Source organism: Micromonospora sp. DT62 (assembly GCF_049847285.1).
GTDB lineage: Bacteria > Actinomycetota > Actinomycetes > Mycobacteriales > Micromonosporaceae > Micromonospora > Micromonospora reichwaldensis.
This window is the reverse complement of record NZ_JBNCOB010000007.1, coordinates 168,250-225,920: the sequence shown is the minus strand read 5'-3', so window position 1 is coordinate 225,920 and position 57,671 is coordinate 168,250. Positions and strand designations below refer to the sequence as shown.

General features: G+C 71.8%; 45 protein-coding genes and 2 pseudogenes (2 of these 47 only partly in view). 23 read left to right on the top strand and 24 right to left on the bottom strand.

All coding sequences use genetic code 11. The annotated features are described in order from the left end of the window. On the bottom strand, positions 1–472 hold the 5' end (the start) of the coding sequence (gene dnaN, locus ACPXCB_RS13625; protein ID WP_425875332.1) for a DNA polymerase III subunit beta. Its footprint begins 662 nt before the window's first position; the window shows 472 of its 1,134 coding nt (coding positions 1–472); it begins with the start codon at positions 470–472; its stop codon lies beyond the left edge, outside the window. Positions 473–1,232: 760 nt separating this feature from the next. After that, positions 1,233–3,038 carry a chromosomal replication initiator protein DnaA gene (gene dnaA, locus ACPXCB_RS13620; protein WP_425875495.1) on the bottom strand — a complete coding sequence of 602 codons (1,806 nt, stop codon included), beginning with the start codon at positions 3,036–3,038 and terminating at the stop codon, positions 1,233–1,235. A 662-nt stretch (positions 3,039–3,700) separates the two neighbouring features. On the opposite strand from dnaA, the gene rpmH reads away from it, so the two are divergent. The 9 genes and pseudogenes from rpmH to ACPXCB_RS13575 form a co-directional block, all read left to right on the top strand. Continuing rightward, the gene (rpmH, locus tag ACPXCB_RS13615; RefSeq protein WP_088959667.1) at positions 3,701–3,838 is read left to right on the top strand and encodes a 50S ribosomal protein L34; all 138 of its coding nucleotides are present in this window, start codon (positions 3,701–3,703) and stop codon (positions 3,836–3,838) included. Between the two features lie 35 nt (positions 3,839–3,873). Next, entirely contained in the window at positions 3,874–4,290 is a 417-nt protein-coding gene (gene rnpA / locus ACPXCB_RS13610; protein ID WP_425875330.1) for a ribonuclease P protein component, read from the top strand. Between the two features lie 44 nt (positions 4,291–4,334). Beyond that, a complete protein-coding gene (yidD, locus tag ACPXCB_RS13605) occupies positions 4,335–4,574 on the top strand; it encodes a membrane protein insertion efficiency factor YidD (RefSeq protein WP_207914193.1) in 240 nt (79 codons plus the stop codon). Between the two features lie 3 nt (positions 4,575–4,577). Continuing rightward, positions 4,578–5,564: a membrane protein insertase YidC gene (gene yidC, locus ACPXCB_RS13600; RefSeq protein WP_132235461.1), complete on the top strand. Its 987-nt coding sequence runs from the start codon at positions 4,578–4,580 to the stop codon at positions 5,562–5,564. Between the two features lie 214 nt (positions 5,565–5,778). Continuing rightward, entirely contained in the window at positions 5,779–6,369 is a 591-nt protein-coding gene (locus ACPXCB_RS13595; RefSeq protein ID WP_425875328.1) for a protein jag, read from the top strand. Between the two features lie 292 nt (positions 6,370–6,661). Beyond that, positions 6,662–7,381: a 16S rRNA (guanine(527)-N(7))-methyltransferase RsmG gene (gene rsmG, locus ACPXCB_RS13590; RefSeq protein WP_425875493.1), complete on the top strand. Its 720-nt coding sequence runs from the start codon at positions 6,662–6,664 to the stop codon at positions 7,379–7,381. Positions 7,382–7,658: 277 nt separating this feature from the next. Beyond that, the gene (locus ACPXCB_RS13585; protein ID WP_425875326.1) at positions 7,659–8,963 is read left to right on the top strand and encodes an AAA family ATPase; all 1,305 of its coding nucleotides are present in this window, start codon (positions 7,659–7,661) and stop codon (positions 8,961–8,963) included. Positions 8,964–8,990: 27 nt separating this feature from the next. Further along, positions 8,991–10,052, top strand: coding sequence for a ParB/RepB/Spo0J family partition protein (locus ACPXCB_RS13580; protein ID WP_425875324.1), 1,062 nt, complete (start codon positions 8,991–8,993; stop codon positions 10,050–10,052). 1,631 nt (positions 10,053–11,683) lie between these two features. Further along, positions 11,684–12,427: pseudogene (locus ACPXCB_RS13575) on the top strand (hypothetical protein); the annotation flags it as partial. A 124-nt stretch (positions 12,428–12,551) separates the two neighbouring features. Here ACPXCB_RS13575 and ACPXCB_RS13570 read toward each other — a convergent pair. Beyond that, positions 12,552–13,550 (bottom strand): D-alanine--D-alanine ligase family protein, encoded by a 999-nt coding sequence (locus ACPXCB_RS13570; protein ID WP_425875322.1) that lies wholly within the window; start codon positions 13,548–13,550, stop codon positions 12,552–12,554. A gap of 7 nt (positions 13,551–13,557) precedes the next feature. Beyond that, positions 13,558–14,871 (bottom strand): PLP-dependent aminotransferase family protein, encoded by a 1,314-nt coding sequence (locus ACPXCB_RS13565; RefSeq protein WP_425875320.1) that lies wholly within the window; start codon positions 14,869–14,871, stop codon positions 13,558–13,560. A gap of 293 nt (positions 14,872–15,164) precedes the next feature. Here ACPXCB_RS13565 and ACPXCB_RS13560 point away from each other — a divergent pair, with 293 nt between their 5' ends. Then, complete coding sequence (locus ACPXCB_RS13560) at positions 15,165–15,830, top strand: GNAT family N-acetyltransferase (RefSeq protein ID WP_132235474.1); 666 nt, start codon at positions 15,165–15,167, stop codon at positions 15,828–15,830. Positions 15,831–15,888: 58 nt separating this feature from the next. On the opposite strand, the gene ACPXCB_RS13555 is transcribed toward ACPXCB_RS13560, so the two are convergent. From ACPXCB_RS13555 to murJ, 7 genes are all read right to left on the bottom strand, one after another. Then, the gene (locus ACPXCB_RS13555) at positions 15,889–17,052 is read right to left on the bottom strand and encodes an N-acetylmuramoyl-L-alanine amidase (protein WP_425875318.1); all 1,164 of its coding nucleotides are present in this window, start codon (positions 17,050–17,052) and stop codon (positions 15,889–15,891) included. 150 nt (positions 17,053–17,202) lie between these two features. Continuing rightward, entirely contained in the window at positions 17,203–17,526 is a 324-nt protein-coding gene (gene trxA, locus ACPXCB_RS13550) for a thioredoxin (RefSeq protein ID WP_151452747.1), read from the bottom strand. Positions 17,527–17,558: 32 nt separating this feature from the next. Beyond that, on the bottom strand, positions 17,559–18,512 hold the full coding sequence (gene trxB / locus ACPXCB_RS13545; protein WP_425875316.1) for a thioredoxin-disulfide reductase: 954 nt from the start codon (positions 18,510–18,512) through the stop codon (positions 17,559–17,561). 177 nt (positions 18,513–18,689) lie between these two features. Further along, a complete protein-coding gene (locus ACPXCB_RS13540; RefSeq protein WP_425875314.1) occupies positions 18,690–19,817 on the bottom strand; it encodes a hypothetical protein in 1,128 nt (375 codons plus the stop codon). After that, entirely contained in the window at positions 19,814–20,599 is a 786-nt protein-coding gene (sigM, locus tag ACPXCB_RS13535; RefSeq protein ID WP_425875491.1) for an RNA polymerase sigma factor SigM, read from the bottom strand. The genes ACPXCB_RS13540 and sigM overlap by 4 nt, the downstream gene beginning before the upstream one ends. Positions 20,600–20,642: 43 nt before the next feature. Then, entirely contained in the window at positions 20,643–22,247 is a 1,605-nt protein-coding gene (locus ACPXCB_RS13530) for a protein kinase family protein (protein ID WP_425875313.1), read from the bottom strand. A 464-nt stretch (positions 22,248–22,711) separates the two neighbouring features. After that, positions 22,712–24,463, bottom strand: coding sequence for a murein biosynthesis integral membrane protein MurJ (murJ, locus tag ACPXCB_RS13525; RefSeq protein WP_425875311.1), 1,752 nt, complete (start codon positions 24,461–24,463; stop codon positions 22,712–22,714). Between the two features lie 134 nt (positions 24,464–24,597). On the opposite strand from murJ, the gene ACPXCB_RS13520 reads away from it, so the two are divergent. After that, the gene (locus tag ACPXCB_RS13520) at positions 24,598–26,058 is read left to right on the top strand and encodes a CCA tRNA nucleotidyltransferase (protein WP_425875309.1); all 1,461 of its coding nucleotides are present in this window, start codon (positions 24,598–24,600) and stop codon (positions 26,056–26,058) included. Positions 26,059–26,201: 143 nt separating this feature from the next. Here ACPXCB_RS13520 and ACPXCB_RS13515 read toward each other — a convergent pair whose 3' ends face one another. Together ACPXCB_RS13515 and ACPXCB_RS13510 are read right to left on the bottom strand one after the other, a co-directional pair. Next, positions 26,202–27,719 (bottom strand): flotillin family protein, encoded by a 1,518-nt coding sequence (locus tag ACPXCB_RS13515; RefSeq protein ID WP_425875307.1) that lies wholly within the window; start codon positions 27,717–27,719, stop codon positions 26,202–26,204. A gap of 31 nt (positions 27,720–27,750) precedes the next feature. Then, positions 27,751–28,272: a hypothetical protein gene (locus ACPXCB_RS13510; protein ID WP_225852283.1), complete on the bottom strand. Its 522-nt coding sequence runs from the start codon at positions 28,270–28,272 to the stop codon at positions 27,751–27,753. Positions 28,273–28,365: 93 nt separating this feature from the next. On the opposite strand from ACPXCB_RS13510, the gene ACPXCB_RS13505 reads away from it, so the two are divergent. After that, positions 28,366–28,845: a methylated-DNA--[protein]-cysteine S-methyltransferase gene (locus ACPXCB_RS13505; RefSeq protein ID WP_425875305.1), complete on the top strand. Its 480-nt coding sequence runs from the start codon at positions 28,366–28,368 to the stop codon at positions 28,843–28,845. Between the two features lie 35 nt (positions 28,846–28,880). Here ACPXCB_RS13505 and ACPXCB_RS13500 read toward each other — a convergent pair whose 3' ends face one another. The 3 genes from ACPXCB_RS13500 to ACPXCB_RS13490 form a co-directional block, all read right to left on the bottom strand. Then, a complete protein-coding gene (locus ACPXCB_RS13500) occupies positions 28,881–29,615 on the bottom strand; it encodes a hypothetical protein (protein WP_425875303.1) in 735 nt (244 codons plus the stop codon). A gap of 144 nt (positions 29,616–29,759) precedes the next feature. After that, the gene (locus ACPXCB_RS13495; RefSeq protein WP_425875302.1) at positions 29,760–30,839 is read right to left on the bottom strand and encodes an inositol-3-phosphate synthase; all 1,080 of its coding nucleotides are present in this window, start codon (positions 30,837–30,839) and stop codon (positions 29,760–29,762) included. A 23-nt stretch (positions 30,840–30,862) separates the two neighbouring features. Next, the gene (locus tag ACPXCB_RS13490; RefSeq protein WP_121397428.1) at positions 30,863–31,501 is read right to left on the bottom strand and encodes a PadR family transcriptional regulator; all 639 of its coding nucleotides are present in this window, start codon (positions 31,499–31,501) and stop codon (positions 30,863–30,865) included. A 174-nt stretch (positions 31,502–31,675) separates the two neighbouring features. On the opposite strand from ACPXCB_RS13490, the gene ACPXCB_RS13485 reads away from it, so the two are divergent. The 4 genes from ACPXCB_RS13485 (at position 31,676) to ACPXCB_RS13470 (ending at position 37,302) form a co-directional block, all read left to right on the top strand. After that, positions 31,676–32,143: a DUF5318 domain-containing protein gene (locus tag ACPXCB_RS13485; protein ID WP_132235496.1), complete on the top strand. Its 468-nt coding sequence runs from the start codon at positions 31,676–31,678 to the stop codon at positions 32,141–32,143. 197 nt (positions 32,144–32,340) lie between these two features. After that, positions 32,341–35,262: a transglycosylase domain-containing protein gene (locus ACPXCB_RS13480; RefSeq protein ID WP_425875300.1), complete on the top strand. Its 2,922-nt coding sequence runs from the start codon at positions 32,341–32,343 to the stop codon at positions 35,260–35,262. 117 nt (positions 35,263–35,379) lie between these two features. After that, positions 35,380–36,930 (top strand): glycosyltransferase family 87 protein, encoded by a 1,551-nt coding sequence (locus ACPXCB_RS13475; RefSeq protein WP_425875298.1) that lies wholly within the window; start codon positions 35,380–35,382, stop codon positions 36,928–36,930. Between the two features lie 45 nt (positions 36,931–36,975). Then, positions 36,976–37,302 (top strand): hypothetical protein, encoded by a 327-nt coding sequence (locus tag ACPXCB_RS13470; protein WP_425875296.1) that lies wholly within the window; start codon positions 36,976–36,978, stop codon positions 37,300–37,302. A 12-nt stretch (positions 37,303–37,314) separates the two neighbouring features. On the opposite strand, the gene ACPXCB_RS13465 is transcribed toward ACPXCB_RS13470, so the two are convergent. Continuing rightward, positions 37,315–39,669 carry a hypothetical protein gene (locus ACPXCB_RS13465; RefSeq protein ID WP_425875294.1) on the bottom strand — a complete coding sequence of 785 codons (2,355 nt, stop codon included), beginning with the start codon at positions 39,667–39,669 and terminating at the stop codon, positions 37,315–37,317. After that, on the bottom strand, positions 39,666–40,457 hold the full coding sequence (locus ACPXCB_RS13460) for a deoxyribonuclease IV (protein ID WP_425875292.1): 792 nt from the start codon (positions 40,455–40,457) through the stop codon (positions 39,666–39,668). The genes ACPXCB_RS13465 and ACPXCB_RS13460 overlap by 4 nt, the downstream gene beginning before the upstream one ends. A gap of 641 nt (positions 40,458–41,098) precedes the next feature. On the opposite strand from ACPXCB_RS13460, the gene rpsF reads away from it, so the two are divergent. The 4 genes from rpsF (at position 41,099) to rplI (ending at position 42,752) form a co-directional block, all read left to right on the top strand. Next, positions 41,099–41,389: a 30S ribosomal protein S6 gene (rpsF, locus tag ACPXCB_RS13455; RefSeq protein WP_117668160.1), complete on the top strand. Its 291-nt coding sequence runs from the start codon at positions 41,099–41,101 to the stop codon at positions 41,387–41,389. A gap of 81 nt (positions 41,390–41,470) precedes the next feature. Beyond that, the gene (locus ACPXCB_RS13450; RefSeq protein ID WP_199729229.1) at positions 41,471–42,010 is read left to right on the top strand and encodes a single-stranded DNA-binding protein; all 540 of its coding nucleotides are present in this window, start codon (positions 41,471–41,473) and stop codon (positions 42,008–42,010) included. Between the two features lie 41 nt (positions 42,011–42,051). Continuing rightward, positions 42,052–42,291, top strand: a complete 240-nt coding sequence (rpsR, locus tag ACPXCB_RS13445) for a 30S ribosomal protein S18 (protein ID WP_007073789.1) — start codon at positions 42,052–42,054, stop codon at positions 42,289–42,291. A gap of 14 nt (positions 42,292–42,305) precedes the next feature. Continuing rightward, complete coding sequence (rplI, locus tag ACPXCB_RS13440; protein WP_151456174.1) at positions 42,306–42,752, top strand: 50S ribosomal protein L9; 447 nt, start codon at positions 42,306–42,308, stop codon at positions 42,750–42,752. Positions 42,753–43,013: 261 nt separating this feature from the next. Here rplI and ACPXCB_RS13435 read toward each other — a convergent pair whose 3' ends face one another. Beyond that, a complete protein-coding gene (locus tag ACPXCB_RS13435) occupies positions 43,014–44,618 on the bottom strand; it encodes a hypothetical protein (protein WP_425875290.1) in 1,605 nt (534 codons plus the stop codon). A 410-nt stretch (positions 44,619–45,028) separates the two neighbouring features. Between ACPXCB_RS13435 and ACPXCB_RS13430 the strand changes: the two genes are divergently transcribed. Further along, positions 45,029–49,201, top strand: coding sequence for a replicative DNA helicase (locus ACPXCB_RS13430; RefSeq protein WP_425875489.1), 4,173 nt, complete (start codon positions 45,029–45,031; stop codon positions 49,199–49,201). A gap of 15 nt (positions 49,202–49,216) precedes the next feature. Here ACPXCB_RS13430 and ACPXCB_RS13425 read toward each other — a convergent pair whose 3' ends face one another. The 5 genes and pseudogenes from ACPXCB_RS13425 to ACPXCB_RS13405 all read right to left on the bottom strand — a co-directional run bounded on the left by ACPXCB_RS13425 (position 49,217) and on the right by ACPXCB_RS13405 (position 54,911). Then, positions 49,217–49,897, bottom strand: coding sequence for a maleylpyruvate isomerase N-terminal domain-containing protein (locus tag ACPXCB_RS13425; protein WP_425875288.1), 681 nt, complete (start codon positions 49,895–49,897; stop codon positions 49,217–49,219). Between the two features lie 121 nt (positions 49,898–50,018). Continuing rightward, positions 50,019–50,435 carry a zf-TFIIB domain-containing protein gene (locus ACPXCB_RS13420; RefSeq protein ID WP_425875286.1) on the bottom strand — a complete coding sequence of 139 codons (417 nt, stop codon included), beginning with the start codon at positions 50,433–50,435 and terminating at the stop codon, positions 50,019–50,021. A 22-nt stretch (positions 50,436–50,457) separates the two neighbouring features. Then, positions 50,458–51,090 (bottom strand): phosphoribosyltransferase, encoded by a 633-nt coding sequence (locus ACPXCB_RS13415; protein WP_425875284.1) that lies wholly within the window; start codon positions 51,088–51,090, stop codon positions 50,458–50,460. Then, positions 51,080–52,404: pseudogene (locus ACPXCB_RS13410) on the bottom strand (glycosyltransferase 87 family protein); the annotation flags it as partial. The gene ACPXCB_RS13415 and the pseudogene ACPXCB_RS13410, both read right to left, overlap by 11 nt. A 35-nt stretch (positions 52,405–52,439) precedes the next feature. Then, complete coding sequence (locus tag ACPXCB_RS13405) at positions 52,440–54,911, bottom strand: putative bifunctional diguanylate cyclase/phosphodiesterase (protein ID WP_425875282.1); 2,472 nt, start codon at positions 54,909–54,911, stop codon at positions 52,440–52,442. Here ACPXCB_RS13405 and ACPXCB_RS13400 point away from each other — a divergent pair. Together ACPXCB_RS13400 and ACPXCB_RS13395 are read left to right on the top strand one after the other, a co-directional pair. Beyond that, on the top strand, positions 54,865–54,996 hold the full coding sequence (locus ACPXCB_RS13400) for a hypothetical protein (RefSeq protein ID WP_421458749.1): 132 nt from the start codon (positions 54,865–54,867) through the stop codon (positions 54,994–54,996). The two genes, ACPXCB_RS13405 and ACPXCB_RS13400, sit on opposite strands and share 47 nt — an antisense overlap. Before the next feature lie 494 nt (positions 54,997–55,490). Continuing rightward, positions 55,491–57,671, top strand: the 5' portion of a protein-coding gene (locus ACPXCB_RS13395; protein ID WP_425875280.1) for a BTAD domain-containing putative transcriptional regulator. 894 nt of this gene lie beyond the right edge of the window; only the first 2,181 of its 3,075 coding nucleotides appear in the window; it begins with the start codon at positions 55,491–55,493; the stop codon falls past the right edge of the window.

Sequence of the window (57,671 nt, the reverse complement as noted above, 5' to 3'; positions counted from 1 at the left end):
CGATGCGTACGCCGGTCATCATCGGCAGCGTCTCGTCGCGCCCGGCGGCGATGGCCACCTGTGCGACCGCGGCGGCGAAGGCAGCGGCGTCGACGGTGCCGGTGCTCTCCGGCATCTCCGGCAGGGACGGGTAGTCCTCGACCGGCATGGTGGGCAGGGTGAACCGGGCGCTGCCGCAGACCAGCTCGAGGTGCGCGCCGACGGCGGCGATGTCCACCGGCTTGGCGGGCAGTGCCTTGGTGATCTCGGCCAGCAGCCGGCCGGAGACCAGGGCGGCGCCGTCGGCGTCCCCCTGCACCTCGACGGTCACCTGGCTGGAGACCTCGTAGTCGAAGCCCGAAACCTGCAGGTTGCCGTCGGTGACGCGCAGCATCACGCCGGCGAGCACCGGTACGGACGGCCGGTTGGGCAGGCTTTTCGCGGTCCAGGCCACGGCCTCGGCGAGCGCGTCGCGCTCCACTCGGAACTTCATCAATGCCTCCGCGTCGACGTCAGCGACAACTCTCTCATGCCGACCGCTGCCTACCGACCCGCCTGTCCGTGCGGGTACCCATCGCACCTTAGGGCGCGTGGGCATCGGCTGTGCGCCCGACCCCGTGGACTTCTGGTGCCGGGAGGCCGTCCACGACGGCGTTCCGGCCTATCCACAGGAAGTCCAACGGTGATGATTGGTTTTTGTTCTCTTAGAAGAGATAACTCGTCATCTTCATCGCACCTGTGCAAACTGTGGAGAACCCGCGTCTGCGCAGCTCAGACACGTTATCCACCGGTGGTTTACCTGTGGAGAACCCGGGGTAAAACCCGCCTCCCCGTCCACAGGCTGCCGGCGCCCCCAGGTTGTCCACCGTCGTCCACCGGTTATCCACCGGTTATCCACCGACTTTCTCCCCAGACCTGTGGACAGACGGAAGCCGCGCCGACGGCGTCATCCCCAGAACCTTCAACAGGTTTCCCACAGGCCGACCGTCGTCGGTGGACAACCACCCGGTTGTCCCCAGGCGTCCACAGGTCGTCCCCAGGGTTTTTCCACAACCTGTGGGTAACCGGGGCGTGGACGGACCGTAGTTTCCCACAGGCTGTGGACAACGAGATGTGGACAACGATCCGGACGGTGGACGGTCACGGCTCAGATGGTGTGGCCTAGACCATGTCGAGGGTCAAGCCGGGACGGCTGTGGACGACGAAAAAGCGCCCGACCGATGGTCCGGTCGGGCGCGTCCGTGAGCCGTCGCTCAGGTGTTCTGCTTGATCCGGTTGGTCAGCTCGGCGATCTGGTTGTAGAGCGACCGGCGCTCGGCCATCTGCTGACGGATCTTGCGGTCGGCGTGCATGACCGTCGTGTGGTCCCGGCCGCCGAAGGCCTGCCCGATGCGGGGCAGCGACAGGTCCGTCAGCTCCCGGCACAGGTACATGGCCACCTGGCGGGCGTTCACCAGCACCCGGGAGCGGGAGTGGCCGCGCAGGTCCTCCAGGCTCACCCCGAAGTAGTCGGCGGTGGAGACCATGATCTGGTCTGCGGTGATCTCCGGCCCGGTGCCGTCCGGGATGAAGTCCCGCAGCACCTCCTCGGCCAGCGCCAACTCGACCGTCGAGCGGGTCAGGCTGGCGAACGCCGTCACCCGGATCAGCGCGCCCTCCAGCTCCCGGATCGAGTTCGACACCCGCGAGGCGATGAACTCCAGCACGTCCGGCGGGGCGTAGAGGCGCTCCTGCGCCGCCTTCTTCTGCAGGATCGCGATCCGGGTCTCCAGGTCCGGCGGCTGGATGTCGGCGAGCAGCCCCCACTCGAAGCGGGTACGCAGCCGGTCCTCCAGGGTCGCGAGCTGCTTCGGCGACCGGTCCGAGGTGATCACGATCTGCTTGTTGGCGTTGTGCAGGGTGTTGAACGTGTGGAAGAACTCCTCCTGCGTACGCTCGCGGTTCTCCAGGAACTGGATGTCGTCGATCAGCAGGATGTCGACGTCGCGGTAGCGCCGCTGGAACGCACTGGTCTTGTCGTCCCGGAGCGAGTTGATGAAGTCGTTGGTGAACTCCTCGGTCGAGACGTACCGGACCGAGCGCGCGTTGCCCAGCGTCGTGGCGTAGTGCCCGATGGCGTGCAGCAGGTGCGTCTTGCCCAGCCCCGAGCTGCCGTAGATGAACAGCGGGTTGTACGCCTTCGCCGGCGACTCGGCGACCGCGACGCTCGCCGCGTGGGCGAAGCGGTTGGACGAGCCGATGACGAACGTCTCGAACATGTACTTCGGGTTGAGCCGGTTGCCCCCGCCGTCGGCGCCGGGCATGCGGCGGTCGTCCCGGCCACCGGGCCGGTGATCCGCGCCACCCCGCCCGGGCCCGTTGTCGGTGCCGGTGTCGCGGGGCAGGGCCCGGATCACGTGCTGGTCCCGGGGGGAGACGGCGTCCTCGCGGTAGCGCGGCTCGTACCCCCGGGTGTCGGCGGCCGGCGGGTCCAGCCGGGCGGCCTGCTCGTCGTAGCCCCGGCGCTCGGACGGGTGCCGCGGCGGCGCCGACCGGTCGGGTCGCGGCGGCTCGGCGAAGGCGGTGCTGAACAGGGCCTCCTGCCCGTCCCGGTCGTCCGGCCGGTGCCCGTCGTCGTCCGGCGACGACGCGTCGGGCCGGCGCTGGGGGTGCGTCTGCTCGGGGATGAGCGGCGGCTGCCCGGCGTCGTGGGCCCTGCCGTCCCGCTGCCCGGGCATCCCGTCGTAGCCGGCGCCGGCGTAGCCGGGCTGCCCGCCGTCGTGGTCGGCCGGCCCCGGCTCGGGAACACTGCGGTAGACGGTCCCCGGCGGGCGGCCGGAACCGTCGTCGGGCACGCGTACGGTCACCGCGACCTGGATCGGCCTGCCCAGTCGGCGGGTGAGCGCCTCCGTGATCGCCGGGCGCAGGCGGGACTCGATCACGTCCCGGGTGAAGGCGTCCGGGACGGAGAGCAGCGCCGTGTCCTCGACGATGGCCCGCAGTCGGGTCAGCCGCAGGTACGCCCGCTGCTGCGCGGAGATGATCTCGTCGGCGAGTTCGTCGGTCGTTGCTGTCCACACCGCGGCAAGGTCTGTCGTACCGGTCACCGTCGTGCCACCCCCTCGCCTCTGCTCCGCCGACGCCGCCGTCTTCTCCGGTCGGCCGTCCCAAGCCCGCCGCGTACGCGCGGGTGGGAACGACACCCACCGGACGGCCGACCGGCCCTCGTCCACAAGTTATCCACAGCCTGTGTACGCACCGATTGTGGCCGCCCGCCGGACGCGGGTCGGACCTGCCCCCTGCCTGAACGGGCGCTGAAGCGGGTTCACCGTGCCGAACGATTCACTACCTTGTCCGGTCTTGCCCCGCCGGCGACGACCGGACCTTTCGACGCTGACCGCAATCGGGCACGGTAACAGCGTTGTCGGCGCGCCATCAACCGCCGACGCGCGGCGACCCTCGTCGACATCAGCGAGAACCGCCGCTCCGGCCACCGGGAGGGCCCGGTGTCCGCCCTGCTGAGGGTGTTTGACGGTGGTTGCCGCCCTGCGTAGGCTGGAACGGCTGCTCTCTCGCCCTCTGCTAGGGTGTTAGGTGCTTGCTGTCCGCGGTCGCTTCCCCGCATCGCCGAGGTTCCGCGCCACCGGGCAGCACCGATCGGGGGCCACCGCCGAGGTGGCCTGGACCACCACACGATCCCGGCGACCCCTCGCCCGGGGCGTACGAAAACGGAGAGCCTGACGTGAGCAAGCGCACCTACCAGCCGAACAACCGCCGGCGCGCGAAGACCCACGGCTTCCGGCTGCGCATGCGCACCCGTGCCGGCCGCGCCATCCTTTCGACCCGTCGCTCCAAGGGCCGCACCCGCCTGTCGGCCTGAGGCCGACCGGTCAGGTCCGGGGGACGTGGGCAGTCGTGCTGGCGGCCGCACAGCGACTGCGGCGCAGCACTGACTTCGCCGCAGCGGTCCGGGGTGGTCGACGCGCCGGCCGTGGCGCGGTCGTCGTCCACCTGAGTCTGCCGACAACCCCCGACGCCGCGACAGCAACCTCGCCGGAGCCGGCGCGGAGCAGCGGTGCGGAGCAACCCTCCGCACCGACCCGCGCCGGCTTCGTCGTGTCCAAGGCCGTCGGGAACGCCGTGGTCCGCAACCGGGTCCGGCGTCGCCTGCGGCACCTGGTCCGCGAGCGGCTGGCGGCTCTGCCCGCGGGAAGCACCCTGGTCGTACGCGCGCAGCCCGCCGCGGCCGACGCCTCGTACCCGCGACTCGGCGCCGACCTGGACGCGGCGATCGTCGCCGCGCAGGCGCCCCGCGGTCGGCGGTCCCGGTGACCAGCGGACCGGCCGGGCCCCGGCCGACGACGATCGGTGCCCGGGTGCTGAGCGGGCCCGTCATCGCGTACCGTCGGTGGATAAGTCCGGCTCTGCCGGCCCGCTGTCGGTTCTACCCGTCGTGCAGTGCCTACGCCCTGGAGGCGGTGGCGGTGCATGGCGCGATCCGGGGAGCTGGCCTGACGGCCCGGCGGCTGTTGCGCTGCCACCCCTTTCACCCAGGTGGACACGACCCGGTGCCGAAGCCGGGCGGCCGCCGCCGCGCCGATGTGACTGGAGCCTGAGAATTGAGTCTCGACTGGATCTACTACGCGATTTCGTGGATCCTGCTGGTCTGGCACGGGGCCTGGGACTTCGTCGGGGTGCCGGATCCGGCGGTGATCGGCACCAACTGGGCCTGGATCCTCGCCATCATCTTCCTGGTGGTCACCGTCCGGGTGATCCTCTTCCCCGTCTTCGTCAAGCAGATCAAGTCGCAGCGGGCGATGCAGGCGCTCCAGCCTCAGGTGAAGGCCCTGCAGGAGAAGCACAAGGGTGACCGGGAGACGCTCCAGAAAGAGATGATGGAGCTCTACCGGAAGGAAAAGGCCAACCCGCTCATGGGCTGCCTTCCGATGTTCCTCCAGATTCCCGTCTTCCTGGGCCTCTTCCACGTGCTCCGTCGGCTCAACCCGGACAAGAGCGAGGCCGGTAAGACCCTCTACGGCTGGACGATCAGCCAGTTCGAGAGCGCCTCGTCCGCGAAGCTCTTCACCGCCCCGATCGCCGGCAAGTTCGGCTCCACCGCCGAGGAGCTGACGCGGCTCGGTGCCAACGGCACCACCGTGAAGATCATTGCCGGAATCCTCGTCCTGGTGATGATGGGCACCACCTACCTCACCAGCCGTCAGATGATCCTGAAGACCGGCTGGGCCGAGGACCCGCAGCAGCGGATGATCCAGAAGCTGATGCTCTACGGCATCCCGCTGTCGCTGCTCATCTCCGGTGCCATCTTCCCCATCGGTGTGATCATCTACTGGGTTACCAACAACCTCTTCACCCTCGCGCAGCAGCAGTGGGTGCTGCGGAAGTTCCCGCCGCCGCCCACCGCCACCAGCAAGCCGGGCGCCTCGTCCCGCAACCCGGTGCAGCCGGCGAAGACGGGCGGCCTGCTGGGCCGCACCAAGTCGGCCCCCCCGGCCCCGGCCAAGCCGGTCGCGCCGAAGGTCGCCGGCCCCAAGCCGGGCGCCAAGCCGGTCAACCCCAAGAAGGGCCCCGCCAAGAGGCAGGGCTGAGGACATCCGGGCCGCCGTCGGGAGACCGGCGGCGGCCCGTTCCGCACCGCGCAGCCGCCGTACGGCCGGCGCCGGGCGGAACCGCCGCGCGCGGCGCGGCCACGGGTGAGACTGCCCGTACGACAGACGTGCCCGTGGGCACCGGCGACCTCCCGCCGGCCCCGGGAAACCAGCGGACCCGACGGTCCGGCCGAGCGAGTACGGAGATGAGACCGTGACCGACACCAGCACCCCCCGCGCCGACGAGTCCCTGGACGAGGAGGGAACCGAGCCGACCGCGGTGAACGGCGAGACCGAGGAGACCGACGAGGAGTCGGGCACCCGGGAGAAGAAGGTCGTCGGCGAGAGCGAGCTGTTCCGGCAGAGCGAGATCGCGGCCGACTACGTCGAGGGCCTGCTCGACATCCTCGACTACGACGGCGACATCGACGAGCTGGTCTCCGCCGGTCGCCCCGTCGTCGAGGTGGTCGGCGGCCGACTGCAGAACCTCGTCGGCCAGCGCGGCGCCACCCTGGAGGCGCTCCAGGAGCTCGCCCGGCTGGCTGTCTTCCGCCAGACCGGCACCCCGAGCCGGCTGCTGCTCGACGTCGGCGGCTACCGGGCGACCCGCCGCAAGGAACTCGCCGCCGTCGCCAAGAACGCCGTGGAGAAGGTCAAGGAGCACGGCGAGCCCGTGCGCCTGGAGCCGATGTCCGCGTTCGAGCGCAAGTGCGTGCACGACGTGGTCAACGCGATGAGCGGCGTGGAGAGCGAGTCCGAGGGCGTCGAGCCGAACCGGCGCATCATCGTCCGGCCGGCGGACTGACCGGGTGACCCACGACGACACCACGGCCGGTGCCGTGGACAGCCCGGGTGGCACGCCGCCCGGGCCGTCGCCTGTCCGGCCCGAGCCGACCGTGACTCCCGACGCCGCGCCGTCGACCGACGCCCCCGAGGACGCGCTGTCGACCGACGCCCCCGAGGACGCGCCGTCCTCGGCCGTCGCCCCTGAGGACGCGCCGTCCTCGGCCGTCGCCCCTGAGGACGCCCCGTCACCGACCGACGCAGCCGAGGCCGCCCCGTCCTCGGCCGTGGCGGCGGAGGGCGCTTCTCCGGCCGTGGCGGTGCTGCCGCCGGAGTTGGCCGGTGCGGCCCGCACCCTCTTTGGCGACCGCCTCGACCTGGCTGCCGCGTACGCCGAACTGCTCGCCACCGACGGCGTGCTTCGCGGCCTGATCGGCCCGCGTGAGGCGCCCCGGATCTGGGATCGCCACCTGCTCAACTGCGCGGCGGTCGCCGAGCGCATCCCGGAGGGCGCGACGGTGCTCGACGTCGGCTCCGGGGCCGGGCTGCCCGGTCTGGTGCTGGCCATCGCGCGACCCGACCTGACGGTGACCCTGATCGAACCGCTCTCCCGGCGCACCTCCTTCCTCATCGAGGCGGTGCAGCACCTCGGGCTGGCGAAGATGGTCCGGGTGTTCCGGGGGCGCGCCGACGAGGCGGCGTCCGGGTCGACGGGCATCGGACCGCTGAGCGGGGACGTGATCACCGCGCGCGCCGTCGCACCGCTCGACCGGCTCTCGACGTGGTGCCTGCCGCTGGCCGTGCGCGGCGGTCGGCTCATCGCCCTCAAGGGGGCGTCCGCCGCTGACGAGATCGCCGAGCACGCGCAGACCGTGGCCCGACTCGGTGGCGGTCAGCCCGAGGTGCACCGCTGCGGCGAGGGCGTGATCGATCCGCCGACGACGGTGGTGGAGATCGTGCGGGAGCGGATGATCGGACCGGCCCGGCCGAAGGCCGCGAAGAGCGCGCGGGGCGGCCGCTCCCGGCGGCGTTGAATCCCTCTCGGACACCCGCGCGGGATGTCCGCTCACCGGCTTCCCGGCCGGCGGTTGCGTCGTTGAACCGGTACGGGTGGACGGAAGGATGAGAACCCGACGTGGACCGGCCGCGCCCGTGAGCCGTAGGCTGGCTGTGCGTCGATAGTGTGGAGCGGGCGGCAACGGACGTTCACCGGTCCCGCCGCTCCCGCCGGGCCGTACGCTCCGCGGTGCGATCGCGTACGGCCAGTTGACGGGGTGCGGACCGACCATCCGAAGCGGGCAGGGATGACAGGTGCATGACGACGAAAGGTACGACGATCCACGCGTGACGGGGCCAGCGGGCGACCCCGTTTCACGTGAAACCGACTACCCGCGCCGGTCGCCCGACGGGCCGTCGATCCGGCCGCCCGACCGGGACGCGGCCGTTCGGCCGGGCGGCGCCGAGCCGGTCGTGCCGGAGCCTCCGGCGGCCCGCGCCACGCCCGACGTGCCACGAGCCGGCAATTCGGCCGGCGGTCGGGTGATGTCCGTTCGGCGCAACCCTTCGGCTGCGGCACGGTTCGAGTCCGCTGTGCCGCAGCAGCCCACCCCGGACTCCGTGCCGGACGCGACTCCCGAACCCGTTCCCGTCACTGACCCGTCCGCGCCCCCGGCGGGCTCCCCCGGAGCCGCAGCCGCCGAGGCCGCGTACGTTTCACGTGAAACCCCGACGCGCGAAGAGGATGACCCACCGTTGGCTATGGAGGCGATGCGCGCCGTGCAGATCCTTAATCCGAGTGGCGAGGTGACGATGCCTCGTCCGGAACGGACCCGGGTCATGTGCGTCGCGAACCAGAAGGGCGGCGTGGGAAAGACCACGACCACGGTGAACCTTGCGGTGGCGCTCGCCCTGCACGGCAACCGGGTGCTGGTGGTCGACCTGGACCCGCAAGGGAACGCCTCCACCGGGCTGAACGTCCCGCACCACACCGGTGTGCCGGACGTCTACGACTGCCTCATCAACAGCGTGCCGCTAGAGGAGGTCGCCCAGGGCGTCGAGGGGATCCCCAACCTCTGGTGCGTACCGGCGACGATCGACCTCGCCGGCGCGGAGATCGAGCTGGTGTCGGTGGTCGCCCGCGAGTCCCGGCTGGTCCGGGCGATCGCCGCCTACCCCGGCCACTTCGACTACGTCTTCATCGACTGCCCGCCCTCGCTCGGCCTGCTCACGGTCAACGCGCTCGTGGCCGCGCAGGAGGTGCTCATCCCGATCCAGTGCGAGTACTACGCGCTGGAGGGGCTGAACCAGCTGATCAACAACATCAACCTGGTTCGCCAGCACCTGAACCCGAAGCTCGACGTCTCCACCATCCTGCTCACCATGTACGACCGGCGTACCCGGCTGGCCGACGCCGTCGAGCAGGACGTGCGGAACCACTTCGGCGACAAGGTGCTCCAGGCGGTCATCCCCCGCAACGTCCGCGTCTCGGAGGCACCCAGCTACGGCCAGTCGGTGATGACCTACGATCCGGGATCGCGGGGGGCGACGAGCTACTTCGAAGCCGCCCAGGAGATCGCCGAGCGTGGCGTCAAGGAGCCGGTGGGCCGGAATGCGTAGTGCGGAACAGTCGCTGGGAGGCGTGGCATGAAGAACCGTCCTCGGGGCGGCCTGGGGCGAGGCCTGGGGGCGCTCATCCCGACCGGGCCGGCGCCGACCGCCGTAGTTGAGCCGACCACGGCAGAGGAGTCGCCAGCTCCCGTGGAGGCGGCTGCTGACACTGCCGCGGCTGCCCCGGCGGGACCGGTGCCGACCGGCCCGGCGCCGGCCGTGGCGCTCCCACCGGTGGTGGCGCAGCCCGAGCCGCAGCCCGAGCTCAGCCCGGTGCCGGGTGCCCGGTTCGCCGAGATCCCGGTCGACGCCATCGTGCCGAACCCGAAGCAGCCGCGCCAGGTCTTCGACGAGGACGCCCTGGAGGAGCTGAAGACCTCCATCCAGGAGGTCGGCTTCCTCCAGCCGATCGTCGTACGACAGCTCGACGCCGAGAAGTACGAGCTCGTCATGGGTGAGCGGCGCTGGCGAGCCGCGCAGGCCGTCGGACGGGAGAACATCCCGGCGATCGTCCGGGACACCCACGATGACGCCATGCTCCGGGACGCGTTGCTGGAAAACATCCATCGGGCGAATCTCAACCCGCTGGAGGAGGCGGCCGCGTACCAGCAGCTGCTGGACGAGTTTGGCGCCACCCACGAGGAGCTCGCCCGGCGCATCGGGCGGAGCCGGCCGCAGATTTCGAACACCATCCGGCTGCTGAATCTGCCCGCGCAGGTCCAGACGCGGGTCGCCGCAGGCATCCTCTCCGCCGGACACGCCCGTGCGCTGCTGAGCCTCGACGAGGCCGAGGCGCAGGAGCAGCTCGCGCGCCGGATCGTCGCCGAGGGGATCTCGGTCCGCGCGACCGAGGAGATCGTCGCGCTGGCCCTGAGCGACGGTACGAGCAAGAAGGAGACGGCCAAGCGTCGTCCGAAGCCGCACGCTCCCGCCCTGACGGATCTGGCCGACCGCCTTTCCGACCGGTTCGACACCCGCGTGAAGGTGGACATCGGCCGGAGCAAGGGCAAGATCACCATCGAGTTCGCGACGGTCGACGACTTGGAGCGGATCGTCGGCCTCATCGGCGTAGGCCAGGAGGAGGAGCCGGAGGCCTGATCCTCGATCGGCGCTCCTGCGGGACGACGCCGCGTTCGCGACGGGATCGGCTCGACGACCGGGCTCAGCTTCGTTGCGAATGGCACACTGCCGGCCGCGTGATCCCGGATCACGCGGCCGGCAGTGTGCTGCGGCTGACGAGATGCCGCTGCCGCCCAGAGCATCGCGTTCAGGAAATCCGGGCGGGCGACGGCGTTTCACGTGAAACTCGAGATCCGGGTCGGAGCGGTTCTTGAGCCGCCCCGACCGTTTCACGTGAAACCGGCCGGGCCTGTGATTGGCGAAGCGGCGGGCAGGCGGCAGGACCTTCGTCTGCCCGATCACGGGCATGACGTTGCGGCGCCGAAGCTCTCCATCCGGTCGGCAACGGACGGAGGCGGAGTCTTTGACCCCGGAGGAGCCTGACCGGATCCAGAACCGGGCCACGTTCCTCAGCGAGCGCGAGCCGGCAGTCGAGGAACACGCGGCCGCGTCACCGGCGGGCCTCGGTACCTGTTGCCGGCGCCTCAGTGCGTGCTGAGGGCATCAGCGCTGCCGATCGGTACTCAGCAGAGGGGGCCACTCGACGGGCCGCCCAGCGCCGCAAGAGGCTGGGGCCCGTCCGCCCTCGCTACCAAGACCGGCGCACAGCCACCCCGCTGACACGGGGAGACGCCCGATGCCCGTGTTGCCGATGGCCCTGCTTATCAGTGGTCCTCCTGGCTGTTCTGGTTGTCCCCGCATTCGCGGCGGTCTCGAGGCCGGTTAGGCCCCTCCTCGGTCTCCAGGCCTCTCCACTCTTCCCGCCCGGCAGCCGGACGCGTCCTGCGTCGAGTGTCAGTCAGCATCCACGTGGCCACGGCAACTGCGGGCACGCGTGGGCCGACGCTGCCACTGTCCACCGCGTTCGGACGGATGCTCGGCGGTTGCTGCTTGACCAATCAGCACCGGCCCATCCCTACCCTCCGTCCGCTCACCCCCTTCGCCCCCGGAATCCCTCCCGACCGGCTGCACACGCTGCACGGCTCCGCCGCACCGACCCGGCGCGGATGACCAACCGGTCCTGGTCCTCGCCGGACCAACGGGGCATCGCCGCTCGGTGCCTTCCCGCCGCAACACGCCGGCCCGTGCCTTCCGCTCGCCTGCCGCCCTGCGCGGCGTGGTCCATGGCGGCGCGGCACTGCCCGGGGTCCGGTGACTGTCGGGCCGCGGAAGCAGTGGACGGCTCCCGGTGATTCGCGCGGCCGACCTGAGACAGCGGAGACAAGATTCCGAATGCAACGGCGACGCCGGCCCACGGCGTTCAGCGGCGGCGGACGAGCGGCGGCGGACGAGCGATGACGGAACCCGCCCGGCGTGCCTCCGTTTCACGTGGAACCGACGAACTCCACCCCGGTGCAGGATCCGTGCTCGCCCGAAAAGTTATCCACAGCGGTTATCCACAGGCAGCCCCGTTTCACGTGAAACCCCGCGTGAAATGGGGTGGCAGCCTGTGGATGACGGCATGTGTCCGGCGTCTCATCAGCCTGTGGGCGCCTGTGGATAGCTGTGGACAGAGCCGCTGCCGGTTCTTCCGTCACGGCCGGACTGGGGCCGTCCGACCGCTCGTTCGGGTAGGGACAGCGGTGCCGGAACCGGTTAGTGTCAGCGTCGTGCACGACACCCCTCCCTCCGTTCCGGACTTCACCCAGTGGCCGTCCTTTCCCTTCGAGGGCGACCTTCGTGTCAAGCAGCTCGATGACCCGGTCCCGGTCGAGCCGCCGCGCAAGGGCGAGGGGAACCGGGATTGCACCGCCTGCAACGCCCCCGACGACGCCTACATCTGGGTGGGTGAGCGATGGCGGGTACGCGCCATGGACCGCCCTACCGGGCTGCCGATGGTGCTGATCCTGGAATCCCGCTCGCATCTCGACCTCGGCGACCTGCCGAATCTGCTCGCCGCCGAACTGGGGGTGATGACCGTACGGCTGGAGCGGGCCATCCGGTCCCTCGACGGGGTCGCCCGGGTGCACGTCAACCGTTGGGGCGACGGCTCGGCGCACCTGCACATGTGGTTCCTGGCCCGGCCCTACGGGCAGCTCCAGCTGCGGGGGACCTTCCTCTCCCTGTGGGACTCCATCCTGCCGCCCATCTCCGAGGCGCGGTGGCGGGAGAATCTCGCCATGGTTGCCGCCTGGCTGGCGGAGTTCGGGGGCCGTCCGCTGGCGGCGCCACCGCGCATCCAGTGGCAGGCCCCGTCCAGCTTCACCGGGCAGCCCCCGGCGGAAGACGTTCCGACGGAGGGCGAGGCGGTGTCCGTGATCGAGTCCGCCGAGGAGACCCCGCCGGCGCAGGAGCCGGAGGGCGAGGCGTCCTCCACGGACGCCGGACGGTCGGGCAGCCAGACGTAGAACCAGGGCGGCCACCTGAGGAAGTGCCTCCGGGTGGCCGCGCAGCCGATAGTGAGCGACGGGGCGACGGCCGGCGCCGACACCCCAGCGCCGAGCCTCCGCCCGCAAGGTGGGGCGGTGGACCGGTCGGTCAGGGGCGCCGGGCTGCGGCGCGGGCCACCAGAGTGCCGACCATCCTGCCGAAGTCCAGTCCGGCGGCCTGGACCGCGAGCGGCAGCAGCGAGGTCTCGGTCATCCCCGGCGAGACGTTGACCTCCAGCACGTGCGGCTGGCCGGCTGAGTCCACGATCAGGTCGACGCGGCTCAGGTCGCGCAGCCCCAGCGCGGTGTGCGCGGCCAGCGCGACGTCGGCCACGGCACCGGCCACCTCCGGCCCCAGCCGGGCGGGGGTGTGCCAGGTCGTCCGTCCGGCGGTGTAGCGGGCGGCGTAGTCGTACACCCCGTTGCGGGGCACGATCTCCACCGCGGGCAGGGCGCGCGGCCCGTCGCCCAGGTCGACCACCGAGACCGCCACGTCCATGCCGGGCACGTACCGCTCGACCAGCGCCGTGGGGTCGTACGCGAAGCAGCCGACCATCGCAGCCGGCAGGGACGCGGCGTCCCGGACCACGGCGGCGCCCAGCCCCGAACCGCCCTGGGCGGGCTTCACCATGAGCGGCAGCCCCAGCCGCTCGACGATCCGGTCCAGCACCGCCACGGCGCCCAGCTCGGAGAACCGGTCGTGCGGGAGGGCGACCCAGTCCGGGGTCGGGATGCCCGCCTCGCGGAGCACCGCCTTGGCCGAGGGCTTGTCCCAGGCGAGCCGGGAGGCGCGGGCGTCGCACCCCACGTACGGGATGCCGCAGAGGTCGAGCACGCCACGCAGCGACCCGTCCTCGCCGGTGGCGCCGTGCAGGGCGATCACGACGGCGTCCGGCGGGTCGGCGCTCAGGGCCGGCAGCAGCGCCACGTCGGCGTCCCGCAGCTCGGCGTCCATCCCGACCGCGCGCAGCGCGTCGAGCACCCGGCGCCCGGACCGCAGCGAGACGTCACGTTCGTAGGAGAGCCCGCCGGCGAGCACCAGTATCCGCAGGTCGGCGGTGACGGCGGAGTCGGTCACGACGGAACGGTCGGCAGCGGTGGGAACCATGCCGGAATCATGCCAAGTCGGGTCCCGGCGTGTCCGCGCCGGCCTGCCCGCGCCGTGCCCCGGGGCGGCCGACCGCACCGAACACCCGCCGCGTGGCGATGTCCTGCTCCATCACGCCGGCCAGCCGGCGCACGCCCTCGCGGATCCGCTCCGGGGACGGGAACGAGAAGTTGAGCCGCATGTTGCCGCTGCCGGTGCCGTCGGCGTAGAAGCCGGTGCCCGGGACGTACGCCACCCGGGCGGCGATGGCCCGGGGCATCATCGCCTTGGAGTCGAGGCCGTCGGGCAGGGTCGCCCAGACGAAGAGGCCGCCGCCCGGCGTCGTCCAGGTCGTGCCGGCGGGCATCAGGTCGTCCAGCGCGGCGAGCATCGCGTCGCGCCGTTCCCGGTAGACCTCGCGGTAGACCTTGAGCTGCTCCCGCCAGGGCATGGTGCCGAGGTAGGTGGAGACGGCGGCCTGCGCGTAGCCGCTCGGGCAGAGGATCTGCGCCTCGCTGGCGATGACGAGTTTGTCGCGGACGGCGTGCGGCGCGAGGATCCAGCCGACCCGCAGGCCCGGGGCGAAGGTCTTGGAGAAGGTGCTGAGGTAGAAGACCCCGTCGCGGCGCCGCGCGCGCAGCGGCGCCGGCGCGTCCCCCTCGAAACCCAGCTGACCGTACGGGTCGTCCTCGACCACCAGCAGACCGGCGCGCTCGCAGATGTCGAGCACCCGCTCCCGCCGCTGTTCGGTCAGCGTCACGCCGGTCGGGTTCTGGTAGGTCGGGATGGTGTAGAGGAACTTGACCCGCCGGCCGGCGCGCGCCTGCTCGGCGATGGCCGCCTCCAGTGCCTCCGGGACCAGCCCGTCGTCGTCCATCGGCACGTGCACGACCTGCGCCTGGGCGGCCTGGAACACCCCGAGGGCGCCGACGTAGGTCGGGCCCTCGGCGAGCACCACGTCCCCGGGGTCGAGGAAGAGCCGGGCCACCAGGTCGAGGGCCTGCTGCCCGCCCACGGTGACCACCACGTCGTCCGGGGAGGCGCCGCAGGCGGCGTCGATGCCGGAGAGCGCCATCACCTCGCAGATCCGCTCGCGCAGCTCCAGGGTGCCCTGGCCGATGCCGTACTGGAGGGTGGTGGCGCCGTGTTCGGCGCCGAGCCGGCCGAGCATCTCGCCGACCGCGTCGAGCGGCAGTGCCGCGATGTAGGGGGCGCCACCGGCGAGCGAGACCACCTCCGGCCGACTGGCCACCGCGAAGAGCGCGCGGATCTCCGAGGCGGTCATGCCCCGTACGCGGCGGGCGTACCGGTCGGTGTAGTCGTCGAGCGTCGTGCCGGTCATGACATCACCTCGATGGCTGCTCGGGTGGCTCCCGCCCCGGCGTACCCGGGACACCTGCGACCATGGCGACGCGGGACGCCGAGTGTCGATCCTAGTCGCCGTCTGCCAGGGGCGTAACCGCGAAGTGACCGGCGTCCACATCGCGGACCTCGGCCGGGGCCCCGGAAGGAGAGGCATCGCGCGTCCCCTCCCGCAGCGTCCGTTTGCGGCGTACGATCGCTCGTCGGGGGCAGGTAGGCGGTGTTGTCGTTCCGTGCCGGTCTCACCTCCGAGCCTAATGTGGGGATACACCAATGTCGCGACGTCTGGTCAGCTTGACCCTCGACACCCTGGAGGACCTGCCCCGCCCGTGCCGGCAGTGCGTCTACTGGGAGCTTGATCCGGTCTCGGCGGACCGGGCCTGCGCCGCGGGCGACCCGGGGCTGGAGAAGGAGGCCTGGGTCTCGCAGACGCTGCTGGAGTGGGGCTCCTGCGGCAAGCTCGTCTACGTCGACGGCATGCCGGCCGGCTTCGTCCTGTACGCCCCGCCGGCCTACGTGCCCCGCTCGATGGCCTTCCCCACCTCCCCGGTCTCCGCCGACGCCGCGCTGCTGATGACGGCCAACGTGGTGCCCGCCTTCGCCGGCGGCGGGCTGGGCCGGATGCTGGTCCAGGGCGTCGCCCGGGACCTCACCAAGCGCGGCATCAAGGCGATCGAGGCCTTCGGCGACGCCAAGTTCGGCGACGCGGCCGACCCCGCCGGCGCCTGCGTCGCCCCGGCCGACTTCTTCCTCTCCGTGGGCTTCAAGACGGTCCGCCCGCATCCGCGCTTCCCCCGCCTGCGGCTGGAGTTGCGTACCGCGTTGAGCTGGAAGTCCGACGTCGAGTACGCGCTGGAGAAGCTGCTCGGCTCGATGAGCCCCGAGACGCTGCTCCGCCCGGTCCGTCCGGCCCCGGCCACCCGCTCGACCGCCGGCTGACCCCGCGCCGGCGCGTCCGGCCCCGGCGGCGGATCCCGGTCGGGAGTCGGCAGGCGGCTCAGTCGACGACCGTGCCGGCGGCCACCACCGCCCGCAGTGCGCTCACGTCGATCGAGCCGGTGGGGACGTCGCGCTCGACGGGGAAGTACATGCGCTGCACGGCGGCGACGACGGCCTCCACCACCCTGTCCCGGAACCGGGGGTCGACCAGTCGGGCCCGGTCGGTGGGCGAGGTGAGGTAGCCGACCTCGACGCGTACGGCCGGCATCCGGGTCAGCCGGAGCAGGTCCCACGCCTTCGCGTGCGTACGGCAGTCGCGCAGCCCGGTGCGGGCGACGATCTCCCGCTGCACAAGCCCGGCCAGCCGCTCCCCGGTCGCCGAGGTCACCCCGTTGTCGGTGCCGTAGTGGTAGGTCGCCACCCCCTCGGCCGCCGGGTTGACGTGCTCGTCGACGTGCAGCGAGATGAACACGTCGGCGCCGAGCGAGTTGGCCAGCTCCGTCCGGTCGACGTCCGGCAGGCAGTCCTCCTGGGCGGGCCCACGGGTGAGCTGCACCCGGACGCCAGCGGCGGCGAGCCTGCCCTCCAACCGGCTGGCCAGGTCGTACACGAGGTCCGCCTCGGTCCACCGCAGCGACCCGTCCGGCACCACCACGCCCGGGTCGGTGCCCCCGTGCCCGGGGTCGATGACGACGGTCCGGCCCACCAGCGTCGGGCCGGACTGCCGGATGGCGTCGGACTCGCGCAGCCACTGCGGCCGCCCGCCGACGACCTTGCGGCCGAGCCGGCGCAGCGCGTTCATGGTGTGCGGGCCGCACGAGCCGTCGGGCGTCAGCCCGACCTCGCGCTGGAACTGGGCGATCGCCCGGGAGGTCCGTACGCCGTAGATGGCGTCCGCGCGCCCGACGTCGTAGCCCATCTCCAGCAGCCGCTCCTGGAGCGAGCGGACGTCCTCACCGGTGAGCGGCTCCGGAACGGCGTGGTAGAGCGTGCGGGCGCCTAGCCGCCAGCGGGCGGCGTCCAGGGCCCGCCAGGTCTCCGCACCGACCCGGCCGTCCACGCTGAGCCCACGCGACTGCTGGAAGGCCCGCACGGCCCGTTCGGTGTGCGAGTCGAACTCGTCGGCGCCCGGTGCCGTCGGGACGAGCAGGTCGAGGCCGGTCAGCACCGTACGGATCTCGGTCACCGCGGGTCCACGGTCACCGGGTCGGATCGGACGCACGCACGACCCCCTCTGCACGGACGGTTGCTGGCCGGGCGGCCCCCGCTTGAGGTTATGTGCTCCGGGGGCTCCGGGTGCCCCACGTCGGGAAAAACGCGTCGACCCCGTACCCGGCGGACCGGGTACGGGGTCGACGCGCGTCGGTGCTGCTCAGAGCGCCGATTCGATGAGCCTGACGAGCTCGCCCTTCGGCTTGGCGCCGGCGATCGACTGCACCGGCTCGCCGTTCTTGAAGACGGTGAGGGTGGGGACCGACATCACCCGGTAGGTGCGGGCGGTCTCCGGGTTCTCGTCGATGTTGAGCTTGACGATGGTGACCTGGTCGCCCATCTCGCCGGCGATCTCCTCCAGCAGCGGCGACACCTTGCGGCACGGGCCGCACCACTCGGCCCAGAAGTCCACCAGAACCGGCTTGTCGGACTTCAGCACGTCGGCGGCGAAACTCGCGTCGGTGACCGACTTCGTTGCTCCCACTATGACCCTCCTCCGGGATGTGTTTCGGTTGTTCAGCCCTGCAGCGTGGCGATGAAGCGTTCGGCGTCCAGCGCGGCGGCGCAGCCGGTGCCGGCGGCGGTGATCGCCTGCCGGTACGTGTGGTCCACCAGGTCGCCGGCGGCGAAGACGCCGGGCACGCTGGTCCGGGTGCTGGGCGCCTGGACCTTCACGTAGCCCTCGTCGTCCATCTCCACCTGCCCCCGGAAGAGTTCGCTGCGCGGGTCGTGACCGATGGCCACGAAGACGCCGGTGACGTCGAGGACCTTGGAGTCGCCGGTGTGCGTGTTGCGTACCCGCACCCCGGAGACCTTGCCGTCGTCGCCGAGGATCTCCTCGACCGTGGTGTTCCACTCGACCTTGATCTTGTCGTTGCTCAGTGCCCGCTCGGCCATGATCTTGCTGGCCCGGAAGGAGTCCCGGCGGTGGATGATGGTGACCGAGTCGGCGAACCGGGTGAGGAAGCTGGCCTCCTCCATCGCCGAGTCACCGCCGCCCACGACCACGATGTGCTGGTTGCGGAAGAAGAAGCCGTCACAGGTCGCGCAGGACGAGACGCCGTGGCCCAGGTACTCCTGCTCGCCGGGCACGCCGAGCGGACGCCACGCGGAGCCGGTGGAGAGGATGACCGCCCTGGCCCGGTACGCGGTCTGGCCCACCCAGACGGTGCTGACGGCGTCGGAACCCACGCTGCCGGTGTCCTTCAGCTCGACCCGCGTCACGTCGTCGGTGAGGAACTCCGCGCCGAACCGCTCGGCCTGCTTGCGCATGTTGTCCATCAGCTCGGGGCCGAGGATGCCGTCGGCGAAACCGGGGAAGTTCTCCACCTCGGTGGTGGTCATCAGCGCGCCGCCGGACTGCACGCCCTCGATGATGAGCGGCTTGAGGTTGGCGCGCGCCGCGTAGACCGCCGCCGTGTAACCGGCTGGCCCGGAGCCGATGATGATCAGGTTGCGGACCTCGTCCACTGCCGTCTCCCGATTGTGTTGTTCGCCATCGGCGCGCACCGATGCCGATCCGATGCCGACGCCGCTCGGTGCCGGCACTTCGATGTGCAGAACGTCATCGTACGAACCGGGGATTCCCGAGCCGGTCATCCGGTGGGTCAGGTCACGTGGACGGCCAAACGGCCGGTGACCGCGAATTCACCCTACCCGCGTGCGGTAGCGGCTGTCCGAGCCGGACCCGGGCACCCCGCATTCCGGCCCGCTCGCCCAGGCCCAGTGCGCCCCCGTGGCGTCGGTGAAGCGCACGATCAGCGCCGGGCGACCCTGGAACCGGGCGTAGTCGACCACGTCGACCACCAGCGGACCGTTGCCGTGCTCGGCCTTGATCTCGCCGATGCAGGCGCCCAGCGCGGCGGGGTCGGTGAGCCGGTCGAGCCCGGTGACGGAGCCGGGCAGCCGCCCGCCCTCCGCCTGGACGCCGGGCTGCTCCCCGGGCGGGCCGTCGGTGAACGGCCGCGCCTTCGGCGACGACGGAAGGGCGGACAGGGACTCCGGCGTGTAGTCCGTTCCGCTGCGCACCGACGGCTCGCCGGCGATCCGGAAGGGCGTGGCGGCGGGAGCGGCGCCCTCACGGTTCGTCGTCGCGGGCAACGCCGTGTCCGCGGCGCCGCCCACCTGCCGGTCCCTGGTGAGCTGGTCGACGCCGAGCCCGACCGCCGCGATCGACACGGCGGCCAGCGCGACCGGCCCGGCCAGCCGGGACCAGCGGCGGCGTCGTCGCCCGGGACCGGTGGCCCCGCGGCGGCCCGGCTCCGACCGGGGTACGCCGGCAGGACGCCTCCCGGACCCGCCGAGCGGCTGTGCCGGCACCGCCCCGATGCCCGTTCTGACCGTCGGTTGACCCTCCGCCGGCCGTTCCTCGGCGGACGTCGCGTCGTTCTCCGCCCCCCGGCCCCCCGGCTCGGCCCGGCCCGGCCCCGAACGGCCCGGCCCCGAACGGCCCGGCTCGGATCGGCCCGCACCGGCGGAGTCTGCGGTGGCGAGGTCGGACGCGGTGCCGGGGTCGGCTGCGGTGGCGTGTGCCAGGGCGGCAACGATCCGGTCGGTGACGTCGGCCGGCATCTCGGGTGCAGACGCGCCCCAGGTGGCCAGGTCCGCGTGGACGTCCGCCACGGCCGGGGCCAGCAGCGCGTACGCCTGCGCCCAGTCGGGGTCCTCGTCGACCAGTCGGGCGACGAGATCCTCGTCCGGGGTGCCGTCCAGCGCCCCGCCGAGGTAGTCGGCGAGCAGGTCGTGGTCGACCTCCCTGTACCCCCCGACAGTCACGCGTCCTCCTGGTGGAGATCCCGCCGGGACCGTCCCGACCCCGATCGGACGCCCTCGGGCGACCGCGGGTTCCCTCGGGTGACGGCCGGCACGTTCGGGCCCGTCGCCGGGGCCGGCTCCGCCCGCTGCGGGGTGGCCTGCGGCTCCGTCTTCTGCCTGGTGGGGCGCAGGTGCCCGAGCTGTGTCGCCAGGCGGGCCCGGCCCCGGGCGCACCGGCTCTTGACGGTCCCCTCGGCCACGTCGAGGATCCGGGCCACCTCGGCCACGGGGTAACCCTGCACGTCGACCAGGATCAGCGCCGCCCGCTGCTCGGGCGGCAGCTCGGCGAGCGCCTGCCGGACCACGAGCGCCGTGTCGTGGTCTTGGACGGGTGCCGCCGGCTCGACGCCCCCGGTGCCGGAATCGGTGTCCCGGACGCCGTCCGGCAGCGGCACCGTCGGATGCGCCTGGCGGCGGCGGATCCGGTCCAGGCACGCGTTCACCACGATCCGGTGCAGCCAGGTGGTGACCGCCGAGTCGCCCCGGAACCGCCCGGCGGCGCGGTGGGCGGAGAGCAGGGCGTCCTGAAGGGCGTCGGCGGCCTCCTCGCGGTCGCCGAGCGTGCGCAGGGCCACCGCCCAGAGCCGGTCCCGGTGCCGGTGGAAGAGCTCGGCGAAGGCGTGCGGGTCGCCGGCCACGTGGGCGTGCAGGAGGTCGAGGTCCGCCGTCCCGGACGGCGGCACCGACGACGAGACCGGCGGACCCGCCGGTCCACCGGTCACCCGTTCCCCGCGTACGCCCATCACCACGTCCGGCGGATGCGGTGCCCGGAGCGCGGTGGCCGCCTCACGACCCCTGGACCGTGATCTCCTGGACGCCGAGCTTGTAGCCGCCGTCGCTCGACGGCAGCTCGGTGATCCAGAACAGCAGGTAGCGGTACTTCTGGTCGGCGTTGAAGCCGTTGAAGGTCATCTTGGTGCCCTCGTGCTCCTCGAACGGCTGGCCGATCGCGGTCTTCCTGTAGTCCGCGAAGAGCTGGGCGTCACCGGAGGACGACGACGGCCGGTCGGTGGTGCCGGCGTAGAGCTGGGCGGAGGCGCCCCGGGCGGACAGGAGCACCTGCACGGACTTGACCGTGTGCTCGCCGCCGAGGTCGATCCAGACGCCCATGCCCTTCTTGAGGTTGCCGAAGTTGGCGCGCCCCCGGTAGGTCTGGGTCTCCCAGCCCTCGTCCTCGTCCCCGTCGTACACCTTGTCGGCGTTGCGGACCTCGGTCCGGTCGCCCTCCGGGTCGATGATCCGGGCCGTGCTGATCTTCAGCGGCCCGGCCGTGATGGCGGCCGGGGTGGCGTCGCCGGCGGGCGCGTTCGACGATGGCGCGGCGACCGGGTTGGGCTTTGGGTCGTCGTCACCACCGCCCAGGGCGGTGATGCCGATCAACAGGCCGACCAGGGCGACCGCCAGCAGGCTGGCGATGCCGATCGCGACCTTGCGTCCGCCGGCGGCGGCGAGCGGTGACGGCTCCTCGCCGGTGTCGGCCGCGAAGCGCAGCGGCCCGGCGCTGTCGAGGAACTGCTCGTCGGCCGGCACGTCCAGCCGGGCCAGCTCGGCCGCGAGCACGTCCGACGAGGGCGGCTCGATCTCGGCGTCGAGCAGGTCCATGGTGAGGTCGTCGAGGTACGCCGGCACGCCCGCCCGCACCTGCCGGGGGGCGGCGATCGCGCCGGCCGCGTCGCGTACGGCGTCGGGGATGGCGGCCCGGCCGTGGCCGGCGGTGGCGCCACGCAGCGGGGCCTCGGCGTGCGGCCAGTGCCCGGTCAGGGCGAAGTAGAGGACTCCGCCGATCGCGCGGACGTCGCTCTGCTGGCTGTCGGCGCCGTCGGTGCGCGCGTCGGCCAGCACCACCCGGCCGTCGTCACTGACCATCACCGTGCCGGGGTGGACGTTGCCGTGCACCATGCCGGTGGCGTGCACGGCGGCGAGGGCACTGGCGACCGCGTTGCCGATGGTGGTGGCGCGTGCCGGGTCCATCGGCCCGTCGGTGACCAGCTCGCGCAGCGACTGCCCGTCGACCCACTCCCGCACCACGTACGCCCGCTCGGCCTCGTCGATCGCGTCGTAGACGCCGACCAGGTTGGGGTGGATGACGCGGCTGGCCGCGACGGCGCCCTGGAGCATCTCGGTGGCCGAGTCGCCACCCGGGTAGCGCAGCACGACCGCTACGGGACGGCGCAGGATGACGTCGACCCCGCGCCAGACCAGCCGACCCGCGCTGTCGTTGTTGATGTGCTCGACCAGCTCGTAACGCTCGGCGAGGATCTCACCGGCCGTGGGAGCACCGAAGGTCATGACCTGAGGAGCGCTCTCCTCCGCCTCCTGACCTTCGCCGACCTGGGTCACCCGTCCTCCCTCGGTGATCGTGTCGATCGATGGACCCGCGCTGCTGGGCATGTGGCTTCCCGCTCTGCCTTCGAAGGAACCGGCCGACCGGTGTCGACGCGGAGCGCCGGCGCCTGGCCTGCCGTACCCGTCGAGAGCGACCTTACCCGGGTTGGCCGTCTCCCCGACATGTCATCTTCGCGCCGCTCCCGGGCCGAGCTGCCGGCAGGCGGCCGACTTGTCCGGTTGCTCCCGTTGTCAGCCACGTTGCTGGCACATGTACTGGCCAATCTAGAGGTTGGCCGCAAGCGCCCGCAGGGAGGGGCCGGCCGATGCGGCGATCGCGCCGACGCAGCCGGGTTCCCCCCGACCGGACCACCATGCTCAGCCGTACGGCTGGTTATCCACAGGCCCTTTCGGTGCCTGAGCGGCGAATCACGGAGTTATCCACAGGCGCATCCCCAGGCTGGTGATCCTCGTTCACAGAGAGTGCAGTCCGCCCGCAGCGTGTCGCCCGCCCGAGAGACGGGTTTCGGTCAGCGGCCCAGCCGACGGCGGACCATGCCCACGACCTCGGTGATCTCGCCGATCCGCAGGACCATGGCCAGCCCGAGGTACGTCCCGCCGATCACCGCCCCACCGACCACGAGCTGGACGACGGCCTCCAGGCGGCTCGGCGTGTCGTCGCCGGGCAGCAGCTTGACCACGATCAGGCCGACCACCGCCGCGCCGAGCGCCGCGACCGCGACCCGCGCACTGGTGCGCATGATCTCGCCGAGGCCGATCCGACCCACCCGGGGACGTAGCAGCCAGGCGGAGGCGATCGCGGCGGCCAGGTAGGAGACGGCGTTGCCGATCATCATGCCGGCGCCAGCGAAGCTCGGCGAGAAGACCGCGAAGAGCACGATCTGCACCCCGATGCGCAGCGCCACCACCGGAATGTTGATCAGCGCCGGGGTGCGGGTGTCCGGCAGGGCGTAGAAGGCGAACGTGAAGAGCTGGCTGACCGCGAACGGCACCAGGGCGAGCGCGGCGGCCAGCAGCACCACGGAAGTGGCGGTGGCGTTGCGCTCGTCGAAGGCGCCCCAGCGGAACAGGGTGAACGAGATCGGGGAGGCGAGCACGGCGTAGCAGACCGCGATCGGGGCGAGCACCGCGGTGACCGTCCGGGTGCCCCGGGACAGATCGGCGGCCACGTCCGCGTACCGGCCGTCGGCGGCGGCGGCGCTCATCCGGGGCATCAGCGCGGTGATGATCGAGACGGCGATGATGCCGTGCGCCGTCATCAGCAGCAGGAAGACGTTGTTGTAGATCAGCGGGCCGGCGGCGTTTTCCCTGCCCGCCCGGTTCAGCAGGTTGAACAGCACGATCAGGCCGATCTGGCTGACCGCGACGTAGCAGAACATCCACGCCCCGAGCCGGCCCAGCTCGCGCAGGCCCAGCTTGCGGAAGTCGAAGCGCAGCTTCCAGCGGAAGCCCACCTTGCGCAGCGCCGGCAGCAGGCCGGCGGCCTGGATGGCGACGCCGAGCAGGGTGCCGCCGCCGATCAGCAGGATTCGCCCCGTCGTCATCTCGTCCGGCTTGATGATGTCCGCGCCGAAGATCGCGATGTAGAGGCCGGCGGTGGCGATCACCACCAGGTTGTTCAGGATCGGCGCCCACATGGGAGCGGCGAAGTGGCCCCGGGTGTTGAGCACCGCGCTGATCAGCGCGCTCAACCCGGAGAAGAAGATCATCGGCAGCATCAGGCGGGCCAGCGCCGTGACCAGGCCCGAATAGCCGTCGGTCGACTCGCCGCTGCCGTAGAGCCAGGTCAGCGTCGAGGCGAACAGGACCGCGAGCAGGGCCGCCACGCCGAGGGCGAGGACCGCCAGGGTGAGCAGTCGCTGGGCGTACGCCTGGCCGCCGTCCGCGTCCGACTTGCGCCGCCGTACCAGCACCGGGATCAGCACGCTGGTGAGTACGCCGCCGAGCAGGAACTCGTAGACCATCCCGGGCAGGATCTGCGCGGTGGTGTACGCGTCACCGACCAGCGCGCCGCCGAGCGCCGCCGCGATCACCAGGTTGCGCAGGAAGCCCGTACCGCGGCTGACCAGGCTGCCCATGGCCATCACCGCGCTGTTGGTCGCGGCGCTGGCCTCGCCCACCTGTTCCTGCGGCGGCGCGGTCGACTCCATGGCCGGCTGGTTGAGCGGCTCGGCGGAGATGAACGTGGCGCCGTCCGACGGCTGGCCGGGCGCGGCGCCGCCCTGGGCGGCGTTCGCGCTGCGGTAGAGACCGCCGCTCATCTTGTCGCCTCCAAGGCAGAGAGGTACGTCGGAGCCGGGCCACGGCCCGCACGTCACAGACGATAGTCAACGGCCACCCGTTACCCGCGCCCGGCGGACCGCATCCTCGTCGGGACCGATAGTCTGGCGCTCCCATGTCCGAAGCCTCCGCTCCCCACGCCGCCGACCGCCGCGAACTCACCGCCGCGCAGCGCAACGCCGTCGCCGAACTGCTCCGGGTCTCCCCGGTCGCCGACGAGTTGGGCCGCCGGTTCGCGCGGGCCGGCCACGAGCTGCACCTGGTGGGCGGTTCGGTACGCGACGCCCTGCTCGGCCGCCTCGGCGACGACCTCGACTTCTGCACCGACGCGCACCCCGACGAGACCCTGCGCATCGTGCGCGGCTGGGCCGAGTCGATCTGGGAGACCGGCCGGGAGTTCGGCACCATCGGGTGCCAGCGCGACGGGCTGCGGCTGGAGGTCACCACCTTCCGCGCCGAGTCCTACGACCAGGTCAGCCGCAACCCGATCGTCGAGTACGGCACCGACCTCGCCGAGGACCTGCGGCGGCGCGACTTCACCATCAACGCGATGGCGGTCAGCCTGCCCGAGCACCGGTTCACCGACCCGCACGGCGGGCTGGACGACCTGGCCGCCAAGGTGATCCGCACCCCGGGCACCCCGGCGGAGTCGTTCGGCGACGACCCGTTGCGGATGCTGCGCGCGGCCCGCTTCGCCGCGCAGCTGCGCTTCGCGGTGCACCCCGACGCGTACGCGGCGATGACCCGGATGGCCGGCGACCTGGACCGGATCACGGCCGAGCGGATCCGCGACGAGTTCACCAAGCTGCTCTGTGGCGCGGACCCGATCACCGGGCTGCGGCTGTTGGTCGACACCGGGCTCGCCGAGCGCTTCCTGCCGGAGCTGACCGGGCTCAAGCTGGAGATCGACGAGCACGCCCAGCACAAGGACGTCTACGAGCACACCCTGACCGTGGTGAGCAACGCCGTCTCGTACGAGACCGAGGGGCCGGACTTCGTCCTGCGGATGGCCGCGCTGATGCACGACGTCGGTAAGCCGGCGACGAAGGCCGTGGGCTCGGACGGCCGGGTCAGCTTCCACCACCACGAGGTGGTCGGCGCCCGGCTCACCAAGGCCCGGATGAAGGCGCTGCGCTACCCGAAGGAGATCACCGCCAAGGTGACCGCGCTGGTGGCGCTGCACCTGCGCTTCTACGGCTACGGCCGGGGCGAGTGGACCGACTCGGCGGTGCGCCGCTACGTCGCCGACGCCGGTGACCTGCTGCTGCGGCTGCACAAGCTGACCCGGTCGGACTGCACCACCCGCAACCGCCGCAAGGCGGCCCAGCTCGCCGCCGACTACGACGCGCTGGAGGAGCGGATCGCCCGGATCGCCGCCGAGGAGGACCTGGCGCGGGTCCGGCCCGACCTGGACGGCAACGCCATCATGGAGCTGCTGGGCGTACCGCCGGGGCCCGTCGTCGGACAGGCCTGGAAGCACCTCAAGGAGCTGCGTCTGGAGCGCGGCCCGCTGAACCGCGACGAGGCCGAGGCGGAGTTGCTGCGCTGGGCCCGCGACGAGGGCATCGTCGAGTAGCCCGGCCAGGGCGCCACGGACCCCTCGGCCTTCAGGGAGGCGGTCCGACACGGGCCGCGCCCGGACGACACGGGAAGGGCGCCGCCCCCGGCCGGGGACGGCGCCCTGTCGCGCTCAGCGGATCCGGCCGCTGCCGGACCGCGTCAGCGGGTCTCGACCGCCGTGCCGTCGACGGGCGGCTTGCCGTTGCCGGTGGTCGCCGCCGCCGAGCCGAGCTTCCCCAGCAGGCCGGCCAGGTCGATGCCGGTCAGGTCGCTGCCGAGTTGGAGCCCCTGGGCGACGTTGCCAGCCACCGACTTGGTCAGCGACGAGGCGCCGTCGGTGGAGATGACGGTCAGCTTGTCGATCGCACCGATCGGGGCGCTGGCCGCCTCGACCACCTGCGGCAGCATCTTGACCAGCAGGTCCAGCACGGCGGCCTCGCCGTACGCCGCGAACGCCTCGGCCTTGCGAGCCATCGCGTCGGCCTCGGCCTGCCCCTTGGCCAGGATGGCCGCGGCCTCGGCCGTGCCCTCCCGCTCGACCGCCTCGGCGATGGCGGAACGGCGGCGCTGCTCGGCCTCGCCCTCCTTGGCGCCCTCGATCGCGTTGGCCTCGGCCAGCGCGGCCCGGCGGGCCCGCTCGCCCTCACCGGTGAGCCGGGCCTGCTCGGCGGAGGCCTGGGCGGCGGCGATGACGGCCTGACGCTGCGCGTCGGCGTTCAGCACGGCCGCGTTGCGTGACGCCTCGGCCTCCTGCTCCACCTTGTACCGGGCGGCGTCGGCCGGCTTGCGTACCTCGGTGTCGAGTTGCCGCTGCTTGAGCTCGGCGTTGCGCTCGGCGACCTTCTGCTGCTCGGAGAGGATCGCCTGGTCCCGTTCGGCCTGGGCCAGCGGTCCCGCAGCGGCGGCCTTCGCCTTGGCCGCGTCGATCTCCGCCTGGATGGCGGCCTGCTTCAGCGACAGGTTCCGGTTGGCCTCGGCGATGGCCTCCTCGGCGAGCAGCCGCTCCTGCTCGGCCTGCTGCCGGGCCCGCGCCTCGGCGATGGCCGCGTCCTTGAGTACCCGGGCGGCCTCCGGCCGGCCCAGGTCCTGGAGGTAGGAGCCCTCGGCCAGGATGTCCTGGAGCTGGAAGGTGTCCAGCACCAGGCCCTGGTTGGTCATCGAGTGCTCGGCCTCCTCGGCGACCGCGCTGGCAAACGCCGCCCGGTCCCGGATGACCTCCTCGACGGTGAGCCGGCCGACGATCGAGCGCAGCGCGCCGGCCAGCACCTCCCGGGTGAAGTCCTCGATCTCGTCCTGCTGGTGCAGGAAGCGCTGCGCGGCGGCGCGGATGGCGTCCTCGGTGCCGCCGACCTTGACGATCGCGACGCCGTGCAGGTCGGCGCGGATGCCCTGCTTGCTGACCGCGCCCTTGATGCCGACGTCGATGCGCCGGCTGGACAGGTCGAGCGACTGGAGCTTCTGCACCACGGGCAGGACGAAGACGGACGCGCCGAGCACGACCTTCTGCCCGGAGTTGTCGGTCGACCGGCCACCGTCGGCGGTCTGCGTGGTGCGGCCCTTGCGGCCGGTGACGATGAACGCCTCGTTCGGCCCGGCCACCTTGATGCGGGAGAGCACGAAGAGCACGAGCACGAGCACGAGAAGGACCGCGCCGCCGATGGCGATGAGAAGGGGCATGTGACCGTCCTGTTTTCTATGAGGGGGGGGTTCAGTAGGTCTCGACGTGCACGCTGGTCTCGCTGAGCGCCTCGACCACGAAGATCTGGGCGCCCACCGGGATCGGTCGGTCAGCGCGGGCGTTGAGCTTGACCGGCTGGCCGGCCACCCGGACCCGGACCTCGCCGTAGCCGTCGGCGGGCACGGGGGTGACCACCAGGCCGAGCGCGCCGACCAGGTGGTGGCGGGTGGGGGTGGGATCGGTGCGCATGTCGCGGGCCGCCCGGCTCAGCCGGGCCGCGGCCCAGGCGGTGGGCACGGCCGCGACGACGCCGCCGGCCAGGGCCACGGCGATCATGCCGGGCGTACGCCCACCGACCAGCTCGTTGACGATCGCGGCGCCGAAGCCGAGCGCTCCGGTGAACCCGGCGACCGCCTCCACCGACACCGGACCGTCGAAGTCCGGGTTGCCGAAGTGGAGCAGCTCGCCGCCGAGCAGGGCGAGCGCCAGCACCGCGACGCCCGCGCCGCCGATGATGAGGAAGATCAGCGTCCCCGTGGCCACGGCCTGCACGGTATCGGTACTCCGCAACGTCGGTCGGGACGCCGGTGGCTCAGCAGGGCCGCGACGTGGGGCCGTTCAGCGGGCGCCGGGGACAATGGGGCGATGCGCTGGACCGTGCTCGACTCCCCGATCGGCGAGTTCTCCGTCGCCACCGACGGCACCCACGTGTGCCGGGCCCACTTCGGCCGCGTCGAGGGAGCGGGCGAGGAGCCGGGCGACGAGGCGGCCCGACAGGCGGTGGCGGAGCTGCGGGCGTACTTCGCGGGCGAGCTGACCGGGTTCGCGGTGCCGCTGGCCGCGCCGGGCGGGTCCGACTTCGAGCGGGGCGTCTGGCGGGAGATGACCCGCATCCCGTACGGGGAGACGCTCACCTACGGCGAGGTGGCCCGGCGGCTCGGCGACCAGGGCGCCGCCCGCGCGGTCGGGGTGGCCTGCAACCGCAACCCGATTCCCGTACTCGTGCCGTGTCACCGGATCGTCGGCGCGGGCGGCAAGCTGGTCGGTTTCGGCGGCGGCCTGGACCGCAAGGTGAAGCTGCTGGAGTTGGAGGCCGGGGTCGCCCTGCGCCGCGCCTGGTCCTGACGCGGCGCGCCGCGGTCCCGCCCGCGCCCGCCCGGTCAGCTCGGGGCGGGCAGACAGCCGCCGTCGGCGATGCGGGTGCCGATCTCCACCGTGACGTCGCCCGCCCGGACGCTGCCGAAGACGCACGCCCGGCCGGTCCAGCCCGCGAAGACCAGCCCGTCGACGGGGCCGAGGTCGAGCCGGCCCGGTGGTCGCACGGTGACCCCGGTCAGCCCCGTCGCCACGATCGCCCGCCGGACGGCCTCCTGCCCGGGCTCGTCCCGGCCGCCGGCGGTCAGCAGATTGAGGCGCTTCCTGACGTCCGCAGCGCAGGCCCGGGCACCGGTGGCCGCCTCCTTGCCGAGCGTCCCGCGCTGCCGGAAGGCGTCGTTGGCCGCCTGCTGGCGGCGGAACTCCTCCGCGCGACGCTGCTCGTCGGTCAGCGGCTGTCGGGTGCCGGGTGGGCGCGACGTGGCGGCTGGAACACCGCCACCGGACGGGGCGACCTGCCCGGGGCGCGCGACCGGCGTGCCCGCCCTGGCGCAGTCGGCCTCGGGAAGCGCTGCGGAGGCGGCCGGGCGGGCGGAGCCGTCGCCGCCGTCCGGTGCCGTGCTGGCTGTCGGTGCCGTGCCACCCGCTGTGGTGGTGCCGTCGGCTGGTGCCACGCCGCCGGCCGGCGCGGTGGTCGGGTTGGATCCCGGCGCCGCGCAGCCGACGAGGACCGGAAGGAGCGCCGCGACGGCGAAGGCCCCGACGACCCGTCGCGCGCCGCCATGAGGGAGGGACGTCACGTCGGTCAGCGTAACGGCGCGTCGCCGTCCGTTCGACCCCGTGTGAGGCCGGTGGCCCGTTGCGCGTACGGCTGCGGAAGGGCCGGACGCGGCGAGGGCCGGGTCCGTGTGGACCCGGCCCTCGATGGTGCTGGTGTCGGCGCGTCAGCGCTCGGCGTCACCGGCGATGAACGCCTCGACGGCGGCGTGCGCGTCGTGGTCGGCGTACTGCACCGGCGGGGACTTCATGAAGTACGACGAGGCCGACAGGATCGGGCCGCCGATCTTCCGGTCCAGCGCGATCTTCGCGGCGCGGACGGCGTCGATGATGACACCGGCCGAGTTCGGCGAGTCCCACACCTCGAGCTTGAGCTCGGCGTTGAGCGGGGTGTCGCCGAACGAGCGGCCCTCCAGGCGGATGTACGCCCACTTGCGGTCGTCCAGCCACGGCACGTGGTCCGACGGGCCGATGTGCACGTCGCTCTTGCTCATCTCGTGCGGGATCTGCGAGGTGACCGACTGGGTCTTCGAGATCTTCTTCGAGACCAGGCGCTTGCGCTCCAGCATGTTCATGAAGTCCATGTTGCCGCCGAAGTTGAGCTGGTACGTGCGCAGCAGCTCGACGCCCCGGTCCTCGAACAGCTTCGCCAGCGCCCGGTGCACGATGGTGGCGCCGACCTGGCTCTTGATGTCGTCACCGACGATCGGCAGGCCCGCGTCCTCGAACTTCTTCGCCCACTCCGGGTCGGAGGCGATGAAGACCGGAAGCGCGTTGACGAAAGCGCAGCCGGCGTCGATGGCGGCCTGGGCGTAGAACTTGTCGGCCTGCTCGGAGCCGACCGGCAGGTACGAGACCACGACGTCGACCTGCGCGTCGCGCAGCGCCTGGGCGACGTCGACCGGCTTGGCGTCGGACTCCTCGACGATCTCGCGGTAGTACTCGCCCAGACCGTCGAAGGTCGGACCGCGCTGCACGCTGATGCCCGTCGGCGGCACGTCGCAGAGCTTGATGGTGTTGTTCTCGCTGGCGACGATCGCCTCCGCGAGGTCCATGCCCACCTTCTTGGCGTCCACGTCGAACGCCGCGACGAACTGCACGTCCGAAACGTGGTAGTCGCCGAAGGTGACGTGCATGAGACCCGGGACGCGGTCGTTCGGGTCGGCGTTGCGGTAGTACTCCACGCCCTGCACGAGGGACGAGGCGCAGTTACCCACACCGACGATGGCGACGCGGACGGAGCCCATAGCGTCTGCCTCCTTCTTCTTCATCACGGCCGCTCTTTCCTGGACTCTCCAGGCGGAGGCGGGCTGTTGTCTTCTCGTCGGCCGCCGGCCGTCCCGGTTGACGGGACCGTCGGGGCACGGCCGGAGCGCTCGTTGGCGATGAGCTCCTCCAGCCAGCGGACCTCGCGCTCACAGGCGTCCAGGCCGTGGCGCTGCAGTTCCAGCGTGTAGGCGTCGAGCCGCTCGGCCGCCCGGCCGAGCACGTCGCGAAGCCCTTCACGGCGTTCCTCGATCTTCCGCCGGCGACCCTCGAGGATGCGGAGTCGGGTCGCCTGGTCGGTCCGGGCGAAGAACGCGAAGTGCACGCCGAAACCCGTGTCGTCGTACGTCTCCGGCCCGGTCTGCGCGATCAGTTGGGCGAAGCGTTCCTTGCCCTCCGCCGTGATCTCGTAGACCACCCGACCTCGTCGGCTGGTCAGCGCGGGAACCTCCTCGACCGTGGCGGGTGCCTCCGCGGCCTCGGTGATCCATCCCGCCGCCTGCAACCTGCGCAGCGTGGGATAGAGCGAGCCGTAGCTGATCGCCGCCCTGATCGCACCGAGCTTGGCGGTCAGCTCCTTGCGCAGCTCGTAGCCGTGCATCGGAGACTCCTGCAGGAGGCCGAGGATGGCGAGCTCGAGCACGGGCCATCCTCTCTGTACCCTCTACGCGGAGCGGTAACCGCCGCGATGTATCGGACCGATACATCGCACGCTAGCGGATCGCCGTGATCAGGGCAAACCCCCGCTCCGAGGTTCTCCGGTCACGGATCGTCACCGTGGTCGCCCCGTCTGACGAGACCGCGTACCCTTCTCCGCATGCGTACGCAGCGCCAGGTAGTCGACTACTCGCTCCGGAAGCGAGCGGTGCTGCGTGAGCTCCTCGCGGGCCGGGTCGGCACGTACGACGTCTGCGACGCCTCGCCCTACCTGAAGAACGCCGCCCGCTTCCACGGTGAGCCGACCGACGAGCGGTGTCCGATCTGCCGGAGCGAGAACCTGACCCACGTCCACTACATTTACGGCGACGAACTCAAGCAGTCCGCCGGCCAGGCCCGGACACTGGCCGAGTTACCGGTGCTGGCGATGACGGTGCGTGAGTTCCAGGTCTTCGTGGTGGAGGTGTGCCTCGGCTGTGACTGGAACCATCTCGTCGAGCAGTACCTGCTCGGCCGGGACGGCCTGACCGGGAGCCCGGAGGGCGGGCAGGAGCAGGACGCGGTGGGCGGCGCGGCCGCCTCGGGCAACGGTGCGGGCAGTCGACGGAGGCGAGAGGCGCAACGGTGATCTTCGCTCGATCGGCCGACCCCGGCCAGCGTACGCACGCCTGGGGAGACCGACGGATCGTTGGTCTGATTGGCCCGATTGATTCGCAAGTGGCACCGGTCGACCGGCACGCACGTGCCGCCCTCGACAGGTGTCCCATCTCACGGCAAACCGGTGGCGGCGCAGTCGCGTCCCACCGCGACGGCAGGGTGTGAGGAATGAACTCGTACGGCGATTCCAGTTCCCCGCGCGGGCGGGCCCAGATTCCGGGCCAGCACGGCGACCCCGGCGGTGACGCCTCCGGGGGCGGCTGGTCGGCTGCACAGGACGGTACGGCACCCGCGGGCCGCGCCTCGGTCGCGCCCCGCGCCGCCGGCGGGCGGGCCTCGGTCGGCGGCTCGGCCGCCGTTCCGCCGCGCGGCGGCTCCGTCTCCGGTTCGGCGTCCGCGGCCGTCCCGCCGCGTGCCGGAACGGCCTCGGTGGGTTCGGCCTCGGTCGGTCGGGCGGCGCCGGGCCGGGCCGTGCCGGTCCCGCCTGCGCCCGGCGCCGGTCGGGCGGCGGGCTCGGGTCGCGCTTCGGTGCCGGTCTCCCCTGCCGGCGGGCCGGCAGGTCGCGCCTCGGTGGGCTCCGCCGCCGTCGGCGCCGCCCCGGCCGGACGGGCCAGTGTCGGGTCGGCGGCGGTCGGCGGCGTCAGCGGCCGTGCCTCGGCCCGGGCGAGCGTCTCGCCGGCCGCAGGCGGCCCGGGTGGGCCCGGCGGGCCGACCGGCCCCGGTCGGCGCGGGCGCGGCGCGGGCGACCCGGCCGGTTCGTCGCGGGCGAAGAAGCGCAAGCGGGTCAACATGCTGATCGCCGCCTTCGCCGTGTTCATCATGCTCGCCGGGCTCGGCGTCGTCGGCTTCACCTACTACTCGACCAACGTGGTCCTTCCGGAGGACACCACGCCGCCGCAGGCGACCACCCTCTACGCGTTCGACAACAAGACGATCATCGCGAAGGTCGGCACGCAGAACCGGACCCTGGTCACCATCGACCAGATTCCGAAGTGGGTGCAGGACGCCGTCGCTGCGGCCGAGGACCGCAACTTCTACGAGCACTCGGGTGTGGACTACAAGGGCATCGTCCGGGCCGCGTGGAACAACGTCTCCGGCGGCAGCAAGCAGGGCGCCTCGACGATCACCCAGCAGTACGCGCGCAACGCGTTCGACAACCTGAAGGACGACACCTACGCCCGGAAGGTCAAGGAGGCGATCCTCGCCTCCAAGCTGAACGACGAGTACACCAAGCCGCAGATCATGCAGCACTACCTGAACATCATCTACTTCGGGCGGGGTGCGCACGGCATCGAGGCGGCGGCGCAGACGTACTACGGCAAGCCGGCGAACAAGCTGAGCGTGGCCGAGGGCGCGGTCCTCGCCGCGCTGATCAAGCAGCCGGAGGCCGGCGCGGGCCACAAGGGCTACGACCCGGCGGTCAACCTCACCGAAGCCAAGTCCCGCTGGGAGTACGTGATCAGCGGCATGGTCGCCGAGGGCTGGCTGAACGCCCCGAACAAGCCGGCGGCGCCCACCCTGGCCGAGTACCCGATGCCCAAGAAGCCGAACCAGGGCGGCGCCGGCATCGACTTCGGCGTCAACACCCCGTACGGCAACGTGATCAACTACGTGAAGCAGGAGATGCGGGACCAAGGCCTCTGCGTTGACGACGAGTCGAAGGTCACCGATCAGAAGAAGCTTTGCTCGCAGGCCCTGATGTCCGGCGGCTACCGGATCCGTACCACGATCGACAGGAAGATCCAGGAGGCGGCGGTCGAGACGGCCCAGCGCAAGACCAAGGGCTCCAAACTGAACGGCCAGCCGAAGAACCTCATGGCGGCGGTAGTGGCGATTCACCCTGACACCGGTCGGGTGCTCGCCTACTACGGCGGTGACAACGGCACCGGAACCGACTACGCCGGTAAGAACACCGACTCCAACGGCAACGTCTCCGGTGGGCACTCGCCCGGCTCGAGCTTCAAGATCTACACGCTGGCGGCGGCACTCAAGGAGGGTAAGGCCCTCGAGTCACGCTGGAAGGGCAAGGCGTTCACCCCGAAGGGCACCAAGTTCAAGGTCAGCAATGCCGGCGTCGACAACCCGGAGTGTGGCGACTCCTGCACACTGAAGGTCTCCACGCTCAAGTCGCTGAATGTGCCCTTCTACCACGTGACTCAGGAGATCGGCCCGGACAAGGTCATCAAGATGGCCGCCGACGCCGGCGTCACCACCATGTGGCGGACGGACACCAACCCGGCGAAGGCTTACGACCTGACCAAGGAAGACCCGAAGGACATCGCCCCGAACCCGTTCTTCCATGTGGTCGGTTACGGCCAGTACCCGGTGACGGTTCTGGACCACGCCAACGGCGTCGCCACCTTCGCCAACGAGGGCGTCTACAACAAGGCCCACTTCCTCTACTCGGTCGAGGCTCGGGACGAGACCACCGGAAAGTGGAAGAAGGTCGGCAGTGAGAAGCTCAACCCAAAGCAGCGCGTCGACAAGGATGTCGTCGCCGACGTGACGTCGGTGCTCGAGCAGTACCCAGCGCAGGTCAACCATCGGCTGGAGGACGCTCGGAAGGCCGCCTCCAAGACCGGCACCTGGGAGCAGAAGCCGGACAGCCCGGAAAACGGCGACGCCTGGATGATCGGCTATACCCCGCAGATCGCCACCGCCGTCTGGGTCGGCAATTTGCAGAACCGGCTGCCGCTCAAACTCAAGGACGGCCGCCGCGTCAGCGGTGCCAACCTCCCGGGCGATATCTGGGAGCGGTTCATGGAAGAGGCGCACAAGACTGGAGATACCTACCGGGAGAAGAAGGACTTCCCGCCCGCGGCGAACGTCGGCGACCCGAACAGCGGCAACGGTGAGGCGCCCCCGCCCCCGCCGCCTCCGACGGGCCCGCCGAACTGCGATCCGCTCGGCCTGTTCTGCCCCGGCGGCAACAACGGCGGCGGAAACAACGGCGGCGGCACTCCTCCCGGTGGCCCTGGTGGCCCCGGCGGGCCCACCGCGCCCACCACCCCGACCGATCCGCGCCCCGGCCGGGACGGCGGCGGCGGCGGGCTGCTACCGAGCCTGACACCCAGACCGGACAACGACTGATCGACGAACGCCGCCGGCGGCCGGAGCAACTCTCCGGCCGCCGGCGGCGTTTCGCGTATCGACGTGTCGTGAGAGGGAGGGGACGCGGAGGCCCGATGTACGGCAGGATGCACCTTCATGAGCACGCAGTCGACGCGAGGCATCGACGACGCCGGTGCCCCTGACCATCCGTCCCGCTCCGACGGCTTCGTCCGGGGCGTCTCCGGCGCGATCGGCGGCCCGCTGGGCGACCACGCTGTCGCCCTGGACCTGCCCGCCGGGCGGGAGAGCCGGTTCTGGACGGCGGCCCGCATCGTCCTGGCCCTGGTCTGCCTGACCCTGGCGTTGCACTGGGTGCAGAAGTCGCCCTGCCAGGACGGCGCCTGGCAGAACAACGTGCAGTACACCCGGTTCTGCTACACCGACGTGCTGGCGCTCTACTACGCCGAGCGGCTCAACGAGGGGGCGGTGCCCTACCAGGACCACCCCGTCGAGTACCCGGTGCTCACCGGGTACTTCATGGGCGCCCTCGGCCTGCCCGTGCACGCCCTCGGGCAGAACGACCCGGGGCTCAACCAGGGCATGTGGTTCTACAACCTGAACGCGCTGGTGCTCGGCGCGCTGGCGGTCGCCACCGTGGCGCTGCTCCTCGCCCTACGCCGCCGTCGACCATGGGACGCCGCGCTCTTCGCGCTCGCCCCCGCGCTGATGCTCACCGCCACGGTCAACTGGGACCTGCTCGCCATCGGCCTGGCCGCGTTCGGCCTCTTCGCCTGGGCCCGCAGCCGACCACTGGCGGCCGGGATCCTGCTCGGTCTCGCCGGGGCGGCCAAGATGTGGCCGCTGTTCATCCTCGGCCCGATTCTGGTGCTGGGACTGCGCGCCGGGCGGCTCCGCGCCGCCCTCACCGCCTTCGGCGCGGCCCTCGTCGCCCTGGTCCTCGTGAACCTTCCGGTCGCCATTCCCTACCGGGAGAACTGGGACCGCTTCTTCGAGCTGAACTCGACCCGGCCCATCGACTGGGGCACCCTCTGGTACATCGGCCGCTACGTGGACGGAAAGTTCGGCAACGCCAACCCCGCCGACCTCGGGCCGTTCGAGTGGCTCAACGCCAACATCCCGACGCTGAACACCCTGTCGTACGCCCTCTTCGGGCTGGCCTGCCTCGGGGTGGCCGCGCTGGGGCTGCTGGCCCCGCGTCGGCCCCGGCTCGCCCAGCTCGCGTTCCTGGTGGTCGCCGCCTTCCTGATCTTCAGCAAGGTGTGGTCGCAGCAGTTCGTGCTCTGGCTGCTGCCGCTGGTGGTGCTCGCCCGCCCGAAGTGGGGCGCCTTCCTCGCCTGGCAGGTGGCCGAGGTCTGCTACTTCGTGGCGTTCTACGGCGAGTTGCTCGGCGCGGCGACCAGCAAGCCGGTCTTCCCGGAGGGGGTCTTCGTGCTGGCGTCGACGCTGCGCCTGGCCACCGTCGTGCTGCTCTGCGTGCTGGTCGTCCGGGAGATCCTGAACCCCGAACTGGACGCGGTTCGCAAGGTCTATCCGGACGATCCGGACGGTGGCCCGTTCAACGGCAGCAGGGACGCGCCCTGGGTGGCTCGCTGGCGTCGACCAACCCCGGCCTCGCCGCAACCGACGGAGTTGGCGGCCAGCTCGGCCCCGGCCGGCGGCGGGGGCGGACGGGTGGCCGGCGAGTGACGTCCTGATGGCGTCCTGTCGGGCGTCCCTGAGCCGTCGACCGGTGTGAGCGCCGTCGACGCGATCCTGCCCGCGCTGCTCGTCACGGTCTGGCTCGGCCTGACCCTCGTCCGGCGGGTGCCCGGGTGGTTCTTCGGCCTGGGCGCCTGTGTCGCGCTGCTCTGCTTTCCTGCCGGAATCATCGCTGGCAGGCTCGAACTCGGCGACACCGACTGCACACCGGACAACCTGTGTTTCTCCGCCAACATGGTCGACTGGTGGTTGAACGGGCTGCTCGGGCTGTTCACGGTCGCGGTGTTGGCGATCCTCTCCGGTGCCCGCAGGCTCTTCGGGGGATCGGACGACCGGGAGGCTGCTTCGGGGCCAATGTGAGAGTGACGGGGGTCACAAGCGGTAGACCACCACGTCGCCGATCTCCTCGCGGGTGATGCCGAGCCCGTCGACCGGTGCGTCCACCGTGACCTCCCACGGCGTGCCGACGATGTGGTCCCGCATCAGCAGCACGTTGCGTACGCCGAGGACGCGCAGGTAGTCGACGCTGGTCTGGTCAGGGAAGGCCAGCGTCACCCGGCGTACGTCGTCGAGCTGGCGCGGGGTGAAACCGCTGCCCCCGTTGACCACGTCCTGGAACTTGCTGGTGGACCAGAGCATCACCGGCTGGTCGAGGCTCTGGCTGCTCGGCAGCACCAGCAGCGGCCCGTCCACGGTGCGCATCGCGGCCGGCTGGGACGGCACGACCGGGTGCGGCGTGGCGTTCAACCCCTCGCCGAGCACCAGCACCAGCGGCAGCAGCGTGGCCAGCCGCAGCCACGGGCTCGGCCAGGAGGGGATCCGCTCGGCGTAGACCTCCCGGACCCGGGTGGCGAACGCGCTGACCGCGCCCGCCGCGAGCAGCCCGAGCAGCAGCGTGGTCCAGAGCATCAGCCGGCCCGGGGTGCGGATGCCGTTCCAGCCGGGCAGGTGGTCGAACAGCGGCACGTAGGTGAAGGTGCCGTCGAAGAACCGGGTGCCCATGGCGAGCACCATCGTCACCACCACCCCGGCGAGCAGCAGCAGCCGGTGGCGCAGCTTCCACACCGAGAAGAAGAGCCCGCCGGCGGCGAGCGCGTAGAGCACGAAGCCGGGCAGCAGGGTCATCTCCGGGTGCCAGGGCAGCGCCGCCCGCGCGCCCTCGTGCAGGGCGCCCCAGACCCGCGACTCGGCGGGCGCCGTGAAGAAGCCGGCCGCCGGCGGCGAGTAGACGCCGATGTCGCCGATGGAACGCTCCGCCTGCGGGTGCGCCCCCGCCACCTTGAAGTACGGGATGGCCAGCAGGCCGCCGACACCGGCGAAGAACAGGCCACCGACCAGGTCCGCGATCAGCAACCGGCGGCCGAACGGGCGCTTGACCGGCCGGACGACCCACCGCCGCAGGAACCAGGTGACGGCCGCGACCAGCACGGTCCCGGCGAGGAAGTACGCGAACGGCAGCCCGATGCCGAAGCCGAGACTGAGTTGCCAGGCGGCCACGAACCAGCCGGCGTAGACCCAGCCGTCGTGCCGACGCTCGGGACGGTACCCGTGCCGCAACGACCAGCCGTGCCCCCGGGCGAGCATCGCCAACGCCAACGGGATGCCGCCGTTGGAGATCACGTGCAGGTGCCCGGCCTGGGCCAGCAGCCACGGCGCGTACGCGAAGCCCGCCCCGGCCACCGCGGAGCCGATCCGGCCGGCGCCGAGCTGACGGGCCAGCGCGTACGCCCCGAGCATGGCGAGCGCGTGGGCCAGCACGAACATGATGTTGTAGCGGAGCACGGCGGCTTCGGGACCGGTGCCGATCATGCCCGCCGGGGCGTAGCCGAGCAGGGTGTCGGAGAAGGCGAAGCTCCAGGACTCCGGGAAGAAGGTGTTCGACTGCCACAGCTGCGCCGGGTTGGTCAGCAGGATGTGCCCCGACCAGGCCATCTGCCACGCCTGGAGGCTGGGATCCCAGTAGTCCTGCGGCAGGGTGTGGCGCGGGTAGCGCAGCGTGGGCCAGGTCAGCAGCACGGCCAACGCCAGCGAGGCGAGCGCCGCGAGCGTCCACTCGTGGATCAGCCGGCGGCCCACCGCCCGCGCGGCGCGCCCGAGCCGGGAGGGCACCGGTTCGGGGGCGGACGCGAAGGCCTCCCACCGGTCCGGCTTTCCCTCCTTGTCGTCCCCGTCCTGGCTCTTGCCGGCCGCCTTGTCGCCGCCCGTGCCTGCGCCCTCGCCGCCGGCCCCGGCCGCACCGGCTGAGCCCGTCTTGCTGGCTGCGCCCGCCTTGGCGCCGTCTTTGTCGCTTCCGCCCGCCTTGGCGTCGACCTTGTCGGCTGAGCCGGCCTTGGCGTCGTCCTTGTCGGTTGCGTCCGCCCTGGCGTCGTCCTTGCCCGCCGTGGTTGCGGCCTTGTCGGCCCCGCCTGCCGTGGCGTCGGTCTTACCGTTCCCCGTCCCGGTGGCGCCGGTCCGGTCAGCCCCGACCGCCCTGGCGTGTGCCCCGGCCTCGGCCTGGGCCGTGTCGGCACCTGGTCGGGCTCCACCGGCACCGGGCTCGGCCGCTCCGGCCTTGGATTGGGCCCCGCCGGTCCTGGGTTCGGCCCCGGCGGTCCTGGCGGCGGCCGGGCCGGTCGTGGCGCCGGTCGTGTCGGCCTTTCCGGCGGCTTCCGTCTTCCCGGCAGTGTCGGCCTTCTCGGCGGCGGCGCCGGGACGGGGGCTGCCGGAGGCGGACTGCTCGGTCGTCATGCCGCCGGGCTCCCCGTGCCCAGCCGGTCGCGCAGGAAGGCGATGTCGGCGCCCTGACCGTCGACCCCGCCCGGGGTCTCGACGATGACCGGCGCGCCGGCCGCGCGGATGACCGCCACCACCAGCTCCGGGTCGATCGTGCCGCCGTCGAGGTTGTCGTGCCGGTCCTGGCCGGAGTTGAACGCGCCCTTGGAGTTGTTGGCGTGCACCAGGTCGATCCGGCCGGTGATCGCCTTGACCCGGTCGACGAGCCCGAGCAGCTCCTCGCCGCCGGCGTGGGCGTGGCAGGTGTCCAGGCAGAAGCCCACCTCGTGATCGCCGATGGCGTCCCAGAGCCGGGCGAGCGCGTCGAGCCGCCGGGCGCAGGCGTTGTCACCGCCGGCGGTGTTCTCGATCAGGACGGGCACGCCGAAGCCGCCGGAGTCCGCCGCGTACGCGAAGGTCTTGCGCCAGTTGTCGAAGCCGACGGCGAGGTCGTCGCCGGCGTTGACGTGCCCGCCGTGCACGATCAGCCCCTTGGCGCCGACGGCGGCGGCCGCCTGGGCGTGCCCGAGCAGCAGCTTGCGGCTCGGGATCCGGATCCGGTTGTTCAGGGTCGCGACGTTGATGACGTACGGCGCGTGCACGTAGAGGTCGACGCCCGCGGCCCGCAGCCGGTCCGCGTCCTCCCGCGGCTTCGGCGCCTTCCACCCCTGGGGGTCGGAGAGGAAGAACTGCACGGCCTCGGCCCCTCGGGCGGTCGCCTCCGCCACCGGGTCGGTCGAATCGACGTGGGCTCCGATACGCATGCAGGGGAGCCTACGTCGCGTCGCCGACAGCCGGGATGACGGCGGTGGCGAACTCGCCGTCCCTCGCGTCACCTCCCGGCGTCGGCGGTCGTTGATGCGAGTGGGATCCACGGTTGCCGCAGCCGACCCGGAACGGCCGCTGGTCGGCCTGTCCCGGCAGGCGCGTCGAACCGCCCGAGAGCGGGGGCACCCCCGTCGCGCGGCCCGGCGCGGCGGGGGCCCGCCCTGACGGAACTTGGCTCATCCGGAAATTTGTCGGAGAATTCCGCCATTTCCCCCGACAAGGGGCAAGAGCCGTTGTAACGTCAGGTAACAACACGATAAAGCTCCGCGGGGCGTCCCCGGTCCAACCTCATCGGTGTGGTCGTTCCTCCCCAGGTCCCACCCAAGGAATGCGGACGGGACGCCCCGCGGCCTCGTGTACGGGGGCTCGCATCGACAGCGACGTCGATGCGGGCCCCCGTCGCATTGCCCGGTGGAAGGGCCCCGCCGACCACCCCGGGCATGATCGTCGGGACCGGGTATCCTGGTCCGGTTGTCCGCGTACGGCCGGGTTCCCCCGGAACCGGCGCGGGCCACGACGCACGACCTCCTGCCACGGAAGGACCGTGGCCGCTTAGCCCATAGGAGGTGAGCACGTCTTGCGTCATTACGAAGTCATGGTGATCCTCGACTCCAGCCTCGAGGAGCGCACCGTCGCCCCGTCCCTCGACACGTACCTGAACGTGATCCGGACTGCGGGTGGCTCGGTCGAGAAGACGGACGTGTGGGGCCGCCGGCGCCTCGCGTACGAGATCAACAAGAAGGCCGAAGGCATCTACGCCGTCATCGACCTGCAGGCGACGCCCGCAGCGGTGGCCGAGCTGGACCGTCAGCTGCGGCTCAACGAGTCCGTGCTGCGCACCAAGGTCATCCGGCCGGAGATGCGCTAAAGCATTCAACCCCGGTCCACCCGGATCAGCCTCATCGGCACTGTCGGAGGGCTCTGAGAGCCTGTACGGCAGAACTGATGAGTGCGCGAGGAGATGGTCATGGCAGGAGACACCACCATCACGGTCATCGGCAACCTGACCGATGACCCCGAGTTGCGGTTCACCCCGTCCGGTGCGGCGGTCGCCAAGTTCCGGGTCGCTTCGACGCCCCGGTTCATGGACAAGGCCTCCGGCGAGTGGAAGGACGGCGAGCCGCTCTTCCTGGCGTGCACCGTGTGGCGGCAGGCGGCGGAGCACGTCGCCGAGTCGCTCCAGCGGGGCGCCCGCGTGATCGTCTCGGGCCGGCTGCGTCAGCGGTCGTACGAGACGCGCGAGGGCGAGAAGCGCACCGTCATCGAGCTCGAGGTCGACGAGATCGGCCCGTCGCTGCGCTACGCCACGGCGAAGGTGCAGAAGATGTCCCGCTCCGGCGGCGGTGGCGGCGGCTTCGGCGGCGGTGGTGGTGGAGGTGGCCAGGGCGGCGGCGGAGGCAACTTCGACGACCCCTGGGCATCGGCTGCACCGGCACCCTCGCGCGGTGGTTCGGGTGGCGGCAACTTCGACGAGGAGCCCCCGTTCTAATGGCGCCGAGCGCCCGCGATCGCAAACCAGGAGCACGAGCAATGGCCAAGGCCGCTGCACTTCGCAAGCCGAAGAAGAAGGTGAACCCGCTCGACAAGGACGGGATCACCTACATCGATTACAAGGACACCGCGCTGCTGCGCAAGTTCATCTCCGACCGCGGCAAGATCCGCGCTCGGCGGGTGACCGGCGTGACCTCGCAGCAGCAGCGGCAGATCGCCCGTGCGGTCAAGAACGCCCGTGAGATGGCGCTCCTGCCGTACACGGCCACGGCCCGCTGAGAGGAGGCACCGATATGAAGATCATCCTGACTCAGGAGGTGTCCGGCCTCGGTGCCCCGGGTGACATCGTCGAGGTCAAGAACGGCTACGGCCGTAACTACCTGCTGCCGCAGGGCTTCGCGATCGCCTGGACCAAGGGTGCGGAGAAGCAGGTCACGGTCATCAAGCGGGCCCGCTCGGCCCGTGAGATCCGCGACCTCGGCCACGCCAACGAGGTAAAGGGCCAGCTCGAGGGCCTCAAGGTCAGCCTGAAGGCCCGCGCCGGCGACGGCGGTCGGCTCTTCGGCTCGGTCACCCCGGCCGAGATCGTCGACGCCGTCAAGGCCGCCGGTGGTCCGGTCCTCGACCGTCGTCGGCTGGAGCTGTCCGGTCCGATCAAGTCGACCGGCTCCTACCCGGTGCAGATCAAGCTGCACCCCGAGGTGAGCGCCAAGTTCGACCTCAACGTCGTCCAGGGCTGACACCTCACCCGAGCACCACGACAGGGCCCGCACCGACCGGTGCGGGCCCTGTTCGTGTACGACCTGCGGCGTACTCTCCCGCTCGTACCGTCGGCCAGCTCGTCGCGGTGCGGGCCGACCAGTGCGGCGGCACGCCAGCCACCGGGCCGCCAAGCTGATCATCAGCCGACAAGCCGGCCGGTGCCTTCGGCGAGCAACGGCACCATGGTCGCGCGGGCGCGCTGATCCGCGCGGGGGCCAGCACTCGACGATCGCGGCTCGTCAGCCGATCGGCTGGCCCGTCACCGCGCTGATCATCACCGTCGAGAGACCGCCGCCGACCACGGCCGCCGCCAGCGCGACGCTGGCCGAACGCCACGTCGTCCCGACCCGGCGCAGCAGCAGCGCCACGACCAGGCTGCTGGCCAGCGCCAACCCGAAGCGCGGCAGGCCCGCTGCCAGCGAGCCCAGCGCCCGCGCCCGGGGCGAGTCGCAACCCCCTCCGCTGATGTCGGTGACACACCCCGCCGGCACCTGTCCGTCCAGGGTCAGCAACCAGACGAAGATCAGCGCCGCCGGCACCAGATAGCACGCGACCGTGTAGAGCAGCGACCGCCACGGCCCGCCCGGATCGGGATCGAGCAGGTCATCCTCGATACGACGGCCCCACGCCCCCGCCCCGGCGGTCCCGGCCCCACGGCGTACGGCCGACGCCGTCGCGGCACCGACCGGCTCGGCCACGCGCCGACGCGGCGCCGGACGCGGCCGCGGCGCGGAGTAGGGCACCACGGGTGACCGGGGCGCCGACACCGGCGGGTCCATCCAGCGGGGATCGTCGCCCGCCAGCCGGGTGCCCGACCAGAAACCCTCGCTCCGCTCGTCCTGCCCCGGCCAGGGCCATTCCTGCACGGCGCCCCCGCCGGAACCCGGCGCGGTCCTGTCCCACCCGCCGTCGTCGGAACACCGCTCCCACGCACCGGTGTCGTCGGACCGGCGCCACTCACCGGTGCCGTCGGTCCGGTCCCACCGACCCGCGCCGTCGGTGCGGTCCCCGCTGCCGGTGTCGTCGGCCCGGTCCCACCGGCCGGTGTCGGTGCGGTCCCAGCGGTCGACCTCACCGGCCGGGTGCCACGCGTGCACACCCGACGCGTCCCACGCGTCCACGGCCGGAGGCGGGGAGGGCGGGCTCTCGGACGCGGCGAGGTGCGACTCCCGGTCCCAGGGATCGACGGCGGGGCGGTCCTCCGCCGCCCGCCGGCCCCGGCGCCGCTCGGCCTTCCGATCCGGTACGGACCCGGACGCGTCCGCCTCCTCCAGGCCGGACCAGACGACCTGCGGGCGTTGCGACGGCAATCGCCTCGGCCGGCTCGGCGGCGCCGAGCCCGAGACGGGGTCGTCCCCGGCCCGCCGCCGCCCGGAGTATCCCCGCTCCTGCGGATGGTCGAACGTCCACTCACCGGTGTGCTCCGACTGCGGGCCCGCGCCTAACGTCCACTCACCGGTGTGCTCCGACTGCGGAGCCGCGCCGATCGCCGGGGTCTCGCGCAAGCTCGTCTCGCTGGCCCGGTGCCAGCTGCTTGTGGTCTCCGTGGCCCGCCAGGCACCGGAGTGCGGTTGGTCGGCCTCGATCCCCACCTCGTCGTCGGGCGCGGCGTGGCGGCCACCGCCGTCGGCGCTGCGGATCCCCGACTCCAGGGCCCAACGCGGCAGGTAGCTGTCGACCGGCTCCCGCTGCCCGCGCTCGACGGCCCGGCGCCGGCTCGGCGTGCGGTGCCGCGCCGGAGCGCGCTCGTACGGATCGACCGGTGCCGAGTCGGCGGGATCGTCCCAGGGGGCGACCGGCTCGCGCGGACCGCCCTCTCCGCGTCCCCAGTCCCGGTTACTCACGGCCGGAGCGTGACCCTTCTCAACCGATGGCGCAATCCGCTGTGCAGGTGTAGCCGTTCGCTGGAGATAGTACGGGACGTTCGACCGCGCAGTTCGACCGAAAACTTGCCGTCCACAGGCTGGGGATTGTGTTTCCGCAGCTCAGCGCCTTGAGTCGGAGAATTCCCCAGCCGTTGTCCACAGGCTGTGCACACCCTGCGCACATGCTCGTCCCCCGCCGTCCACAGGTTGTCCCGAGGCTCGTCCACCGACGTGGTTGAGGGGCTGACCTCGGGTTCCGTATGGTTGGCCCCCGACCGGCCGTGCGATGACCCCCGATCGACCGGCAGGTCGAGGTTGTCTACCCCGGCGACAGGGCTGGATCCAGATCCGACGCAGTGGAGGGGGGACCCGTGTCGGTCACCGACGACATGCGGGCGGACTCGCGATCGGGCGGGGGGCACACGTCCCCGCCGCCGCAGCGCGACGGCCAGTTCGACAAGACCCCGCCCCAGGACATCGCCGCCGAGCAGTGCGTCCTCGGCGGCATGCTGCTCTCCAAGGACGCCGTCGCCGACGTCGTGGAGATCCTCAAGACCAACGACTTCTACCGGCCGGTGCACGCCACCATCTTCGACACCATCCTGGAGATCTACGGCCGGGGCGAGCCGGCCGATTCGATCACCGTGGCGGCGGCCCTGGCCAACTCCGGCGATCTCGTCCGGATCGGCGGCGCCCCCTACCTGCACACGCTGATCGCCAGCGTGCCGACCGCCGCGAACGCGGCCTACTACGCCCGGATCGTCAGCGAGCGGGCGGTCCTGCGGCGCCTGGTCGAGGCCGGCACCAAGATCGTGCAGCTGGGCTACGGCACGGCTCAGGGCGGCAGCCGCGACGTCGACGACGTCGTCGACCTCGCCCAGCAGGCGGTCTACGACATCACCGAGCGCCGCGTCAGCGAGGACTTCGCCGTACTCGCCGACATGCTCCAGCCCACGCTCGACGAGATCGAGGCGGTGGGCGCCCAGGGCGGCATGATGACCGGCGTCCCCACCGGCTTCACCGACCTGGACCGCCTGCTCAACGGCCTGCACGCGGGGCAACTCGTGATCGTCGCCGGACGCCCCGGGTTGGGTAAGGCGCTTGCGCTGGACACCCCCCTTCCCACGCCGACGGGCTGGACCACCATGGGGGACGTGAAGGTCGGCGACGAGTTGCTGAGCGCTGACGGCCGGCCGACGAAGGTCACCGCCGCGTTCGAGGTACGGCACGACCGGCCGTGCTACGAGGTCGAGTTCTCCGACGGCTCGGTGATCGTTGCCGACGGTGAACACCTGTGGAAGACCACTACGCGGGCAAGCCGCCGCGCTGCCCCCGCCCGCCGCCGAAACCACTGGTCTCCCCAAGCCATCGAACGGCTACACCGGGCCGCCGCACGCGCCATGCCCAGCGACGACGTCACGATCGCGGAGTTGGCCGCCGTACTCGGCCCGGAGTTCACGCACACCGCCCAACGGGTGGCGCACGACATCGCCAACGAGTCGCCCGTCGTCATGCGCAGGCGCCCGCGTGTGCGCCCGTCCAGGGCCTATCCGGCCCGCCGCCTCTACCGCCAGTTGCTGGAGCGTGTCGAGCAGTGGGCGGAGAGCCTGGCGGCGGCGGAGTTGCAAGACGTGGTGACGACGGAGCAGATACGAGCGACCCTGCGTACGAACACGGCCGACCGACGACTCAACCATGCGGTCGAGAACGCCGCCGCACTCCGCCTTCCGGAACGCGAACTCCCGCTTGCGCCGTACACGCTCGGCGTCTGGCTCGGCGACGGCCACACGGCGGAAGGAAGGGTCACCACCGTCGACCCGGAGATCCTGGCCGGAATCGAGTCCGACGGCTTCGAGGCCAGACCTTCGGGGCCGATGGTCTACACCATTCGTCCGCCGCGGCTGCCCGCGATCCCCGACCGTGAATGCGTCGTCTGCCACGCCGTCTTCACGCCTCGTGGCCCGGCGATCCACACCTGCGGCCAGTCGTGTGGGGGCCGGTCGAAAGGACTCGTCCCTGCGGCGCGGCGCGAAGGTTGCGCCCACTGCGGGAGAGTGGACGCCAGCGCCTGGAACGCAAGTCGCAGGTGCCGCGACTGCCACGAGCGTTACGGCTCCTTCCGTGGTTACCTGCGGGCGGCCGGGGTGTTGGGCGACAAGCACGTCCCCGCCGCGTACCTGCGGGCCTCGGAGGCGCAGCGGCGAGCGCTGCTGGCCGGGCTGCTCGACACCGACGGCACCGTGACCGTCAGCGGGAACGTGCAGTTCACCACGACGTCCCCCCGCCTCGCCGAGGACGTGCACGAGTTGGTCGTCAGTCTCGGGTACCGCTGCTCGGTCAGTCGGAAGGCCGTCAAGGGGCGCACCGCGGAAAGCTCGATCGCCTTCAACTTGAACTTCACGACGAGGGACGAAGTGTTCCGCCTGACCCGCAAGCGGGAGGCGCACCGGCTGCGGCGCCGTAGCGAGAGCAACTCCCGGACGGACAGCCGTTTCATCGTCGACGTCCGACCGGTGGCGAGCGTGCCCGTCCGGTGCGTCACGGTGGACAATCCCGAGCACCTCTACCTCGCGGGTCGGGCGATGATCCCGACACACAACAGCACGGCGAGCATGGACTTCGCGCGCAACGCCGCGATCAGGGCAAATCAGGCGGCGGCCATCTTCTCGCTGGAAATGAGCAAGGTCGAGATCGTCATGCGGCTGCTGTCGGCCGAGGCGCGTGTGCCCCTGCACGTCCTGCGCAGCGGCCAGCTCTCCGACGACGACTGGACCAAGCTCGCCCGTTGCATGGGCGAGATCAGTGAGGCGCCGCTCTTCGTCGACGACACGCCGAGCATGAACCTGATGGAGATCCGGGCCAAGGCGCGCCGGCTCAAGCAGCGGCACGACCTCAAGCTGATCGTGGTCGACTATCTCCAGCTGATGACCTCCCCGAAGCGCACCGAGAGCCGGCAGCAGGAGGTCGCGGACCTCTCCCGTGGCCTCAAGCTGCTTGCCAAGGAGGTGGAGTGCCCGGTGATCGCGGTCAGTCAGCTGAACCGTGGCCCGGAGCAGCGCACCGACAAGCGACCGCAGCTGTCCGACTTGCGTGAATCGGGCTGCCTGACGGCGGAGACCCGGCTGATCCGGGCCGACAACAACTCCGAAGTGACCCTCGGCGAGTTGCTCGCCGACGGGACCAAGGACGTCCCGGTATGGGCGCTGGACGAGACACTGCGCTACACCCCCCGAACGATGACCCACGTCTTCCCGAGCGGCAATCGGGAGGTGTTCCGCATGAAGCTGGCCTCGGGTAAGCAGATTGACGCGACGTCGAACCATCCGTTTCTCACCTTCGCCGGATGGTTGCCGCTCGGGGAGTTGGCGCCGGGAGCGCGTCTCGCCACCCCCCGGCACGTTCCGCCTCCACTCACGATCCGACCGTGGGCGGAGCCGGAGGTCGTCCTGCTGGCGCACCTGCTAGGCGACGGCTCGTTCGTGCGCCGGCAGCCCATTCGGTACGCGAGCCGCGACGAAGGCAATCTGCAGGCCGTGGCGGAGGCCGCCAAACATTTCGGCATCACCGCCATCCGTGACGACTACGAGGCGGCCAGGGTCACCACCCTGAGGCTTCCCGCTCCCTACCGTCTCGCTCGCGGCCGGCGCAATCCGATCGCCGAGTGGTTGGACGGTCTGGGACTGTTCGGCCTGCGGTCGCATGAGAAGTTCATCCCGGCGGCGGTCTTCGGCATGCCGAAGGAGCAGATCACACTCTTCCTCCGGCACCTGTGGGCCACGGACGGCTCGGTGACCGTGAACAAGTCCGGCCGCGGTGGCCGCATCTACTTCTCGTCGACAAGCCGCCGGATGCTAGAGGACATATCCCGGCTGCTGCTGCGATACGGCATCACCGCTCGGATCAAAGTGGTGCCGGTCGAACGTCACCGACCTCAGTACACGCTTGACGTTTCCGGACGGGATGACCAGTTGCGGTTCCTTCGGGAGATCGGCGTGCACGGAGACAGGGCGCTCAACTGCGCCGAGCTGCTCACATCGCTCACGGCGATGCGCAGCAACACCAACGTCGACACGGTGCCGCGCGAGGTGTGGGGCCGGGTCCGGGAGATCCTGGCGGAGAACGGCATGACCCACCGTGAGTTCGCCGCAGCGATCGACTCCCAGGTCTGTGGCAGCACGTTGTGGAAGCACGCACCAAGTCGATCCAGGCTTGCGAAGATCGCATCGGTCCTCGAAGCCGCCGATCTCGACCTGCACGCTACGAACGACATCTTCTGGGATGAGATCGTGTCGATCGAGTCACTCGGCAGCCACGACGTCTTCGACGCCACCGTCCTCGGTACCCACAACTTCATCGCCAACGGCATCGCCACCCACAACTCGATCGAGCAGGATGCCGACGTCGTGATCCTGCTGCACCGCGACGACTACTACGACAAGGAGTCGCCGCGTGCCGGGGAGGCGGATTTTATTGTTGCCAAGCACAGAAATGGTCCGACCGACACGGTGACGGTGGCCGCGCAGCTCCACCTGTCGCGCTTCGTGGACATGGCCATCGTCTGAGGACGGCCGCGCCGGTCAGCCCAGCAGGGGGAACCAGCCGGCGACCTCGCCGAGTTCGCGCTGGTCGCGGTCGGTGAGCGGCAGTCGGCCGGTGGCCTTGAGCAGGTACTCGGCGTCGCTCCAGGCGGCCGGCCGGACGGCGTCGTCGCTGAGCAGGCCGTCCATGGTGGTCACGGCGACCCGCGTGGCCAGCACCCCGGGCAGGGGCGCGTCGGGCAGGTCGAGGACCAGGTCCAGGTGGTGCACGACGGCCTCGGTGGTCAGGGTGGCGAGCAGGTCCGGCACCCGCAGCACGTGCCCCTGGGTGGTCACGTGGCCGTCGGGGTCGGCCGCGCCCGCGGCGCGTACGGCGGCGGGTGCGGTGTCGGTCCAGAGCCGGACGATCCCGCCGGGGCGGTCGAAGGCGGCTGCGGAGCGACGGGCCCACCAGGCGTGCCGCGCGCCGTCGCCGTCCTCCTCGGACGGGAACGCGCGCCAGTAGGTCACGTCGTCCACGTCGGCCGGGCCCTCGGCGGGGCTGGCCAGCGCGACCAGCGCTCGCTGGGCATCGCAGAGCATGTGGAACAGCAGGTCCGCGACGAGCCAGCCCCGGCACCGGGTGGGCCGTTGCAGGTCCGCGTCGTCGAGGTCGGTGACGACGCGGATGATCCCGTCGTACGCCTGCGCCAGCGCGAGGTGTCGTCCGCGGTGCGTCATGGAGCGCAGCGTCGCACGGCCGACGCCGCTCGGCACGGCGAACGGCGGTGGCACGGGGCGCGGGGCGTGGGACCACGGGTGACCGGGCCGGTCGAGGCGCCGGCCCGGTCGACGGAGTGGCTCAGCCGAACATCTCGTCCAGGAAGCTCTTGTGCTTCTTGCGCTTGTAGTGCCCGTGGTAGCCGTGGTGCTGCTGGCCGTAGGCGGGGGCCGGCGGGTAGCCGTGCACCGGCGGGGGCGGCGGGACGGCGCCGTAGCCCGGCTGGTGCGGGGCGGGAGCGGGCGGCGGGGGCGGCGGAGGCGGGTAACCGCCCTGCTGGTGGCTCGGCTGGCCGGGGTAGCCGCCCTGCTGGTGGGCGGGCTGCGCCGGGGGCGCCGCGCCCTGCTGGCGACTCCAGTTGGCCTCCGCCTCGAACAGCTTCTCCAGCTCACCGCGATCGAGGAAGATCCCCCGGCATTCGCCGCACTGGTCGATGGTGACGCCGCTGCGCTCGTACTGGCGCATTTCTCCGTGACACTTGGGACAGGTCAGGCTCATTCTCCGACCGTACCCGGTCAGGTCACGCAGTCGCTGTCAGCGCTTCCGTGACTTCGGAGTCGGCGACCTCGTGGAAGTCCTCGTAGTAGGTGCTCACCGCCATGAACTCCGGCGGGTGCTGGGCGCAGACGACCTCGTCGGACTCGGCGGCCAGCATCTCGTACGCCTCCTGTGAGCCGACCGGGACGGCGACCACGACCCGGCGGGCGCCGAGGTGACGGGCGACCTGGACGGCGGCACGGGCGGTGGCCCCGGTGGCCAGGCCGTCGTCGACGATCACGGCGGTGCGCCCGGTCAGGTCGAGCGGTGGACGACCGGCGCGGTAGAGCCGTTCCCGCCGTTCCAGTTCGGCCTCCTCGCGGCGGACGACCTCGGCGACGTCGTCCTCCGTGAGCCGACTGGCGACGACGTCGTTGAGGACCCGCACGCCGCCTGGGCCGAGCGCGCCGAAGGCCACCTCGGGCGCCCACGGCATGCCGAGTTTCCGGACGACCAGCACGTCGAGGGGTGCGCCGAGCCGCTCGGCGACCACCCGGGCCACGGGCACGCCGCCGCGTACCAGCCCGAGGACGATGACGTCCGGTGCACCGATGAGCGCGGTGAGCCGTTCGGCGAGCGTCCGGCCCGCCTCTTCGCGGTCGCGGTAGGTGGTCATGCCTCAGGTCTACGCCGTGTCGCCGGCCTCCGCCCGCCGGTTCGCGGAAACCGGGGGATGCAGGGCGGGGGCCCACGCGAGGAGGGCGAGCGGGTAGAGCAGGTAGCCGAAGCGGGTCGTGGGCATCAGCAGGATAGCGGCGAGCAGGCCGTACCCGCAGATCAGGGCCGTGGTGACGGCGGTGCGGGGCGGACGGCGGGCGAGCCGGACGGCGATGGCCAGCCCGGCGGCGAGCAGGAGGGCGACGGCGACGGCGCGGCCGGCGGGCAGCGCGGTGGCGATCAGGTGGCCGGGGAACGGCGACTGGGCGGGGCTGGTCACGAGGCCGTGCCCGAGCGGGAAGCGGAGCACGTTCTCGACCAGCGCGTCGCGGTCGACGAGCAGGGCCGGCAGCAGCGCGGCGGCGGGCACGCCGATCGCGCCCGCGGCGACCCGCAGGCCGGCCCGCCGGGTCAGCCCCCAGATGATCAGCACGAGGGCGACCGGCCAGGCGAAGAGCTTCAGCGCCCCGGCCAGGCCGACCGCGAGACCGGCCCGGCCCGGCCGGCCGGCGGCGGCGAGGGCGAGGGCGAGCAGGCAGAGCGCGAGTACGGGCAGGTCGTCGCCGCCGGTGGCGAGGGTGAGCGCGCAGATCGGGAGGACGGTGGCGGCCTGTACGCCCCGGAGCAGGGCGGTGCCGGTGTGGTCGTCCGCGCTCCGGCGTACGCCGCGGGTGAGGGCGCGGACGGCCAGGGCGAGTGCCAGCGCGGTCCCGACGGCGAACCAGACGCGGGCGTCGGTCCACCAGGCGTCGACGGCCGCCCGGGGCAGCCCGAACAGTGCCATTCCCGGCTGGTAGGGGGTGTAGCCGAGCAGTTGTTCGCCGGGTGGCAGGGCGGCGATGGCGTCGTGCCCGAGGTACGGCGTGCCGGTGTCGACGAGCCGCCGGCCGGACTCCTCGACGACCAGCACCTCCTCTTGCGCCCGGTCGGTGCGTCCGGCGGCCCGTTGGATGCTCTGCCAGGCCAGCGGCAGCAGGGCGGTGGCGAACCAGGCGAACCCGGTGACCGCCCAGCGGGCCCGCAGCCCGGCCGGCGGCGATGTGGGGTCACGCCGCCGCAGCAGGAGCTGGCCGGTCGCGGCGAGGGCCGCGAGGAGGTATCCGACGGCGGCGACGGTGCCCCAGGCCCGGTGCGGGAGCAGGGTGGACGTGGCGGCGGTGATCGCGGCGAACGCCGCCGACCCGGCGTACAGGCCGAGGTCGAGGGCGAGGCCGCCGGCGGCGGAGTCGAGGCGCTGCCAGCCACGGCGGCGGGCGGTCGGGGCGGCGGTCACGCGGGCCAGTCTGGCAGCAGGTACGCGTCGCCGCGTCAGGCGGGCAGGTGGCGGTCGGTGCGGCCGCGCCCGCCCGGCCGGCGGCCCGGGGCGAGCCGGATCACGGCTCCGGCGTCGTGCAGCGGAGGGGCGAGGGTGCCGGGGCTGCCCCCGGAGCCGCGCCGGAACGCCGCGAGGAGCGTGCCGGCGGGCACCGGCCGGGCGAAGAGGTGCCCCTGGCCGGCGGTGCAGCCCAGCTCCCAGAGGGCCCGGCGCTGCGGCTCGCTCTCCACGCCCTCGGCCACCACGTCGAGCCCGAGGCTGCGGCCCAGGTCGAGGGTGGAGCGGATGACGGCGGCGGCCTCGGCGGAGGTCTCCATGGCGGTCACGAAGCTGCGGTCGATCTTCAGCTCGTGCACGGGGATGCGGGAGAGCAGCGACAGGGAGGAGTAGCCGGTGCCGAAGTCGTCGAGCGCCAGCCGGACCCCCTCGTCGCGCAGCCGGCTGAGCACCCGGTCGACCACGTCGAGCTGGCTGAGGGTGAGCGTCTCGGTCAGCTCCAGCACCAGCCGGTCGGGGGGCAGGTCGTGGGCCCGTAACCGGGCGAGCACGGAGCCCGGGAAGCGGGCGTCGAGGAGGCTGCGCGGCGACACGTTGACCGCCACGGGCACGTCGAAGCCGGCGTCCCGCCAGCTGCCCGCCGCGAGCAGGGCCTGGTCGAGGATCGCCTCGGCGAAGGCGGGGAGCAGGCCCGAGCGTTCCACCGCCTCCAGGAAGCGCAGCGGGTCGATCATTCCGTGGGTGGGGTGGTGCCAGCGGGCGAGGGCCTCCGCGCCGGTGACCCGGCCGGTGCCCAGGTCGACGATGGGCTGGAAGTTGACGGTGAACTCGTGGTCGGCGACGGCGCGCGGCAGTTCGCCGCCGAGGGTGAGCCGGCCGAGGTCGGCGGTGTCGCGGGTCGGGGCGTACGTCGAGGTCCGCTGACCGGCCCGTTTGGCCTGGTACATCGCGACGTCCGCGCGGCGCAGCAGCTCCGGCATGCCCCCGGTGGCGGGTGCGGCGGCGATCCCGCCGCTCGCCTCGACGCTGATCCGCATGCCGTCGAGGTCGAACGGCTCGTGCAGCGTGGCGAGCAGGGTCTCCGCGCGGTGCGCGGCCACCGCGGGGGCCGGCAGACCCCGCAGGAGTACGGCGAACTCGTCGCCGCCGAGCCGGGCCACCAGGTCCCCCTCCTGGGCGGCGTCGCGCAGCCGCTCGGCGACCTGCACCAGGACGTGGTCCCCGGCGGCGTGCCCGAGGGTGTCGTTGACCTCCTTGAAGTGGTTGAGGTCGATCAGCACCAGCGCGGTCACCCCGTCGGCATGCCGGGTGTCGAGCTGTTCGGTGCCCTGGTCGAGCAGGTGCCGGCGGTTGGCCAGCCCGGTCAGCGCGTCGTGGGTGGCGGCGTACGCGTGCTCGTCGGCGACCCGGGCCAGCTCGGCGTACGCCTGCGCGTTGCGCACGGCCGTGCAGAGCGCCGAGGCGAAGGTGCGCAGCGTGTACTGCTCCCGCTCGGAGAGCTGCACGGGGCCCCGGAACCGCAGCCGCAGTACGCCCACGTCGACCGTCCGGTCGTGCCCCTCCAGTGCAGCGGGGACCACGGTGCCGTCCACGGCGGTCGGCTCGCCGGCCGGCCCGTCGTACGTGATGGCGACGGCACCGCCGCGCACTGTCCGGCCGCCGTCGCGCAGTTCGATCTCCACCTCGTCGGCCGAGAACAGCTCGGCGGCCTGGGTGACCGCGGTGGTGAGGACCTCGTCCAGGTCGACCACGTTGAGCGCGTCGGTGGTGCGGGCCAGCCGCTGCCACGCCTGCTGCTCGGTGCGGCCGCGGACCCGGGTCGAGTAGGCGAGGTGCAGGCTGAGGACCAGGGGCGGTACGGCGAGCAGCATCAGCGGGTCGGCGCGGAGGATCATCAGGGTGGCGAGGGCGACGAGGAACCGCACGCCGATGCCCGCCAGCCGCAGGTCGAGGTCAGTGCGGAACTGGTCCCAGGGCCGAGTGCCCGTGGCGACGGCGATCACCGGGATCGCGAGCACGTCGTCCAGGAGGGCGGCGACCAGATAGACGAAGCCGAGCTGGACGACCAGGCCCCCCAGGTCGGGTGCGGGCCAGCGGTCGGCCAGCAGCACGATCATCGCCGCGGCACCGCCTGCCACGAGGGTGTGTTTCGCGACTCCGAAGACGGTCTTGATGGGCGGCAGCCGGGTGACGGAGGCGCAGGCCACTCCCGCTCCGGTCGCCAGGATCACCCAGGGCGCCGGGGCCACCGCCAGTCCGATGATGATGGCGGTCTCCACCCATGCGATCGCGAGGGTGGTCGATCGGATCCGGATCGGTGCCTTGACCACCGCTCCGAGGGCGGTCATCAAGGTGATGGCGACGATCGTCGCAGCGTCGCCTACGGAGCGCGGCGGTGTGCGTAGGGCTGCGGAGAGGGCGATGATCGCGACGACGCTCGCTGCCGTCACCGCCGCGCTCACGAGCATCAGTAGGCGCGTATCGGTGTTCCGGCGACGATTCGTGGTCCTGCTCACCCCGCCTCACCTGTCGCTGACCGTCATTCCTCAATGACCGGCAGCGTACCCGGTGGGTTCTCTCCGCGGTAAGGCTCAGTTCCATTCGGTGCTGCGCATCGGACACTCCTCCTCGGGAGATCGGGCACCTGGATGCCGTTCCTGCGTTGAGGGGGAGCTTAAGAGCGTAAGGAGCCATTGCGAAGGAATAAATGTCGGTATGCGCAATATTAGCCAAGGCTGGTATGTCTTGTGACGTTCTGTCCATCCCGTCTGGACGGAGCGCGCAGGTGGAACGTCCGCGAGGGGCGAGGTTGCCGGCCTGTGCCTGATCATTGCAGCAGGAAAGGAGGATGTCTTCCGCTGGTCGAATTGCTTGGCGGTCCACTTGTCCAGGGCCGCGCAAGCCACGACCGACAATGGTCACGTCTACCGCCTGTTGTGGCCGCGTTACGGTCATGGGCGGCAAAGCGGCGAATCGCTCGATATGCTGTGCCCTGCTCACCGACTTCTGATTGATCATTTGGCTACGGAATCAGTCACGGGGGACTGGTGCAGATTCACGTCCTGGGTGGCCTGACGGCTTGGCGACCCGAAGGGACCCTGCGACTGGGCACTCCCAAACAGCAGGCGGTCCTCGCCATGTTGGCCGTGCAGCCCGGACGGCTGGTCACCACCGACGAGCTGATCGACGAGCTGTGGGCGGACGACCCGCCACGTTCCGCCGTACCGAACCTGCGTACCTATGCGGCCACGCTGCGCCGGACTCTGGGTGTGACGGAAGAGGGGCGGCCGTTCATCGTCCGGTCAGGCAGTGGCTACCGCTTCGACCTTGCGACGGACCGGGTCGACCTCGTCTGTTTCAGCGCCGAGTACCACCAGGCCCGGAACCTGGCCCGGGCGGGAGAGCTGGCCGACGCGGATGCCCTACTGCGTCGATCCCTGGCCAGGTGGCGGGGATCGATGCTCGCCGGAGTTCCTCTCGGGCCCGTACTTACCGCCCGGGCCGCCGCCGCCCAGGAGGAACGGCTTCTCGCGGGGGAACTCCTCGCCGACGTACGCCTCAGGGCGGGGCAGCCGGAGCAGGCAATCCCGCTTCTGCGGGAGTCCATCGCCGCCAACCCCCTGCGGGAGCCGGCTCAGCTTCTCCTCATGCGGGCGCTTCGCGAGCGCGGCGATCTCGCCGGTGCGATCGCCGCGTACCACGCCGCAGCCCGCGCGTTGCGGCAGCAGCTCGGTGTCGGGCCCGGATCGGCGCTCCAGCGTCTCCACGAGGCGATCCGGCGCGGCGCCGCGAACGAGGAGTCTCAACCGTTCCGGGTGGCACGGCCTCGCGACGTCTCCATCGGGCAGGCCAGGCTGGTCGGAACCCCGACAGACGGACGACACGGCTCGCGCGACTGGTTGCCCCGGTCCGTTGCCGACTTCGTCGGACGGCGGGACGTGGTGACGCGGTTGATGGAGGAGACCAGCCGCCTGCGGCCGGACAGCGCGGTGCACCTCATCGACGGTATGGCGGGTAGCGGCAAGACCACCCTCGCGGTTCATGTTGCGCGGCTCCTGTCGAAGGACCACCCGGATGCGCAACTCTTCGTGGATCTTCGTGGGCACGGAGACCACAGTCCAGTGGACCCCACCTCGGCCCTCGTGACCCTTCTCAGGCAGCTTGGTGTTCCCGACGGGCGTATTCCTTCCGACCTCGACCAGCGGGCGGAACTCTGGCGTGGCGAACTGGCCGTCCGTCGAACGGTCGTCGTGCTCGACAACGCCGCGGACAGCCAGCAGGTGAGCTCGTTGCTTCCCACGGCCGGCGGGTCCGTCGTGCTCGTCACGTCCCGTCGTCGGCTCACCGGTCTTGACCTGGGACCACCACAGTCGCTGTCCGTCATGTCGCTTCAGGAAGGGCTGGCCCTGTTGGCTGCCAGCGCGGGCGCCCAGCGCGTCGTGGACGAACCGGAGGCAGCCGCAGAGGTCGTCCGACGGTGTGGACACCTGCCGTTGGCGATCAGACTCGTCGGATCGCGGCTTGCTCATCGCCCTGCCCGCCGGATAGCGGATCTGGCCCGCCGCCTCGCCGACGACGTTCCAGCGTTGGGTCACCTCGCGGTGGGCGACCGTACTGTCGCGGCGGCCTTCGCGGCCTCGTACGAGCCGCTCGAAACCGAGGCGAAGCGGATCTTCCGGTTGCTCGGCATCCACTCCGGCGAGCACGGCACCGACATGGTGGCGGCCCTGGCTGATCTTCCCCTTGCCACGGCCTCACGTCTGCTGGACGAGTTGGTGGACTGCCACCTGGTCGAGGAGACCGAGGGCAACCGGTACCGGTTGCACGATCTGCTGCGGCTGTACGCGAGGGAACAGTCCCGCACGTCGGACCAGCCGGAAGCACGCGAGGCCGCAGTGGTGCGTCTTCTCGACTTCGCGCTGCACGCTGCCCTCCGGGCCGCCGAGGACCTGCACGAGGCGATCGACGTCCGCACCGAGATCGGGGTCGCAGATCCGGCCCGGCCGGATCTGCTCGAAGAGACGGAGGCGCGCGGAATCGCATGGCTGGAGGAGGAACGAGCCAACCTCGTGTTGTTGGTAGCGCTGGCCGCGGAGCACGGGCACCACACATACACGTGGAAGCTCGCGCGGGTCCTGTGGCGCTTCTGCTACATACGACGGTACTTCGACGACATCCTGTGCACGCACGAACTCGGGTTGGCTGCCGCGGAGTCGCTGGGCGACAGG

Excerpts from the sequence above, each read along its gene's own strand:
- ACPXCB_RS13580 (WP_425875324.1), top strand. The coding sequence starts at position 8,991 with ATGAAGAACCGTCCTCGGGGCGGCCTGGGGCGAGGCCTGGGGGCGCTC.
- ACPXCB_RS13570 (WP_425875322.1), bottom strand. The coding sequence starts at position 13,550 with ATGGTTCCCACCGCTGCCGACCGTTCCGTCGTGACCGACTCCGCCGTC.
- ACPXCB_RS13565 (WP_425875320.1), bottom strand. The coding sequence starts at position 14,871 with ATGACCGGCACGACGCTCGACGACTACACCGACCGGTACGCCCGCCGC.
- ACPXCB_RS13560 (WP_132235474.1), top strand. The coding sequence starts at position 15,165 with ATGTCGCGACGTCTGGTCAGCTTGACCCTCGACACCCTGGAGGACCTG.
- sigM (WP_425875491.1), bottom strand. The coding sequence starts at position 20,599 with ATGGGCGTACGCGGGGAACGGGTGACCGGTGGACCGGCGGGTCCGCCG.
- ACPXCB_RS13530 (WP_425875313.1), bottom strand. The coding sequence starts at position 22,247 with ATGCCCAGCAGCGCGGGTCCATCGATCGACACGATCACCGAGGGAGGA.
- murJ (WP_425875311.1), bottom strand. The coding sequence starts at position 24,463 with ATGAGCGGCGGTCTCTACCGCAGCGCGAACGCCGCCCAGGGCGGCGCC.
- ACPXCB_RS13520 (WP_425875309.1), top strand. The coding sequence starts at position 24,598 with ATGTCCGAAGCCTCCGCTCCCCACGCCGCCGACCGCCGCGAACTCACC.
- ACPXCB_RS13515 (WP_425875307.1), bottom strand. The coding sequence starts at position 27,719 with ATGCCCCTTCTCATCGCCATCGGCGGCGCGGTCCTTCTCGTGCTCGTG.
- ACPXCB_RS13505 (WP_425875305.1), top strand. The coding sequence starts at position 28,366 with ATGCGCTGGACCGTGCTCGACTCCCCGATCGGCGAGTTCTCCGTCGCC.
- ACPXCB_RS13495 (WP_425875302.1), bottom strand. The coding sequence starts at position 30,839 with ATGGGCTCCGTCCGCGTCGCCATCGTCGGTGTGGGTAACTGCGCCTCG.
- ACPXCB_RS13485 (WP_132235496.1), top strand. The coding sequence starts at position 31,676 with ATGCGTACGCAGCGCCAGGTAGTCGACTACTCGCTCCGGAAGCGAGCG.
- ACPXCB_RS13480 (WP_425875300.1), top strand. The coding sequence starts at position 32,341 with ATGAACTCGTACGGCGATTCCAGTTCCCCGCGCGGGCGGGCCCAGATT.
- ACPXCB_RS13475 (WP_425875298.1), top strand. The coding sequence starts at position 35,380 with ATGAGCACGCAGTCGACGCGAGGCATCGACGACGCCGGTGCCCCTGAC.
- ACPXCB_RS13465 (WP_425875294.1), bottom strand. The coding sequence starts at position 39,669 with ATGACGACCGAGCAGTCCGCCTCCGGCAGCCCCCGTCCCGGCGCCGCC.
- ACPXCB_RS13460 (WP_425875292.1), bottom strand. The coding sequence starts at position 40,457 with ATGCGTATCGGAGCCCACGTCGATTCGACCGACCCGGTGGCGGAGGCG.
- rpsR (WP_007073789.1), top strand. The coding sequence starts at position 42,052 with ATGGCCAAGGCCGCTGCACTTCGCAAGCCGAAGAAGAAGGTGAACCCG.
- rplI (WP_151456174.1), top strand. The coding sequence starts at position 42,306 with ATGAAGATCATCCTGACTCAGGAGGTGTCCGGCCTCGGTGCCCCGGGT.
- ACPXCB_RS13430 (WP_425875489.1), top strand. The coding sequence starts at position 45,029 with ATGCGGGCGGACTCGCGATCGGGCGGGGGGCACACGTCCCCGCCGCCG.
- ACPXCB_RS13425 (WP_425875288.1), bottom strand. The coding sequence starts at position 49,897 with ATGACGCACCGCGGACGACACCTCGCGCTGGCGCAGGCGTACGACGGG.
- ACPXCB_RS13420 (WP_425875286.1), bottom strand. The coding sequence starts at position 50,435 with ATGAGCCTGACCTGTCCCAAGTGTCACGGAGAAATGCGCCAGTACGAG.
- ACPXCB_RS13415 (WP_425875284.1), bottom strand. The coding sequence starts at position 51,090 with ATGACCACCTACCGCGACCGCGAAGAGGCGGGCCGGACGCTCGCCGAA.
- ACPXCB_RS13400 (WP_421458749.1), top strand. The coding sequence starts at position 54,865 with ATGATCGCGACGACGCTCGCTGCCGTCACCGCCGCGCTCACGAGCATC.
- ACPXCB_RS13405 (WP_425875282.1), bottom strand. The coding sequence starts at position 54,911 with ATGCTCGTGAGCGCGGCGGTGACGGCAGCGAGCGTCGTCGCGATCATC.